Raw genomic sequence first — 56565 nt, 5'->3', positions numbered from 1 at the left:
AGGATCGACGCCGCCTCCTGTTCGCCCGCCCGGTGGTGCACCGGGGCGGCGACGGCACCGAGGCGCCAGCAGGCCCGGTAGGCCAGCAGGGAGCCGATGCGGTTCGGGGCCCGCCAGGCGACGACGTCGCCCCGGCCCACACCGGCGGCCACCAACCCGCCGGCGAGCGCGGCCACGGCGTCCCCGACGTCGGCGCTCGACCACCGGTGTCCCAGGGTCCCGTCCTCGTAGACCTCGACGACCAGGTCGTCCCGGGGCGGGGCGCCGGAGAGCACGGTGTCGAGGGTGACCCCGTCCCACGGACGGCCCGGTCCGGACCAGTCGGTGGGATCGGGCGAGCGTCCTGGAGGGAACGGCGTCACGGGGGCCGCTTCAGCAGTCCGCGGCCCGGTCGAGCACGCGGGCGAAGCCGGCGATGCCGGCGGCGTTGAGGTGCAGACCGTCCCCGAGGAACCACGACGGGTGGCGCCGGGCCTTCGCGGACCAGTCCACCAGCACCACGTTGGCGTGGGCGTCGGCTTGCCGGCGGAGCTCGGCGTTGATGGTGCGCGCCCCCTGTCGCCAGCGGGTGGTGGCGACCGGGGCCACGCCGTCCTCCTTCACGGTGACCAGGGCCACGCAGGGGACGTCGCCGGCCGCGGCCACGACCTCTCGGATCCACAGCACGGGCACGAACCCGTACTCGGGGTGCGTGGCGGCCACGACGTCGGGGGCGCCGGCGGCGACGACGACCGACCGGGCACCGGTGCGGCGCATCTCCGCCACCGGGAAGCGCAGCTGGTCGAAGTGGGCGTTGTTGAAGGCGTGCACCGTCACGCGGTGGTCGGTGGCGAGGAGGGCCCGCGCCGCCGACTCGCCCTGGTGGACCATGGAGTCCCCGGCCAGACCGACGCGAGGGGCACCCGGCGCGCCGACGTACTGGCAGGCACTGCTCGTCACCGCCAGCGTCGCCACGAGGAGACCGGTGACGAGGCGACGGGTCGGGCGCACCGGGTCAGCCTCGCAGGTCGAACGCGACCTTGATCGCGCCCGACGCCCCCTGGTCGGCCAGGGCGTCGAAGGCCGTCCGCCACTCCTCGAGCCGGAAGGTGTGGGTGAGCATCCCGCTCAGGTCGATGCGACCGGAAGCGGCGAGGTCGAGGTAGTGGGCGATCGCGTGCTGGCGCTTGCCCTCGACCTCCTCCACCCCGAAGGCGTTGGACCCGACGAGGCGGAGCTCCTTGAAGTACCAGGGGGTCCACTCGAAGCGGGCGGGGGAACTGACCCCGAGCTCGACGAGCGTGCCTCGGGATCGCAGCACCCGGAGGATCACCTCGAGGGTCTCCGCGGCGGCCACGGTGTCGTAGACCACGTCGACCCCGCCGGGGTAGGCCACGGGCAGGCCCTCCCATGGGTGGCGCAGGATGCCGCCGGACCAGTCGGCCACGGCCTCGACCAGCTCGAGCCGGGGCTCGTGGGCGAACACCGTGGCGCCGAAGCGTTCGGCCAGCGCCGCCTGCGCCGGCCAGCGGGCCACCACGCCCACCTCGACCGACGGGTACAGGGCCCGGAGGATGGCGACCGCGGTGGTTCCGAGGGCCCCGGCGCCGTAGACGAGGGCCCGACCGCCCTCCGGCGGCGGGTGGCGGACGATGGCATGGAGCGACACCGCGAACGGGTCGCCCAGGACGGCCACCTCGTCCGGCACCTCGTCGGGGACGGGGATGGCCATGAGCTGGTGGGCGGGCAGCAGCTCGGCGAACCCGCCGGTGGCCTCGGTGGCGTTGCCCGTGTGGATGCCAGGGGAGAGCCGTCCGTCGAGGAAGTTCCAGCACATGTTGTAGTCACCGTCGACGCAGGCCGGGCAGGGCGGGTCGATGCCCCGAGGCCCGCACGACAGCCACGGGTTGAGCACCACGCGCTGACCGAGCTCCAAGTCCTCCACCTCGGGGCCGAGCTCCTCGACCGTGGCGATCACCTCGTGGCCGAGCACCTGCGGGAAGGAGATGAAGGCGGTCATCGGGTTGTCGCCGGCGTCGTCGAAGTCCATCAGCACCTGCTTGGCGTCCGAGCCGCAGAGGCCGGTCATGCGGGTGCGCAGGACCATCCAGTCCGGCCCGAGCGGGCGCGCGTCGGGGACCTCCTGCAACGCCATGAAGGTCGTGGCGAGGTTGCGCTGCAGACGGTTGGCATCGGGCGGCGGCGGGTCGACCGGCCCGGGGTCGACGCCGAACACGAGGGCCTTCACGCGTGGTTCTCCGGGGTCAGGTCCTCCGGATCGGCGGGCGGCGCCATCGCCGCGGCGGCGCCGGCGAGGAAGAGGTCGATGTCGGTGGTCTTGAAGGCGGCGATGTCCTTGAGGTCGGGGAGATACGCCTCGAAGGCGTCGCCCTCGATGGCGGCCACGATCCCGGCGGCGACGTCCTCCGGGCGCTCGAGGTCGCCGTGGTAGAGCGGGGCGTCGTTGTCGGGCTGGTCCCAGATCTCGGTGTCGACGGGACCGGGGATGATCAGGCGCACGTCGATCCCGGTGTCCCACAGATCGAGGGCCAGCGACTCGCTCCAGCCGCAGAGGGCGAACTTGCTGGCGCAGTAGGCCGCCTCGTGGACGATGCCCAGGCGGCCGCCCAGGCTCGACACGTTGACGATGCAACCGGCGTCGCGCTCCAGCATCCGGGGGAGGAGGGCCAGCGTGAGACGGACGGGGCTGAGCAGGTTCACCCTCAGGGTGTGCTCGACGCCGTCCATGGTGAGGTCCTGCACGCTGCGGCGCTTGGGGACGGCGGCGTTGTTGACCACCACGTCGAGGTGCCCGAACGCGTCCCACGCCTCCTCGGCCACTCGGACGGCCGCGTCGGTGTCGTCCAGGTCGGCGACCCAGCTGCGGCTCTCGGGCGAGTCGGCGCGGCAGCGTTCGAGCACCTCTGCCAGGCGGTCGCCCCGACGCGCCACCAGGCCGACGGTCGCGCCGCGCCCGGCCAGCAGGACGGCGAGGGCGGCGCCGATGCCGGAGGAGGCGCCCGTGACCAGCACCTTCGCGCCGGCGACGTCCACGCTCACGTCGTCACTCGTCCCCGGCCGCCTGGGCACGGGCGTCGCGGTACCACTCGGCCGAGCCGGTGAGATAGCCGGTCAGGTCGTTCGCCTTGACCAGCGCCACGTCGCCGAACCACTCGGGGACGTAGCGCTCGAGGTCGCCCGTGGCGAGCTGGTCGACGACGACGTCGACGACGGCGGACGTCGGCAGCGCCTCGACCTCGGCGAGCATCGCGTCGTTGTCGGGCAGATGGAAGAGGTCCGTGTCGATCACGCCGGGGTTCAGCAGGTGCACCGAGACGGGAGTGTCCCAGAGCTCGACCGCGAGGGACTCCGACCACGCGGTGACGGCCGCCTTCGAGGCCGCGTAGGCGGCCTCGCCGGGCGGGCTGAGGCGAGCCGCCACCGACGACACGTTGAGGATCTGGCCCCGGCCGCGCTCGAGCATCCGGGGCAGGAGGGCGGTGGTGAGGCGCACCGGCGAGAGGAAGTTGATGGCCAGCACCTGGTCGAGCTCGGCGTCGGTCGTGGCCTCGACCCGCCGACGCTTCGGGATGCCGGCGTTGTTGACGAGGAGGTCGATGCCGCCCAGTTCGTCGTCCGCCCGCCGGGCGAAGTCGCCGACCGCGTCGAGGTCGCTCAGGTCCATCGTCCACGCACGGCTGTCCGGGGCGTGGGCACGACAGCGCCCGAGCACCTCGTCCAGACGGTCGGCGCGCCGGGCGCAGATGCCCACGGTGGCTCCCCTGGCGGCGAATCCCTCGGCCAGTGCCGCGCCGATGCCGGCGGAGGCGCCGGTGACCAGCGCGGTGCGGCCGGTCAGCGGTCGATCGTTCCCGTCGTCGTCCCCCACGGAGCTCCCCCTCTTGGTGGCGTCGGGCCGATGCTACGTTCCGGCGCGTGACCGTCACGCCAGAGGGGGCCCGACTGGACGGCCGGGTGGCCATCGTCACCGGCGCCGCCGCCGGGATCGGCGAGGCGACGGCGCTCGCGCTGGCGGCCTTCGGGGCCGACGTCGCCGTCTGCGACCGCGACGCCGACGGGCTGGCCGACACGGCCACCGCCCTGGCCGCCACGGGCTGTCGGGTGGTGTCGGAGGTGCTCGACGTCCGCCACGACGAGGCGGCCCACGCCTTCGTGGCCCGGGTGGCCGCCGAGCTCGGTCGGGTCGACATCCTGGTCAACAACGCCGGCGGGGGCTTCGCCGCGCCGTTCCTCGACGTCAGCACCAAGGGCCAGGACGCCCTCATCCGGGAGAACTTCTCGAGCGCGGCGTCGTTCATCCGTGCCACCGCGCCCCACCTCGGGACAGGGTCCGCCATCGTGAACGTCACCTCGATCGAGGCGCACCGGGCCGGCCCCGGCTACGCCGTCTACTCCGCGATGAAGGCGGCGCTGGCCAACCTCACCAAGAGCCTCGCCCTCGAGCTGGGCGATCGGGGCATCCGGGTCAACTGCGTCGCTCCCGACGTGATCCCCACGCCGGGGATCGGCCCGATGCCGGTGCGCACCCCACTGTTGCGTCCCGGCCACGTCGACGACGTGGCCGCGGCCATCGTGTTCCTGTCGGGCGACCACGCCGGCTTCATCACGGGTTCGACCGTGCACGTCGACGGGGGCAACCACGCCGCCGGCGGCTGGCACCGCACCGAGAGCGGGCACTTCTCGACCTGACCCTGGGCGGGGCAGAGGTGGTCGGCGACGGGCAGTCACTAGTGTCCCGCCCCATGGATGACCCCCGCATCGAGGCCGGACGCCTCGAGGACTCCACCCGTTGGCTGCTCGTCGTGCTCGTCGGCGCCTGCGTGCTCGCCGCCGGCGTGCTCGCCGTGTCGGACGTCGCCGGCCTCGTCGGCCGGCGCTGGCAGGTGGTCGGCGCCGCGTCGGCGACGCTCACGGTCCTCGCCCTGGTGGTGGGCCTGCTGGCCGTCCTGCGGGCCATGGGTCCCGGCGGAGACGACGAGCCCCCCGCCGGGGCTGTCTCGGAGAGTCCGGCTGCGGCCGACCCGCCGGCGCTGAGTTCCCCGGCGGGCGAGACCACAGCCGCTGACATCGACATCGCCGTCACAGCCGACGACGGGGAGGTGGACCCGGAGGATCAGGGGCCGAGCACGAGCACGGACGCCGAGGAGGCCGCCGTGACGGTCGACCCGGGGCCTGAGCCGCTGGTGCTGCCCCCCTCGGCCCCGGGCTCCGAGGCCCGTCGGGCCCACCGGGCGGCGGTGCGGCGCTACCACCGCGCCCGCTCGATCGTCACCGTGTCCGTCGTCCTCGCCGTTCTCGGCATGGCGGGCATGGCCACGGCTGCCGTCGTCGACGGCAACAACGTGGAGGACCGGGCCCGCCGGCAGCTGGAGGCGCAGCTCACCGCAGAGGAGGACGGGCCCATCACCGAGCCACAGGCCGTCGCAGTGCAGCTCACGACGCCGGGCCTGCGCCGCGTCGCCGAGGCCATGGGGTGCACCGGCTCGGCCATCGGGGCCCGTCCCGTGCAGGGGTGGGCGGTCTCGGGTACGTACCGCAACCCCACCGTGGTGCTGTTCGCCCCGGTGCCGGCGTGCGACAACATCGAGATCGCGCTCGCCCCCCGTGACGGGTTCGTCTACCCCACGCTGCAGACGCCGACGAGTGCCGCCCGTCCGGCCGCGGCCACGCCGACGACCGCGGCAGGCGCCGGCCAGGGTGCCGGCGGTGGGCAGGGCCAGGGGCAAGGCCAGGCGGCCGCCACGCCGGCGCAGGCCGCGCCCGCACAGGCGGCGCCGGCACCGCCGACGAGCGCGCCCGGCTGAGCCGGTGCGCCGCCGCGGTCAGAGCCGGGGCAGCAGCTCGGTGAGCAGGGTGTGGATCTCCGCCGCACAGGCCACGTACACGTGCTCGTCGCCCCCGGCGGGATCGTCGACGTCGTCGTCCTCCCCGGGCTCGTAGGCGGCCAGATCGAGGCGCGCGAGGCGCTCGGCCAGCGGGTCGGGCCCTGCTGGCAGAGCCCGCACCAGGTGCTTGAGGGTCGCGGTGCGGTCGGCGACCTCGGGGTGCTCGCGGCGCAGGTAGCGGACGTGCTCGACGGCCATCGCCAGGACGAGGTCGGTACGGGGCAGGTCGGCCGGTCGGAGTTGGGCGCTGCGGTGGTGGTTGGCCTCGAGGCCGAGCGCGGCGAGAGCGTCGCGTGTCCGCCAGCTCATGGGCTGCCCGTCGATGACATGGGTGCCCGCCGTGATGACCTCGAGGTCGGGGTCGGCCGCCGCGAGGATGGCGCCGGCCATCACCGACCGCGCTGCGTTGCCGGTGCAGAGGGTGATGATGGTCGTCAAGGGGGCTCCCAGGGGGTGGAATGAGGGCTGCGGCGAGGTGGGGCGAGGGGCGTCGGGCTGGTCAGCCCCCGGCGATGAGGGCCCCCGCCACGATCGTGGCGGCCACGTAGTCTGCCGTGAGCCGCCGCCGTGCCTCGACCCAGGGCACCGCGAGGAGGCACAGGTCGGCCGGCGCACCGGGCGCCACCCGCCTCGACGGGCCGCCGGGATCGTCGGCGGGGCCCGTGAAGAGGGCGACGGCCTGCTCCGGTGTGAGGCTCTCGTCCGGGCCCAGCACGGCCCCGGCGGCGGTGCGCCGGTCGATGGCGGCCTGCATGGCGAGCCACGGGTCCGCGGGCCCGAAGGGGGCGTCGCTGCCGGCGGCGAGGCGTACCCCCGCATCGATCAAGCCTCGGCACCGGTAGAGCCACGGCTGGTCCTCCGCGTCGACCTCGTCCAGGTACCGGTCGCCGCTGGAGCGCACGAAGGCGGGTTGGGTCACGACGGTCACCCCGATCCGGGCCATCCAGGACGCGAGCTCGGGCGGCGCCACCGACGCGTGCTCGATGCGGTCGCCGGGGTGGGCGCCGGCGGCGTCGAGCGCGGCCAGGGCCAGCACCACCGTGGCCCGGCTGGCGGCGTGGATGGCGACGGGCCGGTCGGCCGCGTGGGTGGCGACGACGGTGGCGATGAGGTCGTCGAGCGCGGGGAGGTCGTGCTCGGCCAGGATCACCTTGCGGGGGGCGTCGGTCAGGTCGTCCTCGCCGAGCACGTGCACGTCGAAGGGCACGGTGCCGTCGGCCCTCCGCTCGGCGAACCAGGTGGCCGACCGCCGGTCATTGTCGGCAGTGGCGTCGGTGACGCCGGTGATCCCCTGCGCCGCCAGGCGCCCGGCGACGGCAGCCAGCGTGGCGCGCTCTTCCGCGGGGTCGTGCTCGTCGAGCCCGCGGAACCGGTCGTCGGCGTCGTACAGGTGGCCGTCGAGCCGCGCCGCGTCGGGCACGTCGGCCAGACGGTCCAGTGCCGGGGAGTTGACCACCCACAGGTGGCCGGATCGGTGCTGGATGCGGAGGGGGTGACGCGGGGCCAGGTCGTCCAGCCGGGCGCGGTCCACCGGGCCCACGATGCGTTCGTCGTACCCCACTCCCCGGATCCATCGGCCGGCGGGGAGCGTGGCGGCGGCGGCGGTGAGCGCGGCTGCGAACGCCTCGGGGCCGTCGACCTCGGGTGGCCCGCAGGCGACCGATCGGTGCCGTGCCGCCATCGAACGCAGGTGGAGGTGATGATCGTGGAGGCCGGGGAGCAGGGCCCCGCCCCGTCCGTCGAGGACGTCGTGCCCGGGATGCGTGGCGACGAGCCGAGGGCCCACCGCCGCGATGCGGGCGCCGTCGACGACGACGTCCTGACCGGCCCGGCCCTCGACCTCGACGTCGTGGATGATCAACGCGGTGCCGTCCCGGCTCGGAGCAGCTCGTGGTTGGCCTCGCCGAGCTCGGGCGCGGTGCCCGCCCGCCGCCGGGGCGTTCCCACAGCCGGAACAGGCCCCGGCTGGGCGTCGCCCACGACGTGGTTGACGACCTCCCGCAATGAGAGGTCGATGGACGCAGGCCGACCCACCAGCACGGCCAGCGCGACGGCGGCGGCGTGCAGGCCGGCGAGTGGATCGGCGACGGCGTCCCCGTAGAAGGTCGGCGCCGCCGGCGTACCCGCGGCCAGGCCGCCGGCGACCGCGGCGTCGTCGCCGAAGCCGGACCACTGCCGCCACGGCCCCGTGGCCCCGTAGGCGGTGAGGGTGAGCCATCGGGGGTGTCGGAAGATGCCGAGCTGGTCGAGGGCGCGCGGGCGCGACGCCTCGAGCACGAGGTCGGCGCCGTCGAGCAGCGCCTGCAGGCGGGACACGGCGTCGGGGTCGGGAAGGTCGAGGGCGACGCTGCGCTTCCCGGCGTTGAGCAGGTCGAAGAACGCCGGCGAGCCCGACCGGGCCCCGTCCGGGCGCCCGGAGCTCTCCACCTTGACCACCTCGGCGCCGGCGTCGACCAGGAGCGAGGCCGCCAGCGGGCCGGCCCAGAGCGACGACAGGTCGACCACCCGTGCGCCGGCCAGCGGTCGTGGCCGGAGCCGGGTGTGCGCCAACGCGCCGAGTGACCCCGAGCCCGAGCCCGAGCCCGAGCCCGAGCCCGTCACGACCCGGGGAGGGGCGGACGCCGGGGGTCGGCCATCGAGGAGGAACGGCGTCATCGGGAAGCGCTGGTGGCGGGCCGTGGCCTGCGCGTCCGTGGCGGCCTCCCTCGGGGTGACCACCTCGGCGACGGCCAGGCCGAGCGCTTGGCCAGAGGACACCACCTCCTCTGCGGCACGTTCCGAGACGACGGCCCCGATCGCGACCCAGGGGTCGGCCCCGCCCTCGAACGGGCATCCGAGCCACGCCGGGAGCAGGTCGAGGTCGGACGGGCGGGGGAGGTTGACCGCCACCCAGCCGTCGACCGCCCGCACCATGCGCCCCGCCCCGCCCGCGGTCGTCCCACCCGCGGGGGGAAGGCCCAGCAACCGGGCCCGCTCGGCGGCGAGGCCGGGCCCGTCCACCGTCACCCGGCGACCGCCGAGGTCGCTCAGCAGTTCGACCACGGCAGCTGCGGCGCGGAGGCCGTCGATCACGGCGCCCTCGGTGGAGTCGTCGACGTGGACGGTCCCGGGCGCGGCCTGGTGCTGCGGCCCGTCGCCCGTACGGGCGCCGTTCGCGATCTCCCCGTGGTGAGCGATGGTGGCGGTCGTCGCCGGGTCCGGGGCGATCACGACCTCGGCCCCCAGCAGGCCGAGCAGGGCACCGGCGCGGTCGGCCACGGGGCCGGTGCCCGTCTGGAGGAAGCGGAAGTCCCGCAGCGGCGCCACGGCGTCCATGGTGGCGCGTGGCGCCGCCGCCGGCACCCTGGGCGGCCGACCGTATGATCGGCCGCCATGGGGGAGCTCGACGTCGGCGCATGGGCCGGCGTGGAGGGGATGCGCCTCGCGGTGCCACGGCGCCCGATGGAGCGCTGACGGCGGTGTCGACGCCAGCGGTCCGACGGTGCTCGGTCGACGAAGCACTCGCGCTCTTGTCCGCGCCGGACGCCGCGGAAGAGTGTTCGGTGGCCCATGGCTGCGTCGCCCTGGTGGTGGAAGGTGGCGCCGACGAATGGCCCGATGATGAGCTGACCCCTCGGCAGCGCCGGAACCTCGAGTGGCTGCCCTGCGTGACGGTGGCGCCGGCGGAGGGCCCCATCTGGCGACGCTTCGACGTCGTGGCGCAGCCGACCGGCACCGAGCACCTGGCTGGGTCGGAAGAGCTCGTCGCCGCGGTCCTCGCCCGACCGGAGGCGGCCACCGCGCTCGTCCGCCTCGTCCGGGCCGCCCGCCGCTCGGACCCCGAGACCGCGCTCTGGGCCGAGTCGGTGACCTACGGCCTCCTCCAGGCCGGCGCCGAGTTCGCCGCCTGGCGGTCGTCGGCGCCGGCGGCGACTCCCGGGGCCCCGGGGCGGGTCGACGTCGCCCGCACACCGGCCGGCGCCGCCGTCACCCTCGTCCGACCCGAGCGCCACAACGCCCTCGACGTGTCGCTGCGTGATGCCCTCGTCGACGCGCTCCGCGGCCTGGCCCTGGACGACGGGCCGATCACCCTGCGGGGAGCGGGCCGGTCCTTCTGCAGCGGCGGCGATCTCGCCGAGTTCGGGACCTTCCCCGACCCGGTGCAAGCCCACCTGATCCGGTCGACGCGACTGCCGGCCCGTGCGGTCGCCGACGTGCGCCACCGCCTGACCGCCGAGGTGCACGGCGCCTGCGTCGGGGCGGGAGTCGAGCTCGCCGCCTTCGCCGACCGGGTGGTCGCCGCACCGGGAACGACCTTCCGGCTTCCCGAGGTGGCCATGGGGCTGGTGCCGGGCTCGGGAGGGACGTGGAGCGTCAGCCGGCGGATCGGGGCGCAGCGCACCAATTGGCTCGCGCTCACGAGCGCCACCATCGACGCCGGCGTGGCGGCGCGCTGGGGGTTGGTGGACGAGGTGTCCGACGGCATTCTGGCGGGGTAGGGAACCACCACCCGACGACCCCAGGAGGCAGCCATGGGTTTCATGGACACCCTGAAGAAGACCGCGGCGCAGGCCACCGAGATGGCCGGCGACCTGGCCGACCAGCACGGCGACAAGGTGAAGGGCGCCATCGACAAGGCCGCCACCACCGCTGATTCCCAGACCAAGGGAAAGTACGCCGGCAAGATCGACACCGGCGCCGGCAAGGCCAAGGAGGCCATCGACAAGCTGGGCAAGAAGGGCAAGTAGCGCTTCGTCCGCCCCGGCCGCCGTCGCTCCCACGAGGCCGGTGACGGGCGACGACTGCCCACCCCGGCGGGGCGCCTTCTAGCCTGTCGCTCCATGGTCATGGGCCGACGTGAGGACGTGGCGACCGCGCCGGCGCCGATCGCGGCATTCGCGGTGGCCGGTCTGGCCGAGCAGATGGTGCTGGCGGTGTGCAGCGTGCCGTTCCGGGCGCCGTGGCGGGGCGCGCACAGCCTCTCCGACAACATCGGCATCAGCGTGACCCGTCAGGTCATGCGCACCTTCATGGGCTACTCGACCTCGCTGCCGACCGAGGAGTTCCGGTCGATCGAGGTGCTCATCGACGATCTGTGCCGGGTGGTGATGCCGCCGGCGGCCAAGGCGCTCGACGTGACCATGGATCGCACGGAGGTCGCTGGGGTCCCGGGGCTCTGGTACCACCCGGACAACGGAACCGAGCGGTCGGCACGGGGCACGGTGCTCTACCTGCACGGCGGAGGTTACGTGGGGACCTGTCCCACCATGTACGCGGCCTTCAACGCCTACCTCGCCCGCTCGTCGGGCTGTTCGGTGTTCACCCCCGACTACCGCCTCGCCCCGGAGTTCCCCTTCCCGGCGGGGCTGCTCGACGCCGCGGCCGTGCTCGAGTCACTGCTCGAGGACGGCCTCGAGCCGAGTCGGTTCGTTCTCGCCGGCGACTCTGGTGGGGGCGGGCTCGCCCTGTCGCTGCTCAACGACGTGCGCACCGAGCACCTCCCCGACCCCGCCGGCCTGGTCCTGTTCTCACCCGAGGTCGGTCTGCGTTTCGCCGACGCCTCGGTGAGCGAGAACGCCGGCAAGGACATCCTCCCGTGGAACATCCCGTCGTCGCCCTACCTCCACGGCGTGGACCCGCTGGACCCGCGGGTGGACCCGATGAGCGACGACGTGTCCGACTACCCGCCGACCTACGTCGCCTTCGGCGACGACGAGATGTTCCGGGACTCGATCCGGACCTTCGTCGACAAGCTCGACGAGGCGGGCGTGGCCACGACGTCATTCGAGGAGCCCGGCATGTTCCACGTGTTCCCGTTCCTCATGCCGTGGGCCGACGCCAGCCGTCGCGTCTTCGCCGACGTCGGCCGCTTCATCGTGGACTGTCTCCCGCCCGATCCCTGATCGGATCAGAGCGAGCAGGGGTCGACGCCCTTCTCCGCCAGCACCCGGGCCACGGACTCGTTCACCCGGGCCTCGGGCAGGGTGCCGTCGCCGACGGCCGCCTCCAGGGCGTCGATGGCGTCGGCCGGGTTGGCGATGGTGACGAACAAGGCCACGTCCGCTCCCGCGGCGATGGACTGCACCGCGGCCGACTCGGGCGGGATGGTGCCGGCGATGGCGCCCATGCTCAGCGAGTCGCTGAAGGCCAGCCCCTCGAAGCCGAGCTCGTCGCGGAGCAGGTCGTAGGCCTCAGGCGAGATGCTGGCCGGGGTGGTCCCGCTGAGGCCCGGGACGTTGAGGTGGCCGACCATCACCGCGACCGGCGCATCGGCCGCCAGCGCGTCGAACGGCAGCAGGTCCCGGGTCCGGAGCGACTCGATCGGCGGCGTGCCGACCGGGCCGTCGTGGGTGTCGGCCTCGCCCGAACCGTGGCCGGGGAAGTGCTTGAGCACCGGGAGGAGCCCGGCAGCCTGCATGGCGTCCACGTAGACCTGCCCGTAGGCGGTGACCGTCGCGGGATCGTCGGAGAACGTGCGATCCCCCAGGGGGCCGCCGCCGCCCGGGGCGGCCACGTCCACCACGGGCGCGAAGACCACGTCGAAGCCGAGGTCGGCCACCGCCTGGAAGTGAGGCCCGACGATGGCGCTCGCAGCGGGTCCGTCCTGGCCGGTCGCCATCGACCGTTCGGAGGGGATCGAGCCCAGGAGGTCGCGCAGGTGCTGTACCTCGCCGCCCTCCTCGTCCACGGCGACGAGGGGTGCGATGGCGCTGGTGGCCTTCACCGCAGCGATGCCCTCGGCCAGGCCCGTCGTGGTCGGGCGCTGCACGAGCACGGTGCCCACGCCGAGGTCGGCGGCCCGCTGGGCCTCGGAGGCGAGCGCGCCGCCGTCGATGGCGATGCCCACCAGCTGCGCCACCCGCTGGCGCACGGGGAGGGCGGCGATGCAGGCGGCCACCGGGTCGATGGTCGTGCTCGTGGTGGTCGGCGCCGCCGTGGTGGTCGGGCCACGCTCGGAGGTGGCGGTCGCCGCCTCGGATCCGCCGGGACGGTCGGCGCCGCTGCCGCAACTCGAGGCCACGAGGGCGACGGCGGCGAGCACCACCGCAGCGGCGCCGATGCGGGCTCCCTCCTTCCGTTCTGGGTACTCCCCTGTGTCGTGGGCGCGACGGGGGAGTACCCGGAAGGGGTCGTGGAGGCGGCGGCGGGTCACAGGCCCGCCGGGCGGTCGCCGGTGATGCCCTCGGCCCGCAGGCGGGCGAGCTCGTCGTCGCCGAGGCCAAGCCGGGTGCGCAACACCTCGTCGGTGTGCTGGCCGAGGGTGGGCGGCGGCGTGCGCAACCAGCCGCGGGACGGCCCGGCGACGTGGTCCGCCTCGTGCCGGCGGTAGCGGAAGGGCAGGGAGGGGAGGCCGTGACGGCCGGTGACGGGGTGGTCGAGCACCTCGAAGAAGGCGCGGGCCTGGTGCTGCTCGGTGGTGTCGATGGCCGCAGGGTGCACGAGCACGGCGGCAGGGACGCCGGCGGAGAGGAGGGCGGTCACCGCGTCCTCGACCGGCCGCTCGGCGCACCAGAAGGCCAGCGCCTCGTTGCCGGGTTCGCCCTGGACGTCGGTGGCGGCGAGCAGGTCGGCGAGCGCCTCACGGTGCGCGTCGGTCGCCGCCGCGACCGCCAACCACTGCCCTTCGGCGCAGGGGTAGACGCCCTGGGGGTCGGCCATCGGGCTCTGGTTGCCGTGGCGGCCGAGCAGGCGGCCGTAGGCGCTCTGCTCCACCACGGGCTCTGCGGCGATGTTGAGGGCGGCTTCGGCGAGCGTGGCCTCGACCAGCATCCCCGTGCCCGTACGGTCGCGCTCGTCCAGGGCGGCGAGCAGGGCGAAGACCGCGTGCTGGCCTGCGAGAGGATCCACGGCGCCACGGGGGAGCACCGGGGGGCCGTCGGGGTAGCCCGTGACCGCGGCCATGCCCGTCAGCTGCTCCATGGTCTGGGCGAAGCCGGTGCGGTCCCGCCACGGGCCGTCGAGGCCGAACGCCGGCATGCGCAGCATCACCGCTCGGGGGGCGGCGGCGTGGACCGTCTCCCAGGCGAGGCCGAAGTTCTCCATCACCCGGGGCGAGAAGTTCTCGACCACCACGTCGGCGTCGGCGATGAGGCGCAGTACCAGCTCGAGGCCTTCGGGGCGGTTCAGATCGAGGGTGACCGACCGCTTGTTGGCGTTGGCGCCGTGGAAGACGAACCCCCATTCCCACCACTGGTCCACCGAGGCGGGCTTGGCGGAGGTGAAGCGCATGCCGTCGGGTCGCTGGATCGACTCGACCTTGACCACGTCGGCGCCCAGCGCCGCCAGCAACTGGGTGGCGGAGGGGCCGGCCCAGAACGCGGTGAAGTCGACGATCCGGACGCCATCGAGGGGCAAGGGGGCGTGAGGCGCAGCGACGGGCCCCGAGGTGGAGGCGACAGCATCCGGATTCCGGACGCGCTCGCCTCCACCTTCGGTTTCGGGTTGGGCTTCGGGAGCTCCCGCGGGAGGCCGGACGGGCCAGGTCACCGCGCCGGTGTGTTCGCCGAGGGCCGGCGCCGGTCGGAACGCCGGCGGCGCCAGGTCGCCGATCCGGTAGGGGATCCGGGGCTGGGTGAAGCCGTGCGGGCCCTCGACGAAGCTCCCCCGGCTCACGAACTGCTCGTGCCCGACGACGGTCGCGCCGTCGAGGACGGGTGCGACGGGGATGCGCAGCGCCGAGGCCCGCTCGATGATCTCGTCGGTCGTGTGCTGCGCGGTCCACGGCCGGACGTAGCCGAGGAACTCGTCCATGCGCCGGGCCCGCAGCGTGGCGTTGGCCAGTGCATCGTCGGCCAGCAGCTCGGCGTGGTCGATCAGGACGAGGAAGTCCTCGAACTGCTGGCGGGCGATCGTGCAGAAGCCCACGAAGCCGTCGGACGTCGGCTCGATGGACGGCAGCTCGATGGTGGGGGTGGGAGCGTCGGGCGGCGGCGACCCCGTGAACTCGAAGAACAGGGTGGTGAAGGTGTTCATGGTCACCGACATGGCTTCGAACATCGAGATGTCCACGTGCTCGCCGCGCCCGGTGTCACGGGCGAGGCGCCAGGCAGCGGCACCGGCGACGGCGGCGTAGGCGCCGGCCACCCACTCGCCGATGCGCCCGCCGGCGGCGACCGGCGGGCGGTCGGGGGTGCCCCGGCTGGCGATCGAGCCGCACCAGGCCTGGAGGGTGAATTCCGTCGCGGGGCGGTGCGCCCACGGGCCGTCGGCGCCGAAGGGCGAGATCGACACCACCACGAGGGCGGGGTTGGCCGCATGGAGGGCGTCGACGTCCACGACGCCTGGTGTGTCGTCCTCGATCAGGACGTCGGCGCCCCGCACCAGGGCGGAGACAGTCGGATCGTCCAAGGCCCCCACCACCGAGCGTTTCGACGTGTTGAGGTAGCGGAAGAGGGCGCCGTCCTCGTCGCCGAGGTCGGCCCCGGTGGCGGACCACCGCCGGAGGGGATCGCCCGTGGCGCCCTCGACCTTGACCACGTCGGCGCCGGCGTCGGCCAGCAGCTTGGTGGCGTAGGGCCCGGCGATGCCGGAGCTCAGGTCGAGGACGCGCAGGTCCGTGAACACGTCGTCCTGTCTACCGCCTGGCCCGGCCCCATGGGGCGGGCCGGCGAGCGTGGAGGACGGGAGTGACCGATCAGCCGGGGACGGCCATGGGCGGCACGCCGGGACCCTTGTCGCCGAAGAGGTCGCCGCTCGAGGCCACCAACTCGTCGATGCTCCAGCGGTCGCCCTTCGAGATGCTGGCCTCGATGGCGGGCGGGCGGAACAGGTGCACGTCGCCGCCGATGACGATGAAGACCTGACCGCTCACGTCGGCGGCGGCGTCGCTCGCCAGCCACGCCACGATGGACGAGACGTTCTCGGGGGCGAAGCGGTCGAAGGCGCTCTCGCCCTCGGGGGCCTTGAAGAACTCGATGTCCTCGGTCATGCGGGTGCGGGCCCGGGGGGCGATGGCGTTGGCGGTGACCCCGAAGCGGCCGTACTCGCGGGCGAACACCAGGGTGAGGCCGACGATGCCGGCCTTGGAGGCGGCGTAGTTGGCCTGGCCGGCGCTGCCGAACAGGCCCGCCTCGGACGAGGTGTTGATGATGCGCCGACCGACGGTGGCGCCGGCCTTGGCCTGGTTCCGCCAGTAGACGCCGGCGTGGCGGGAAACGGTGAAGTGGCCCTTCAGGTGGACGTCGACGACGGCATCCCAGTCGCTCTCGTCCATGTTGAAGCTCATCTTGTCGCGGAGGATGCCGGCGTTGTTGACCACGATGTGGAGGTCGCCGAAGCGCTCGACGGTGTCGGCCACGAGGGCCTCCGTGGCCTCCCAGTCGCTGACACTGGCGTGGTTGGCGAGGGCCTGGCCGCCGGCGGCCTCGATCTCGGCGACGACGGCCTCCGCCTCGTCCCCGAGGTCGTTGACCACGACCGTGGCGCCCTCGGCGGCCATCGTGAGGCTGTGGGCGCGGCCGAGGCCGCGGCCGGCGCCGGTGACGATGGCGACCTTCCCGTCGAGTGCTCCCATGGTGATCGATCCTCGCTGTGTGTCGTCCCCGGTGGCACGCTTGGCCGGCGCGGGGGTGGGCGGTCCGGCGGGTGAGCCTAGACGGGCCTGACGGCTCGTCAGAAACCCCGTCGGACGGCGCGTAGGGTCGGGCCATGGCTCCTGGCTCCCCCTACTTCCGTGACGGCGAGGTGGCACTGGTGACCGGTGCCGGTGGCGGCATCGGGGCCGCGACGGCTCACCTGTTCGCCGCCGAGGGGGCCCGCGTGGTGGTCGTCGACATCGACCGGGCGGGCGCGGAGTCGGTGGCCGCCGCCATCGTCGACGCCGGCGGCGAGGCGGTCGGCCTGGCCGTCGACGTCACCGACGAGGGCCAGGTCGAAGCGGCCGTGACCCTCGCCGTGGAGCGCTGGGGTCGGCTCGACTGCGCGCACAACAACGCCGGCACCAGCGGGACGCCGGCTGGGTTCACCGACGTGACCCTCGAGGACTGGGACGCGGTGGTCCGCCTCAACCTCACCGGCGTGTTCCTGTGCCTGAAGCACGAGCTGCGGGTCATGGGACCGGCGGGGCGAGGCGCGATCGTCAACACCTCGTCGGGCGCCGGCGTGATCGGCTTCCCGAGCCTGCCCCACTACGTCGCCTCGAAACACGGCGTGCTCGGCCTCACCAAGACGGCGGCGCAGGAGTACGCCCGCTCGGGCATCCGGGTCAACGCCGTCTGCCCGGGCACCACCGACACGCCGATGATGCAGGCCTTCATCGGTGGCGACCCCGGCATCGAGAAGATGATGAAGGCCACGGTGCCGACGGGCGAGCTGGGCCGCCCCGAGCAGGTGGCCGAGGCCGTGGTGTGGCTGTGCTCGGACCGGGCCTCGTTCGTCAACGGCGACACCATGCTCGTCGACGGCGGCACCGTCTGCCGCTGACGCGGCCCTGTGACCAACGTCTCCTTGACGTCGGGGCTACCGGCGGTAACCTCTCAGCTACCGCCGGTAGCCTACCGACGGTAGAGAACCGCACACGTGCCGCCAGGGGGCTCCCGCATGACCACCGTTTCCGCCCGCGATGCCGTCGACCTCGAGCAGGTCCTGTCCATCTCGAACACCGACGTGCACGAGGCCATCCACCATGTGCGCGACAACGCCGACGCCATCTTCACGTGGAACTACGACAAGGGTGAGCGCCCCGCGCTGAACAAGCTCTACGAGAAGGCCAAGCACGCGCAGTGGAACGGCGAGACCGACCTGCCGTGGGACACCGAGGTCGACCAGGAGGCGCAGGCCATGGCCGCGGTGAACACCTTCCGGGGCTTCACCGAGAGCTACGACCTCGCCGGCACGCCCTTCGAGAAGTGGGGCGACAAGGAGTGGGCGCAGCTCAACGTCGAGGGCAGCAACTGGTCGCTCAGCCAGTTCATGCACGGTGAGCAGGGCGCGCTCGTCTGCACGGCCAAGATCGTCGAGTCGGTCCCGTGGATCGACGCCAAGTACTACGCCTCCACCCAGGTGATGGACGAGGCCCGCCACGTCGAGGTCTTCGCCAAGTACCTCGACGAGAAGATGTCCGGGCACTACCCGATCAACGCCCACCTGAAGATGCTGCTCGACGACATCATCGAGGACAGCCGGTGGGACATGACCTATCTGGGCATGCAGATCATGGTGGAGGGCCTCGCGCTGGCCGCTTTCGGCTTCATGCACGCCATGGTCGAGGAGCCGCTCCTCAAGCAGCTCCTGCGCTACGTGATGAGCGACGAGGCCCGCCACGTCGCCTTCGGCGTCCTGTCCCTCCAGGAGTTCTACGCCGACCTCTCCGACAAGGAGATGCTCGAGCGCCAGGAGTTCGCCTACGAGGCGTCCATCCGCATGCGCGACCGCTTCCTCCAGCAGGAGGTGTGGGACCGCATGGGCGTGAACGTCAAGGAGGCCCTCCAGCTCGTCGTGCAGGACCCGGGCCGCGTGATCTTCCAGCAGATGCTCTTCTCGAAGATCGTCCCGAACTGCAAGAAGCTCGGCCTACTCGACCGCAACGACGCCTGGCTGCGCCGTCGCTACGAGGAGATGGGCGTGATCCAGTTCGAGGACTGGGTCGACACCGGCGACGAGTACGAAGCGTTCGCGCTCGAGAACGCCGCCCCGGCCCCGGCCTGACGCCGGTGCCCCCGACGACGCGGGCGCGTCCCGACCCCGAGGTCCGGAAGGCCGAGCTCGCCGACGCCGCCATCCGGGCCATCCGCTCGATCGGCGCCGACGCCTCGATGGCCGACATCGCCGCAGAGGCCGGCATCTCGAAGCCGGTGCTCTACCACCACTTCGGCGACAAGGCCGGCCTGGCCGCCGCCATCGGCGACCGCTTCCTCGCCGAGCTCGGGACCTCGCTCGAGGCCATCTTCGATGCCTCGGAGGATCCTCGGCACGCGGTGACCGAGGCCATCGACGTGTTCGTCGCCTTCGCCGAGCGCGAGCCCGCCCTACACCGGTTCCTGGTGGAGGGCTCCCAGGGCACCGGACGGGGATCGGGCGAGCTGCCGGTCCTGCCCGCGCTGGCCGCCCAGGTCGGTGCCTTCCTGGTCACCGGCTTCGGCGTCCAGGGCTCGGCGGCGCAGCTCGAGATGCGCTCGATCGCCCTCATGGGCACGGTGTTCGAGGGCGTGGGCTGGTGGCTCGACCGCCGCACCCTCACCCGTGACGAACTGGTCGCCACCCTGGCCGAACTCGTCACCAACGGCGTCGCCGGCGGCGCCTGAGCGGCTCTCGCTGGGCTGTCCGGCCGGCGCCGCGGACGACACGACGGCGAACAACCGGTCTACGGTCGTGCCGGGCGCCAACGAGGATGGCGAGGGAGCCGATGGCGAAGGACCGCAGGTATGGGGCGGCGCTGGTCGCGCTGGTCGTCCTGACCGCCGGGTCGGTGGGTGCCGCCACACCCGTGAGTGCCGGTGCGCCGGCGACCGGCACGGTGCGGGGCAGGGTGACGGCAGAGGCCACGGGGGCTCCGCTGCAGGGTGCGTGCGTCGTGTTCCTGTTCGACAGCACCCGCGGGTTCGCCCGCGTCGCGGCGGCGACCACCGGCGCCAATGGCTACTACCGAGCGTCGGTCCCGGCGGGCTCGGCCGTCGTCGTGTTCGAGCCCGGGGACAGATCGGGGTACGGCTGCTACCCCCGGCCCCCCCTCGAGGGCTACGCCGGAGAGGTCTCTGGCGGCGGCACCGACCCGTACGCAGCGACACTGGTCGCGGTGACCGGCGGGCAAACCGTCGAGGGCATCGACGCGGCCTTGTCGGTATCCAGTCACCTCACCGGCACCGTCACCGCGGAGGTCGACGGCGCCCCACTCGAGGGCATCTGTGTGGAAGCGACCCACGATCGCTGGGTCGACTGGCTCGGTACCGCCACCACGGATGCCGACGGGCACTACGACATCGCCACCCTCACCGCGGGGGACCAGACGGTCGCGTTCTGGGACTGCACCCCACCGATCGACCACGTCGGCGAGTTCTTCGACGACCAGGCGCGGCTCGACGACACGAATGTGGTCCCGGTCGGTGTGGCCTCGACGACGAGCGGCATCGACGCGACGCTGGCGATTGCGGGACACATCAGTGGACGGCTCACCGATGACGCCACCGGGGGCCCGGTGGTCGGCGGACGAGTCACCGCGACACGCCTGAGCGGACCGCCCGGACCGGACCACCCCACCTACCGGTTCACGGACACGACGAGCGACGGCACGTACGACGTGGGTGGGCTCCCGGAGGGGAGCTACGCCCTCGACTTCGAGTCCTTGCCGGGCAGCTACGTGTCAGAGGACCACGGCGCCGCCGTGGTGGTGGCGGCCGGCGGCATCGTGGACGGCATCGATGCCGGATTGACGCCGGCCTGCCGGTCGAGGGCGGCCACGGTCGACCTACGTCTGGGTGAGCACGCCACGAACGAGCGAGACGTGATCCGGGGGACCAGCGGAGCAGACGTCATCGTCGGGCTGCGCGGCGGTGACCTCGTGTGCGGAATGGGCGGACCCGACCAGATCCGCAGCGGGCGCGGGACCGACGAGGTGTACGGCGATGAGGGCGACGACGAGGTCAGGGGCGGCCGCGGCGACGACGTGCTGTACGGCGGTGACGGGCGGTGGGGCGATGGCGACGGCGATGACCTGATCGTCGGTGGTGCCGGCGCCGATCACCTCGTGGGGGGGGACGGAACGGACGACTGCCGGGGCGAGTCGGGCCTGGACACCTCCGCCTACTGCGACATGGTGAGCGGCGTCCCCTAGCCCGCCGCCGGTGGGGTCAGCCGTCCCAGTTGGAGACGTCCACGCCCATGCCGCGGAAGATGTCGATCACGACGTCGGGCATCATCACGCCCGGCTTCCAGTGGTAGTCCCACATGCGCTGGTCGGCGACGAACTTCACGAACTGCTTCGCCTGGTCGAGGTTGACCAGCACGCCGCGTCGGGCGACCTGGCGCTCGTAGCGGTCCGCGTGCTCGGCGTCGATGACGAAGTTCATGGAGTCGCACATGAACTCCATCGTGAAGTTGTTCCAGTCGTGGGGGCTCGACGAGATGTGCAGGAAGATGCCCTCGGGCGAGACGCTCTGGAGCTCGAAGTTCTTCGACACGAGGGTGATGGGCTCGAGGCAGCAGGCGCAGAAGCCCTCGAGGCGCACCTCCTTGTCCTTGAACGGCGGCATGTGGGAGAAGGCGATCGACTCGCTGGCGCAGCCCACGAAGCTGTGGAACTCGTCGTCGATGTAGGCCGACACCTGGCTGGGGAAGCTGGAGAACGGCGGCGCCTTGAGGAGGTTGCAGTTCTGGGTGTCCTCGTCGACGGTGATGACGATGCCGAGCTGGAGCTGCTTGTAGGCGGCCTTGATGCGCTTGCGGTCGAGGTCGAGGGCCTCGTGCACTTCGCGGAGCGTCGGGCCGCGGCCGTTGTCGCACCAGAACTCGAAGATGAAGGCGCGCACGGCGAGGGCGTCCTCGCTGAACTCGAAGCCGGTCACGTGGTGGGGCACAGGATCTCCAGGGGGTTGGGTCGGGGCGGGTGGATGGACCCGAGGGCTCAGGCCTGCTCGGGGGTGAAGACGGCGGGGAGGGCCCGGATGCCGCGCACGAAGGCGCCGGGCACGATCTCGGGGCTGGTGATGCCGGGTGCGGGCCCGATGTCGGGGAGGCGCCGCAGCAGCTCCTCGAAGAACACCCGTAGCTCGAGGCGGGCCAGCGAGGCCCCGAGACAGAAGTGGGTGCCGAAGCCGAAGGCGATGTGGTTGTTGGGTGAGCGGGTCACGTCGAAGCGCTGCGGGTCGTCGAACACCGCCTCGTCGCGGTTGCCCGACGAGTACATGAGCAGCACCTCGTCGCCCTCGCGGATGAGCTGGCCGTGCAGCTCGACGTCGCGCGTGGCGGTGCGTCGCATGTTCAGGATGGGCGTGACGTAGCGGATGAGCTCTTCGACCGCGGTGGGGATGCGGGAAGGGTCGTCGATGAGCAGCTGGCGCTGATCGGGGTGCTGGCTGAGCAGGAAGATGCCGGCCGCGATGACGTTGCGGGTGGTCTCGGCGCCGCCGTCGAGCAGGAGGAGCGCCTCCGACACGATGTCGTCGTCGGCAAGTGGGGCGCCCTCGACCTCGGCGGTGGTCCACACCGTCATGCAGTCGTTGCCGGGCTGCGACCGCTTGAGAGCGGCGAGCTGCGAGGCGGCGACGTGGAACTCGGCGGCGGCGGTGATGACCTCGTCGTTCAGGTACCGGGGGCCGCCGCCGGCGGGGATGGTGGTCTCGGACCAGTGCTTGAGGTTGGGCCACTCGGCGTCCTCGAAGCCGAGGAGCCAGCCGATCATCATGGCGGGCAGCGGTGCGGCGAGGTCGTGGACCACCTCGCACTCCCCGCGGTCGGCCACGGCGTCGATGAGCTCGGTGACCACCCGGCGCACGTCGTCCTCGTAGCCGCCCGCGGCCCGGGGGGTGAAGCGCCGCGAGACCAGCCGGCGCCGGGCCGTGTGGAGGGGGTCGTCGAGGCCGATCATCGAGGTGTCGGCGGGGATGTTCGGGCGGTAGCCCTGGCTGCTGGTGAAGGTGACCGGGTCCTTCTCGACCGCGACGATGTCTGCGTACCGCGACACGCCCCAGAGGCGGTTGGTGGCGTCCCAGTAGACGGGGGCGTTCTCGCGCAGCCAGGCGTAGGTGGGCTCGGGGTCGCCGGCGTAGAGGGCGCCGTCGAGCAGGTCGAGGTCGTGCTCGTCGGGGTGGGTGGCGCCGGCGGGCGAGGCGACGTCCGTCATGGTGGAGCTTCCCCCTGGGTGGTGGTGGTGCGGGACCGTCGGGAACGAGAACGTGTTCTCGTCCGGGGTTATGTTCGCACAATGACCGCGCCCATCGAGCCGTACCGCGTCGAGGTCCCCGAGACGGTGTTGGAGGACCTGCGCCGGCGCCTCGCCGAGACCCGCTGGCCCGACCAGCTCCCCGGGGTGGGGTGGGAGCCCGGCACCGAGCTCGAGGCGGTGCGCGCACTCTGCCGCCACTGGGCGCACGACTTCGACTGGCGGGCCGTGGAAGCCCGCCTGAACGCCTTCGACCAGTTCGTCACCGAGACTCCCGGCGGCGAGCGGCTGCACTTCCTGCACGTGCGCTCACCCGAGCCCGACGCCCTCCCCCTCGTGCTGACCCACGGCTGGCCCGGGTCGATCATCGAGTTCCTGGATGTCATCGGCCCGCTCGCCGACCCTGCCGCCCACGGCGGTGACGCGGCCGACGCCTTCCATGTGGTGGTGCCGTCCATCCCCGGCTACGCCTTCTCGGGACCCACCCACCACCCCGGCTTTCACGCCGGCACGATGGCGGAGGCGGTCAAGGACCTCATGGCCCGCCTCGGCTACGAGCGCTACGGCGCGCAGGGCGGCGACTGGGGCTCGGTGGTCACCCGAGGCCTGGGCCGCATCGACGCCGAGCACCTCGCCGGCATCCACGTGAACATGATGATCGTCGGCCCGCCCGCCGAGGGCGCGTTCGACGACCTCACCGAGGACGAGCTGGCTCGGCTGGGCGCCGCCGCAGAGATGGCCAAGACCGGCATCGGCTACCTCCAGATCCAGAGCACGAAGCCCCAGACCCTCGCCTACGGGCTGACGGACTCGCCCGCGGGCCTGGCGGCGTGGATCTTCGACAAGTTCCACGCCTGGACCGACCACCCCGACGACACCGACAGTGCCCTCACCGCCGACCAGATGCTGGCCAACATCACCACCTACTGGGTGACGGGCACGGCCAACTCGGCGGCCCGCCTCTACTGGGAGTCGACCCGGGCGGGCACCAGCGCCATGGACCTCGACGGCGCCTTCATCGACGTGCCGACGGGTTACGCCGCCTACCCGGGCGAGCTGGTCCGGCCCCCTCGGAAGTGGATCGAGGCGGTCTGCAATCTCGTCCACTACGTCGAGATGCCCCGTGGCGGCCACTTCGCCGCCTTCGAGCAGCCCGAGCTCTTCGTCGACGACGTGCGCACCTTCTTCAGGAAGGTCCGCTAGCGCCGATTGATCAGACATGGGCTCAGGGCTTGCCGACTGGGTTTCGAAGCATCCGGTCTGGTGGGGCATTTGCTCTGGCCTGCTCGTTGCCGCGTGGGGTGTCCTCGTGATGCAGCTGGTGTGGCAGATCCCGTTCGTCCTTGGGCTGACATTCGCTCTGGGCAACTGGTTCGTCTGGCGACCGAGCGGTCCCGCGCACCGTTGGCGGGCGGCGGTCCTGAGGGCTACCCCAAGATGGACTGACCCGCCAAGCGAGCATGGCGCCCTCGGCAAAGGCGGCTTTTCAAGGCGGCGCCGCCCCTGCGCGACGCCGGCCGGCCTGGCGCGCCACCCTGCGTGGTCAAACGGGCGGGAATCGAGCGATAAGCCAGTCGTTGGAGGAAATAGCCCCCCGAATCCGGGGGCTATTTCCTCCAACGCAGTGTGCACGGGCCCGTGTGGCCACGAAGCGTGAGATCCCACGGGTCAGCCCTCGTTCAGGGACGACGTGATCGGACGGTCAGCGTTCATCACGGAGTGGTACCGCTCGTTCTTCGCGCCTCTGCCTTGGCCGTCAGCCACGGTCCAGGTCCCGGCCCGCCCGCCTGTCTCTCGAGTGCTCGGCGCCGCGGTTCGCGGCTGAGTGGACTCAGCGCTCGAGGGGCTCGTAGGTCAGAGGTTTGCCGGGGCGGTGCCAGACGGGGTCGGCGACGTCGGCGGCCTCCTGCTGGAGCTGGCGCTTCAGCACCTTGTTGGTCTGCGTCGTGGGCAGGGCGTCGACGATGCGGACGAGGCGGGGTGCCGACTTGGTGCCGAGGTCGGCCTGCTCGGCCAGGAAGGCGGCGAAGCCCTCGGGGTCGAAGGTGGCGCCGGACCGCAGGACGAGGGCGGCCATGCACTGGTCGCCCACGACCGGGTCGGGCACGGCGTAGACCGCGGCCATGGCCACGTCGGGGTGGCGCTGGAGGATGCGCTCGATGGGGGCCACGGCGAGGTTCTCGCCGTCCACCCGCAGCCACTCGCTCGACCGGCCGGCGAAGTACAGGAAGCCGTCGGCGTCCTTGTAGGCGAGGTCGCCCGTCCAGTACGTGTTGTCGCCGCGGCGGCGCTCGGCCTCGGCCTCCTCGTTGCGCCAGTAGCCCTCGAACTGCGCTCCGCCGGACCGGCTGACGAGCTCGCCGATGGCCTCGTCGGCGTTCTGCAGGGCGCCCTCGGCGTCGAACTGGGCCACGGGGCACTCGTCGCCCGTCTCGGGGTCGAGCACGAGGTTGTCCGGGCCGGCAGGGCCGAGTGACCCCGGCGGCGTGTCGGGCGTGCGGCTCACGCTGGCGCCGCCTTCGCTCGAGCCGTAGCCGTCGATGACCACGCAGCCGAAGCGCCGGCCGAACTCGGCGATGTCGCCGTCGCTGGCCTCGTTGCCGAACACGATGCGCAGCGGGTTGTCGGCGTCGTCGGGCTGTTCGGGGGTGGCCAGGATGTACGCAAGGGGCTTGCCCACGTAGTTGGCGTAGGTGACGCCGTAGCGGCGCACGTCGCTGAGGAAGGCCGACGCAGAGAACTTCCGTCGCAGCACCGAGGTGGCGCCGCCGGCCACGGCCGGGCACCAACCGGCCATGAGCGCGTTGGAGTGGAACAGCGGCATGGAGAGGTAGCAAGCGCTGTCGGCGCCGAGGCCGAAGCCCATGGCCACGATGCCGGCGATGCGGGCGAGGCGGCCTTGGCTGCACTTCACCGCCTTGGGGGCGCCGCTCGTGCCGGACGTGAACAGGAGCAGGTAGAGGTCGTCGGGGCCCACCGTGCGACCCTCGTCGGCGAGCGCGGCGTCGACGGTGGCGAGGTCGGCGCCGGCGTGGGCGGCGAGGCGCTCGTGGTAGGCGGGGTCGTCGAAGCGCCACACCCGGTCGGGGCCGAGTTCGTCACCGAGGTCGAGCCCGTCGAGCAGGTCGGCGTAGGCCGGGTCGACGATGAGCACCTGGCAGTCGGTGTGGGTGATGTCCCGGGCCAGCTCGGCGCCCCGGCGGGTCGGGTTGATGCCGACGACCGTGGCGCCGGCGAGGGCCGCGGCGCTGAGCCAGTGGACGTACTCGGGGACGTTGTCAGCGAGGACGCCGATGTGCAGGGGACCCGGTCGCCGCTCGGCCAGGAGCAGCGCGGCGCGCTGGGCGGCGGCGGCGGTGGCCTCGGGCCACGTCCATGAGTCGTCATCGAAGCGCAGAGCCACGCCGGCGTCGCCGGCGTGGGCGCGCAGGAAGGCGTCGACGGTGTCGGTGGTCGTCACGGCGCCGACTGTACGACGGGCGCCGCCGTGCCGGGAGCGGTCAGCGGCCGGGTCCCGGTCGTGCGGAGCGGCGCGCTGGGTCGGTCGCCGACGGGAGTCAGGCGGTGGCGCCGGCCAGCTGCGCCTCGCGCTGGCGGGTGGTGCTGTGGACCGGGTCCTTGTCGAAGGCCGGGATGATCTGGCTGCCGAAGGTCTCGACCGCTTCGATGGCGATCTCGACGGGCATGGTGCTCGAGAGCATGCCGAAGGTGAGCTGGTCGGCCCCCGTGGCCTGGTAGCGCTCGACCGTCTTGGCGCACTCCTCGGGGGTGCCGATGCAGACGAGGTGGTTCTTGATGCTCTGGTCGACCTGCTCGTAGGTGGGGTCGGGCAATACGAACGGCCAGTCGGGGATGCCGGGGGGTTTCGGGAAGGTGTCGAGGTACCGGAACACGTTGGTGGTGTGGTAGCCGGTCGTCATGTCGGTGGCGATGTGGCGGGCCTTCTCGCCGTCCTCGAGGCACAGCATCTGTGTGGTGACCATCACGTTGTCGTTGACGTAGCCGCCGATGGGGTCGGCGTCCTGCACGGCGTTCTTGTAGCTCTCGATGAGCGGCTTGAGGGCCTCGGGCTCGCTGACCCCGAAGCAGAGGATGCCGAGGCCGAGGCGGCCGGCCTTCTCGAAGGTGCCCGGGTTGCCGGCGGCCACCCACATGGGCGGGTGGGGCTTGGTGTAGGTCTTGGGCAGCACGTTGCGCTCGGGCATCGAGAAGTAGGTGCCGTCGTAGCTGTACTTGCCGTCGGCCCACATCTTGGGCAGTTCGCCCAACACCTCGTCGAACATGAGCTTGGTCAGGTCGGGGTCATCGATGCCGAAGCCCTTCTGCTCGGTGCTCGACGAGCCGCGGCCCATGCCGAACTCGAAGCGCCCGTGGCTCAGGTGGTCGAGCATGGCCACCCGCTCGGCCACGCGGGCGGGGTGGTTCACCGGCGGGGTGATGTTCATGATGCCGCTGCCGAGGTGGATGTTCTCGGTGACGCCGGCGAGGTAGGCGAGGAAGGACTCGTTGGCCGAGAGGTGCGAGTACTCCTCGAGGAAGTGGTGCTCGGTGGCCCACGTGTACTTGAAGTTGCTGCGGTCGGCGGCCTGCGTCCACACGACCTCGTCCATCAGGCGGTTGTGCTCGATGTTCTCGGGATCGAGATCGGCGACCTGGTGGGGGACGTAGAGGCTGTTGAAGATGCCGAATTCCATCCGCGGATCGTAACCCGAGGATCGACGAAATTTGAAACGTGATCTAAAAACCGGGAGGCGCTAGGTTGCCGGGTCAGTTCGGGCCGGTTCTGGCCAGGCGGCGACGGGGACGGTGAAGGCGATGGGGAACAGGCGCGACCACTCGCGGCGTGGGATCACGCTCGCGGTAGCCCTCGCGGTGATGGCCGCCGGCCTGGTCCTGGCCACGCCGTCGACGCCGGCCGGCGCGGTCACCCTCGTGGCCCAGGGGAGCGTGCAGCAGGTCTTCGTCACCGGAGCCACTCCCGGCGCCACCGTCGAGCTCCTCGACGCCTCCAACGCCGTGGTGGCGTCCGGGCCCGCCGACGACGGCGGTGCGTTCATCTTCGGCAACGACCCCCGGGAGGAGACGCCGATCCCGCCGGGCGCCGGCTACCGGGTGCGCCAGGGCGGCGACGTGTCGGCCTCCGTCACGGTCCTCGATCCCGGGGACCACCCCGACCAGTCGTTCTACGACGCCCAGGACCTCGCGATCGCGCCCGCCGGGCTCTGGCAGGACCCCGAGATCGGTTACCAGTACCTCGAGACCCGCGATGGCACCACCCTCAGCGTCAACGTCCTGCCGCCGCTCGACCCGGCGATCTCGCCGCCCTACCCCGTCGTGGTCGACTACTCCGGGTACGACCCGTCGGATCCCGACATCTTCAGCAGCGATCCCGATCACCGGCCGATGTTCGTGGCCCGAGCGGCCGGCTACGCCGTGGTCGGCGTCAACCTGCGGGGAACGACGTGCTCGGGTGGTGCCTACAGCTACTGGGAGACGCTCCAAGGCCTCGACGGCTACGACGTGATCGAGACGGTGGCGGCGCAGCCGTGGGCGAGCCGGGTCGGCATGATCGGCCTCTCGTTCCCCGGCATCAGCCAGCTGTTCGTGGCCGCAACCCAGCCGCCCCACCTCGCCGCCATCACGCCGCAGTCGGTGATCGGTGACACCTACCGCTCCACGCTCTACCCGGGCGGCATCCTGAACGGAGGGTTCGCAGTGGACTGGGCGGCCGAGCGTGACGGCGACGCCCGCCCCGCGGCCCACGGATGGGTGCGTGACCGAATCGCCGCGGGCGACACCGAGTGCGCCGCCAACCAGGTGCTCCACACCCAGGCCGTGCCGATCCTGCCGCAGCTCGACCCGGAGGCGTACTACGAGGCCGCCGGCGACTCGCTCGCGCCCCGCACGTTCGTCGACCGCATCGAGGTGCCCACCTACCTGGGCGTGGCTTGGCAGGACGAGCAGACCGGCGGCGAGGCGGCCAACCTGCTCGACGACTTCACCAGCCTCGGGGGCCCCGGCGAGCCGCCGCTGCGGGCCCAGCTGATGAACGGCGCCCATGCCGAGCAGTACACGCCCGAGTCCTACCTGCGCATCCTCGAGTTCCTGGACTTCTACGTCGGCCGGCGGGTGCCCGGGCTCGAGGGGCCGTTGCGCCAGTACGCCAACTTCGGGTTCGCCGAGCTGATCGGCGCCCCGGGCGTCGACCTGCCCCCGGACCGGGTCTGGCCCGACGACTTCGAGGACGCGCTGGCGCAGTACGAGGCCGAGCCGCCCATCCGGGTCAGCTTCGAGCAGGGCGCCGCGGGGACGGGGGGCCGTGCCTGCCCGGATGGCGACCGCTCGCCCGCGCCCTGCCCGTCGGGCTACCCCTACAGCGCCTTCAGCCAGACCTTCGAGTCGTGGCCACCGCCGGCCACCTCCCCGTGGCGCCTCTTCCTCCAGCCCGACGGCGGCCTCGGCGAGGCGCCGCCGACCGTGCCCGACCCCTCCCCGCGTGGGGCCGACACCTACCGCTACGACGGCACCAGCGGATCCACGGGCATCGACGCGGCGCGCAACCTGATGTCGCCGAACCCCGGGTTCTCCTGGGCGGCGAACCCGGAAGGGACCTCGCTCAGCTTCCTCACGCCGCCCCTCGACGAGGACAAGGTGATGGTGGGCACGGCGAGCGTCGACCTCTGGCTGCGCTCGACCGCGCCCGACGTCGACCTCGAGGTGGACCTGACCGAGGTGCGGCCCGACGGCAAAGAGACGTACATCCAGAGCGGCTGGCTGCGGGCCAGCCACCGCGCGCTCGGAGTGTCGTCGACCGAGCTGCTGCCGTTCCACACCCACCTCGCCGCCGACGCCGCGGACCTCCCGCCCGGAGAGTTCGTGCCCGCGCGGGTGGCCATCTTCCCGTTCGGCCACATCGCCCATGAGGGCTCGCAGCTCCGCCTCACCATCAAATCTCCCGGCGGCAACCGGGTGCGCTGGCGCTTCACCAACCTCCAGTACCCCACGGACCAGTTCGTCGACGTCGCCCACTCCGTGGGTCGGCCCTCGTCGGTGGTGCTTCCCGTCCTGTCCGGCATCGAGGTCCCCAGCGGGCGGCCGGCCTGCGAGGCCCTGCGGTCGCAGCCGTGCCGGGCCTTCGTCGCGTCGCGGGCGCCGACCGGGGTGACCGCGACCGTCTCGGTGGCCGACCGGGCCATCGACGTGTCGTGGACCGCCCCGGCGTCCCCCGACGCCGTCACGGGCTACGAGGTGTCCGTGGCGCCGACGGGGGAGACCTTCCCGGTCGGAGCGGGCTCGACGTCGTTCACGTACCCGTCGCCCGACCCCGGGCTGCGCTACTCGTTCTCGGTGCGGGCCACCTTCGCAGGGGGTCCCGGCCCGGCGTCGACCTCGTCGCTGGAGTCGCCCGGCCCCGCCGGCTTCTCCGACGTTCCGGCGACGGCCTGGTACGCGCCGGGCGTCGACTGGACCACCGCCTACGGCGCGCTGTCGGGCTCCGCCGGCGGCCTGTTCAAGCCCGCCAAGGCGGCGACCCGCGCCCAGGCGGCCCTCGCGCTCTGGACCGTGGCCGGCCGGCCGGCCGCGTCGGGTGACGGTGCGGTCGATACCGACGTGCCCGAGACCGCCCGGTACGCGCCGGCGGTCGACTGGCTGGACGACGCCGGCATCGACCCGGGCTTCGCCGACGGCACGTTCCGCCCGCGTGACCCGATCAACCGCGCCCGCCTGGCGGTCTGGTTCCACCGGGCGTCCGGCCTCGTGGCCGGTTCGCCGGCGTCCACCTATCCGGACGTCCCCGACGCCGCCTGGTACTCGGGCGCCGCCGACTGGTGGCAGGCGCAGGGCCTCGGCGCCCCGGTGTCCGGCTCGTCGTTCAAGCCCAAGGCGACGGTCAAGCGCAACCAGCTCGCCGGCTGGCTGTGGAACCTCGCCCGCACCCCGGCGGCGTGGGGCGCCGGCTACCCCTACTGAGGGCCGGCGGCGGCCGGTTCCGGGAACGGTGAGGCCGGGGTCGGCGGCCTGCGCGTTCTCGGCTCCGACGGGACAGGGCTGCCGCAGCGTCGTCGCCGGCCGGCGGTGTGGTGGGATGGGGACGTGAACGTGGGGGACGACCTCGCCGCCGAGGTGCGGGCCGCGGCCGAGGCCGCCGGTCTGCGGCGGAGGGCCAGCGGCGATGCCGCGCCCGTGCTGGGCGCCGGTAATGACGACCTCGGCCCGGGCCGCGCCTACCTCGCCACCATGGGCCCCTGGGCGGTGCCGGCGTGGCCGGTCGAGCACGGCGGCGCCGGCCTGGGCCCCGACGAGGTCGGGGCGGTGCAGCGGGCCGTCGGCGCCTACGCCGTGCCCGACTTGTACCCGTTCGCGGTCGGCCTCGCCCTCGTCGGGCCCACGCTCCTCGTCCACGGCACGCCGGAGCAGCAGACCCGCTGGCTGAGGCCCATCGCCAGCGGGGAGGAGATCTGGTGCCAGCTGTTCTCCGAGCCCGACGCCGGCTCCGACCTCGCCGGCCTCACCACCCGGGCCGAGCGCGACGGCGAGGTCTGGCGGCTGACCGGCGCCAAGGTCTGGGCCAGCCGGGCCCACTACGCCCGGTGGGGGCTCTGCCTGGCCCGCACCGACTGGTCGGTGCCGAAGCACTCGGGCATCACCGTGTTCGCCGTCGACCTGACCGCCGACGGCGTCGAGGTGGCGCCGCTGAAGCAGATGAACGGCGACGCCCACTTCAACCAGGTGTTCCTCGACGAGGTGCTGGTCCCCGACGGCGACCGTCTCGGCGACCCTGGCGCGGGGTGGGGAATCGCCCGGTCGGTGCTCGCCCTCGAACGGGGCGGGGGCGCTGGCGCGCCGGCGGCGGGCCTGGGTCTCGGGGACACGTCGGCGCTGCTCGACCTCGTCCGCTCGTCGGACGGGTTGGCCGCCGCCGCGGCGCGCGACCGGGCCATGGCCATCCACAGCGACGTCCAGGCCCGGCGGTGGGCGGGCCGGCGCATGCCGGGCTCGAAGCTGCGCATGGCCGACACCCTGAAGGCCACGACGTCGCTCGCCCTCGAGCTCGAGGGCCCGGCTGGGATGCTGGCCGACGGCGAGTGGGCGACGACCTTCCTCACCGCCCCGTCGCTGTCCATCCGAGGCGGGACCGACGAGATCCAGCGCAACCAGATCGGCGAGCAGGCCCTCGGCCTGCCCCGCGAGCCAGCGGTCGACCGCGACGTCCCCTTCGGCGACCTGCCCCGCTCCGGCCGCCCCTGACGGCGGGGTCCGGGACGGGCGCACCGCGGGAGTCGAGCGGCCCGGCCGTGCTCCGGAATCCGGGAGGGAGGACGTGACAGCCTCCGGGTCCGAAGGTGCTGGCCTCCGAGCTTGGGCGGCGGGTCGCCCCGGTCCCGCATCTAGCGTGAGCGGTGATGAGCGACGCCGCCACCGACCTGGAGATCGTCCCCTTCGACCCCGACCGGGACGACACGGAGCTGTTCGCGTTGTTCGCCCGCATCGTCGAGGCGGGGGAGGGCTACCCCCACGACGCACCGCTGTCCCGGGCCGACTACGACGGGCTGTGGCGCTCGCCGGTGGCGACGGTGACCGTGGCCCGTCGGGACGGCCACCTCGTCGGGGCCTACTACCTGAAGCCCAACTACGCCGGGAAGGCGAGCCACATCGCCAACGCCGGCTACGTCGTGGACGCCGCCGCCCGGGGCCTGGGGCTCGGCCGGCGCCTGGTGGCCCACTCGATCGAGGCCGCGCCCGGCCTCGGGTTCGACGCCATCGTGTTCAACCTGGTGTACGAGTCCAACCCCGCCCGTCCCATGTACGAGGAGATGGGATGGCAGCAGGTCGGCCGCATCCCCGATGCCGTCGACGGCGAGGCGGGCATCGTCTACTGGCGGGCCGTGTGAGCCGCCCGTGAGGGGGGCGGGCATGCACAGCAGGGGCGCGAGCGGACGACTCAGTGGTCGCCCTGATCCCCGGCGCCCGGCCGGCGCGAGTGCGGGCCGACGGCCACGCGGTCGGGGAGTGACACCGACATCCGCCGTCGGCCGGTCGGCCCGAGCCCGTTGAGCGAGCCGATCGCCCACGGACCCGGCGGCGCCGAGTTCGACCGGTTCCTCGGCGTCGACTGGTCCGGCGCCAAGGTCGGGGGCAACGTCTTCCTGGCCGAGGTGGTGCGGTCGGCCGACGGGCGTCGGTCCGTGGAACGGGTGGAGCGGTCGTCCCGGGCCAAGGTCGAGGCCGAGCTCCGGGTGCGGCCCGACCGCCGGACCATCGCCGGCCTCGACTTCTCCTTCTCGTTCCCGGCGGACTTCGTGCTCGACGGCCGCACCGACTGGACGTGGCCCGAGCTGCGCCGCTGGACCGCCGGCCTCGTGGCGTCGGCGGGCGGGGACGTTCGGGCCGCCCTGCACGCCGCGCCCGAGCGGGATCAGTTCCGGCTCGTGCCGGGCGACCGGGCGCCGCTGCGGCGCCGGCGCACCGAGGAGGCCTGCGTGCCCCTGCCGGCGTCGGTGTTCGACCTCGTCGTCTACCAGCGGCAGGTCACCCTCGGGACCATCCACGGCATGGCCGTGCTCGACCACCTCGCCGACGTCAGCCACCTGGCGGTGTGGCCCTACGACGGCGACCGGGTCGCCACCGCGGCGACGGTCGTGGCCGAGGCCTACCCGTCGATGTGGCTCGACCCCGACCTGCGCAAGGGCAGCGACGCCGACAGACGCGAGCAGGTGTCCCGCTGGCGGGCCCGGCCCGACGTGACCGGCCTCGACGCCGACACGATCGCCCTCCTGCACCGCTCCGGCGACGCCGCCGACGCCCTCGCCGTCGCGCTGGCCCTCCCCGACGTTCCGCTGAACGCCCCCGACGACGAGCTGGTCGCCCGCGAAGGCTGGATCCTCGGCGTCCCCCCCGGCGTTCCGCTGAACGCCCGGGCTCACCGAACTGGCAGGTCCCGCACGGCGAGGATGTCCTCACGCTCGAGGTAGGGGTAATCCTCCAGCACCTGCTCGGTCGTACGGCCGCGCGCGAGCTGTCCGAGCACCATGCCCACGGTGACCCGCAGGTCCCGAATGCACGGAACGCCGCCCATGCGGTCCGGATCGGTGGTGATGCGCTCGAACGCCACACGTCGATGCTAAGGAGTGCCGCCGGTCCAAGCCACCACGTTCTGCGCCTGGCGAGTACCCGCCGCGAGGAACGCCGGCCGCGGCGGTGACGCTACGGTCCGGCGGATGAGCGACGGCGTGGATCGACCGAAGGACCCCGACTGCGACTTGTGCCAGGCCGCCAAGATCACGCCCTGGCACCACGACGACGACGTGTGCTGGATCGCCGAGTGCGAGCTGTGCGCCACCCCGATGGTCGTGTGGCGCAGTCACGGCATCGACCCGCCCATGGACGAGAAGACGTACATGCACGAGCAGCTCGGCCTGGTGGCGCTCGCCGAGATCGGCGAGTTCTACATCGACGACAACATGCGCAACATCCCCGACCACTACCACGCGCATGCGAGGCCCAAGGGCGGCTTCTTCGGGCACCACATCACCCGCCCGCCCGAGTCGGCCACGTACAAGCCTCGCTCGGAGTGGTGAGGCGCTACGTGGGCGACGAGGACCGGACCCCCTGACCCGAGCCAGCGGTCAGGGAGCCCGGTTCGGCGGGTCGACCACGCGCTTCAGGTGTTGTCTGCGGTCACCTCGCGGCCGTTGAGGTCCTGCGCCTCCCGAGCCGTGCCGGGGTGGGCGAAGGCCTCGATCTGCTCGGCGCTGATCGTCACCGGCGTGGTCAGCACGTTCCAGCTGATGCCCTCCGAGCATGGGGGCGTGGTCAACGAGCCCTCGTAGGTGACGGTGGCCAGGTCGTCGGGGAGCAGTGTGGTGATGTCGAGGTCGGCGTCCAGCGGCTCGCGGGTGCCCTCCTCGTCCGGCTGCGCCGCCCAGATCGGGTCGTAGGTGGGATTGGCGTCGCCCGTCTCGATGAGCACGCCCAGCACCGCGTTCTCGGTGGCGCCATCGACGGTGCGCTGGTGCACGAAGTGCAGCTCCATGTCGTAGGCGTCGTCGCCGTTGACGTGCTCGGACGGCTCGTGCCAGTGGAAGCGCACCAGCTCCCACTCCTCACCCTGGAGCGTCGTCGTGCTCTCGCCCGGGGCGACGTACACCTCGGTGGTGTGGCCCTTGTTCTCGATCTCCAGGCCGTCGGACGACCAGTCGACGACCGGGTCGGCGACGTCACCGTCCACCGCCTCGGCCAGGTCGATGGGGGACTGGCTCGACCCACCGCACGCGGGCTCGAACTCCACCCAGTCGGCGCCGCCCTCGGCGTAGCTCAGCTCTTCCTCGCCTGACTCGGTGCCGCCCTCCGACGCCTCGGTCGTGGCCGCGCCGGTGTCGCTCTCGTCGCCGCCGCTGTCGCTGCTGCAGGCGGCGCCGAGCACGGCCAGTGCCCCCACCACTCCGAAGAGGAGAAACAGCCGTCGGATGGTCGTCATGGGGCCTCCTGTCGATGTGAGGCGGCAGGCGCGACCGAGCGCCCCTGGCACTCAGAGAGGAGAGCCTCCGGGACGCCCCGTCCGCCTCGACTCGTCACACCGCCGCCACGTCGGCAGTGCCGACCGCTGAGACCGTAGTCGCGTCGCCGCCGGCGGGCGGTCAGCGCCAGTCGGGGTGGAGGCCCTGGGTGCGGGCGAAGCGCTGGGCGGTGAAGGTCTCGCCGTTGTGCTCGGCGGCCTCGTCGGCGGTCGCCAGCCACGCCACCACGGAGGCGGGGACCGAGGGCGGCGCCACCGGGTACTTGTTCTCGAGGCCCAGCGCCTTCTGGTTGAGCTCCATTTTCTCGGTGAGCACCATGCCGGGCTCGACGTTGAAGCAGAGGATTCCGTCGTTGCCGTGCTCGACGGCGAGGATGCCGGCGGTGCGGTGGAAGGCGGCCTTGGACGCCGAGTAGGCGAGGCCCCAGCCGCCCTCGCCGGCCGGGGCCGCCGGGTCCTGCATGCCCGCCGCCGAGGTCATGTTGACGATGCGGCCGCCTCCCCGCTCGATCATCCCGGGCAGCACCGCCCGGATGAGCACGAGCTGCGACAGGTAGTTGGCCCGGACCTTCTGCTCGAAGTGCTCGGGGGAGGTGTCGAGGAAGCGGGTCATGCTGCCCGGCCCGGTGTGCACGGCGTTGTTGACCAGCACGTCGATCGGGCCCCACTCGGCCTCGACGGTGGCGACCGCGGCCGTCAGCGTGTCCGGGTCGAGCAGGTCGATGACAACCGGGAGCGCCCGCCCGCCGGCGGCCTCGACCGCCGCCGCCGTCGTGTCCAACCCGCCGGGGAGGTCGAGCCCGTCGGGCTTGGAGTCGTCGCGGCCGCTGCCCTCGGTCAAGGTGCGGGCGGCCACGGCCACGTCGCACCCGGCTTCGGCGAGGGCGATGGCCGACGCCTTGCCGATCCCTCGGCTGGCCCCCGTGACGAGGGCGATGGGGCGTTCACTCATGGGGCGTCCTGGAGGTCGAGGATCATGATCTTCTGCCAGATCTTGTTCGAGAGCGTGCTGGTCAGGTTCTCGATCTCCCGCACGGCGTCGAGCACGGTGCCGTCGGTCGACTCCTGCGCGTAGAGCGCCGCCAGCTTGCCGGTGATGGAGAGCATCTCGCTGCAGTAGTCGAGGTACCGGGTCAGCTCCCGGCGGCCGAGGTCCCGGGCGGGGGAGCGGGCCGTCCGCTGCTCCGGGTGCATCGTGGCGTCCGGGTCCTTCGTCAGCTGGTGCATGTCGATGACGTGGGCCACGCTGCGCAGCTCGTGGAGAGCCTTCAGGGCCCGGCGCCGCTGGCGGCGTCGGTCCAGCGACACGAGGAAGGCGACCGCGATCCCGACGAAGACCACGTCCTGGATGCCGTTCTGCGCGACGGCCAGCCACTCGTCGACGCCGGTGATCTCCGAGTCGAGCGACACCTGGGTCGCGGACAGGGCCAGCACCGCGAGCCCGATGGCGACGGCGGCGCCGGAAGCGACCCGCAGCCGCCAGTCGGGGCGTTGGACCCGGGCGATGGTCGCCTCGGTGGAGCGGGCGAGCGCGGTGAGCGACCCGGCCAGGTGATGGATGCCGCGCTCGGGGAAGCGGGCGCCGACGCGGGCCTCGAGGCGCTCGGTGGTGGCCACGATGCGGGTCACGTCGAGCGAGCGGGCGTCTCCCGCCGGATGGTCGGGTGGCGTGGCCGACCCTCCGTCAGCGGGGCGCTCGGGGGAGGCCGAGGCCCTGCATGGCGATGATGTCGCGCTGGATCTCGGTGGCGCCGCCGCCGAAGGTGCGGATCAGCGCCGACTGGCAGCGCTTCTCGAGGCGGCCGTGCAGCGCCGCCTCGGGGGACTCTCGGGCGAGGTAGGCGACGGAGCCGAGGATCTCCATGAGCCAGCGGTTGACCCGGATGTCGGACTCGGTGCCGAAGACCTTCATGGCCGACGCGTCGGCGCCCTTGAGATCGCCGGACTGGAGCGACCAGGCCACCTTCAGGTTCATCAGGCGCAGGGCCTCGGTCTCGGCGGTGGCGCGGGCGAGGTTGAGGCGCACCCAGTCCTGGTCGATGACCCGACGGCCGTCGGCCAGCTTGGTGTCCTGGGCCCAGCGGCGGACCTCGGCGATGATGCGCTCGACCGCGCCGGCGTTGCACAAGGCCACCCGCTCGTGGTTGAGCTGGGTGGTGATCAGGCGCCAGCCGGCGTTCTCCTCGCCGACGAGGTTGGCCACCGGGATGCGGACGTCCTGGTAGTAGGTGGCGTTGGTGCGGCCCTCGCCCATCACGTGGATGGGCGTGTGGCTGAAGCCCGGCGCGTCCGTGGGCATCAGGAGGATGGAGATGCCCTTGTGCTTCGGCGCGTCGGGATCGGTGCGCACCGCCAGCCAGAGCCAGTCGGCGACGTCGACCTGGGTGGTGAACACCTTCTGGCCGTTGACCACGTACTCGTCGCCGTCGCGGACGGCGGCGGTGCGGAGGGAAGCCAGGTCCGTGCCGGCGCCGGGCTCGGTGTAGCCGATGGCGAAGTGCAGCTCGCCGGCGAGGATCGGGGGCAGGAAGCGGGCCTTCTGCTCGTCGTTGCCGAAGCGCATGATCGTCGGGCCGACGGTGTTGATGGCCAACATGGGCACGGGGGCGTTGGCCCGCTGCACCTCGTCGAAGAAGATGAGCTGCTCCATGGGCGTGCGGCCCTGGCCGCCGTACTCCTTCGGCCAGCCGACGCCCAGCCAGCCGTCGCGGCCGATCTGGCGGACGAGCTCCTTGTAGAGCGGGCCCTCCCAGCCGGTCTCGGCGAGGGCGTCTTCGACCTCGGGCGTCATGAGCGCGGTGAAGTACTCGCGGAGCTCTTGGCGAAGCGCGACCTGCTCGGGGGTGAAGGCGAAATCCACGTCAGCGCGGCCCGGCAGCGAGAAGGGAGGGCATCGATCCATCATGGCGCAGCGCGGGCCGACCGACGGCCTCCAGCCCGGGGAGTGGGACAATCGTCGGATGCCGGCCGAACCCGACGCTCCCGACATGCCACATGTGCTCGTCGACGTGGCCGACGGCGTGGCCGTCCTCACTCTCAACCGCCCCGACAAGCTGAACGCCTTCACCGGCCGCATGGGCGACGAGCTGGGCGAGGCCTACCAGGCGTGCGATCAGGACGACCGGGTCCGGGCCGTGGTCGTGACCGGCGCCGGTCGCGGCTTCTGCGCCGGCGCCGACCTCGGCGGGGCGGGGGAGACGTTCGCCGCGCCAGGAACGAGGGGCGCGGCGTCGGCGGACCGGCCGACGCCGGTGGGCGGGGCGGCGTCCGGCGACGGGTCGTCGCTCGCGGGTGGGTCGTTGTCCGATGACGGGTCCTCGCGACCGGCGGCATCCCGGCCCTTCACCTCCTCGCCGGTGCAGCCCCGGGCGTGGGAAGTGCGCAAGCCGGTCATCGCCGCCATCAACGGACCGGCGCTGGGGATCGGGCTCAGCCTCACCATGCAGTGCGACCTGCGCTACGTCGCCGAGGACGCCACCCTCGGCTTCGTCCACGTCCGCATGGGGGTGCTGCCCGACGCCCATGCCCACTGGACGGTGCCACGCGCCGTCGGCTTCGCCGTCGCCCAGGACCTGCTGCTGACCGGCCGGCGCTTCAAGGGGAGCGAGGCCGCCGCCCTCGGTCTCGTCCACCGGGCCCTGCCCGCCGACGAGGTCCTGCCGGCGGCGCTGGCCACCGCCCGCGAGATCGCCACCGACACCGCCCCTCTCTCGGTGGCGGCGTCGAAGCGCCTCCTCTGGTCGACGCCGGCGCTCGACGCCGACGAGTGCGACCGCCTCGAGACTGCCTGGCACGAGGCCCTCATGGGTCGGGCCGACGCCCGCGAGGGCCCCATGGCCTTCCTCGAGCGGCGCGACCCGAACTGGTCCCTGAGCGTCACCGAGGACTGGCCCGCCGACCTCTGACCGGCTCGCGGACGCACGCGTCCCCGGACCGGCAGGCCGGCGAGGTGGAGGGGCGAGGGAGCATCCGCGCATCGCCTCGCTGTGCCACCCCCCCCTGCGCCGGAGGGGCGCCTGGCGCCCGGCGCCCGGACCTCGGCACGTGCGCGCCACGAGATGAGGACGATCGCCCCTGTCGCTCGCCCCAGAACGAGCGGACGCTGGGCCCATGGGTCTTGCCAACTCGGTCGTCGGCGGCGTGCTGCGCTCGCCAGCGCATCGACTGCTGTCCGGGTCGACCGCGCTGCTCACCTATGAGGGCCGGCGGACCGGTCGCCACATCGTCCTGCCCACCCGGTACGCCCGACACGGTGACGAGGTGGTGATCTTGGTCGGCCGCCCCGAGACCAAGCAGTGGTGGCGCAACTTCGAGCGGTCGCGTGATCTCGACGTGCTCCTCGCCGGCGAGAGGCATGCGATGGCAGGACAGGCGGTGCGTGGGGCAGACGAGCCTGACGCGGCGGCGCCGCTCCTCGCCGCTTACCTCGACCGCTTCCCGAAGGCGGCCAAGGTGCTCGGCGACGGCACGGACGACGACCGCCTCACCCGGGCGGTGCTCGTGCGCTGCCGCCCCCGCTGACCTCGCCCGCCGCTGTCGACGCCGCCCCGGTTCTCGGAAGGCTCGGGCCGCGGGTGGCGGCGTCAGCGTTCCGAGAAGGCGGGACCTTCGGCGGGGCTGCGTTCTCGGAAGCGTGAGGCCGCTGTCGGCGGTCTCACCGTTCCCGGATCGGCGGGCCCCAACCGCGGTTGGCGTGGTGCGCTCCGGGGATGCTCGCTGTGCGAGGCGGCGGCGCCGGCGATAGTCCACCCTCAGGGGTTCGCCTCGAGCGACCCCCTGCCCAACGGGGTAGCGGCTCGGCGGGTGGCGACGCAACGGCTTCGGGCCACGCGCAGGGACGAGCATGGCCGGAAACGGACTGCGGCGACAGGACCCGCCGAGTCGCGGGGTGGCCCCCTACGAGATGGCGCCGGCCTCGCGCAGGGTCGCCAGCTCCTCCGTCGAGTAGCCCGCCGCCGCCAGGACGGCGTCGGTGTCGTCGCCGGGGTGGTGGGGCGGGCCGGCCACGCCCTCGGGGGTCGCCGAGAAGCGGGGCGCCGGCGCGGGCTGAGGGACGCCGTCGACCTCGAGGAAGGCCGAGCGGGCCACCGCGTGGGGGTGTGCCGGCGCCTCCTCGGGGCTGAGCACCGGAGCGACGCACGCGTCGCGACCGGCGAAGACCGAGCACCACTCGTCGCGGGTCCGTGTCCGGAAGATCGCCGCGAAGCGCTCCTTCTTCGCCGGCCAGAGCGACGGATCCATCTGCTCGGCCGGATCCTCCGGGTTCTCGACGTCGGGGCCCGCGAGCCCCAGCCCTTCGAGCAGCGCCGCGTAGAACTGCGGCTCGATGGCGCCGACCGCCACCCAGCCGCCGTCGGCGCACTCGTACACCTCGTAGAAGTGCGACCCGGTGTCGAGGTGGTTCGTGCCCCGGGGCCCCCAGAAGCCGCTGTTGCGGGCGGAGAAGAACGGGGTGAGCAGGAGGGCGGCGCCGTCGACCATGGCGGCGTCGACCACCTGGCCGGTGCCGGTGCGCGACGCCGCCAGCACCGCGCTGACGATGCCGAAGGCCAGCAGCATCCCGCCGCCGGCGAAGTCACCGAGCACGTTGATGGGAGGCGTCGGCGGCTGGCCCGCCCGACCCAGCGGCTCGAGCGCGCCGGACAGCGCGATGTAGTCGATGTCGTGCCCGGCCTCCTGGGCCATCGGCCCGTCCTGGCCCCAGCCGGTGAGGCGCCCGTAGACGATGGCCGGGTTGCGGGCGAGGCAGTCGTCCGGGCCGATGCCCAGACGCTCGGCCACCCCGGGACGGAACACCTCGATGACCGCGTCGGCGCCCTCGCACAGCCGCAGGAACGCCTCGACGCCGCCGGCCTGCTTCAGGTCGAGCGCCACCGATCGCTTGCCCCGGTGCATGGCGTTGGTGGCCGGCCGGGACCGGTCGACCGACGCCGCCTCGGCCACCCGGTCGATCCGCACCACCTCGGCGCCGAGGTCGGCCAGCATCATCCCGGTGAACCACCCCGGGCCGAGGCCCACCAGCTCGATCACGCGGACCCCGTCGAGCGGTCCGCCTCCCCCCGAGGTCGGCGTCATGTGCACGAAAACTAGAACAGATTCTAGAGTTGCCCCGACCCGCACGATTCCCCGGCTCGCACCACCGCGTCCGGAAGCGAAAGAGGCACCTCATGGCCAACCCCGTCATCGTCGAAGCCGTCCGCACGCCGATCGGCAAGCGCAACGGCTGGCTGTCCGGCCTCCACGCCTCCGCGGTGCTGGCCCACGCCCAGGCCTCCGTGGTCGAGCGCGCGGGCATCGAGCCCGGCAGCGTCGAGCAGATCGTGGGTGGCTGTGTCACCCAGGCCGGCGAGCAGGCCTCCAACGTCACCCGCACCGCCTGGCTGAGCAAGGGCCTGCCTTACGAGGTGGCGGCCACCACCATCGACTGCCAGTGCGGCTCGGCCCAGCAGGCCAACAACTTCGTCAGCAACCTGATCGCCGCCGACGCCATCGACATCGGCATCGCCTGCGGTGTCGAGGCCATGAGCCGCGTCGGCCTCGGGGCCAACGCCTACAACGGCCCCGGCTCGTCCCGCCCCGACGAGTTCCCGTGGGACATGCCCGACCAGTTCGGCGCCGCCCAGCGCATCGCCGAGAACCGGGGCATCACCCGTGACGACATCGAGTGGCTGGGCTTCGAGAGCCAGCGCAAGGCCGCCCGGGCCGTCGAGGAGGGCCGCTTCGAGCGAGAGATCGCCCCGATCGAGGTGCCGGTCATGGGTGAGGACGGCCCCACCGGTGAGACCCAGGTGATCAGCAAGGACCAGGGCCCCCGTGAGACCACGCGTGAGGGCCTGGCCAAGCTCAAGCCCGTCGTCGAGGGCCACATCCACACCGCCGGCACCAGCTCGCAGATCTCCGACGGCGCTGCCGCCGTGCTGTGGATGTCCGAGGAGCGGGCCAAGGCCGAGGGCCTCAAGCCCCGTGCCCGCATCGTGGCTCAGGTGCTCGTCGGCTCGGATCCCTACTACCACCTCGACGGTCCCCGTGACGCCACCACCAAGGTGCTGGCCAAGGCCGGAATGACCATGGGCGACATCGACCTGTGCGAGGTCAACGAGGCCTTCGCCTCCGTCGTCATGTCGTGGGGCCAGCTCCACGAGCCGGACTGGGAGTACGTCAACACCAACGGCGGCGCCATCGCCCTCGGCCACCCCGTCGGCAGCACCGGCAGCCGCCTCATCACCACCGCCCTGCACGAGCTCGAGCGCACCGACAAGAACACGGCGCTCATCTCGATGTGCTGCGGCGGCGCGCTGGCCACCGGCACCATCATCGAGCGGATCTAGCCCGGGTCCGGGGGACGAGGGACAGGGGCCGGCCGTGGGTCGACTCGACGGCCGCGTCGCGGTCATCACCGGCGCGGCGTCGGGCATCGGCGCGGCCACCGCGCAGCGCTTCGCCGCCGAGGGCGCGTCCATCGCCGGCCTCGACCTCGCCGGGCCCAGCCCCGAGGTCGTCGCCGGCCTCGAGGCGTCCGCGCCAGAGGTGGCCTACTGGCCGCTCGACGTGCGCGACGAGGCCCAGATCGAGGCGCGGGTCGCCGACGTGGTCGAGCGCTTCGGGCGCATCGACATCCTCCTCAACGCCGCGGGCGTGGCCTCGGCCGGCTCGGTCGACCAGGTGCCCGCCGAGGAGTGGGACCGCGTCCTCGACATCAACCTCAAGGGCACCTACCTGGTGACCAAGCACGTCGTGCCCCACATGGTGGCGGCGGGCGCCGGCAGCATCGTCAACATCGCCAGCATCGAGGGAATCGTGGGCTTCTCGGGTCAGGCCGCCTACAACGCCTCCAAGGGGGCGGTGGTGCTGCTGACCCGCAACATGGCCACCGACTACGGACGCTCGGGGGTGCGGGTGAACTGTGTGTGCCCCGGGCTCATCGACACGCCGATGACCGAGGTGCTCCACGACCCGTCGCTGGCGACGATCCGGAACTGGTTCGTCGACCAGCACCTCATGGGTCGGGCGGGCCGGCCCGAGGAGGTCGCCGCCGCGATCCTCTTCCTCGCCTCCGACGACGCCTCGTTCGTCACGGGCCACTCGCTCGTGGTCGACGGCGGGTTCGTGGCCGGTCGCCGGTTCCCCTTGGACGAGCTCGGCTCCCTGCCCGACGTCGACTTCCCGCAGTAGCCAGGCGGCGACGACACCTCACCGCGGCGAACGACCGGCGATCTCTGGCGATCGCCCGGGTTGCTTCGTGACCTGAGAACCCGACTGGCTCCCGATCCGCCCTTGGGAGCAAGCGGACCGGGAGCCAGGGGTGCCGCCCAGCCGGCGCGCCGGGGGGAAGCGCGCGGGGGCGGAGGTGCGTCGCTAGCTGGCGGTCGCCCGCCGGCCACCGACCGAGACCGCGACCTGCACCGATCGGCGGGTGATGGCGCGGGGAGCGAAGCCGGCCTCGGCCCGCTCCTCCTCGTTCTCGCCGCCCCACAGGCCGGCCTCGTGGTTGATCCGGGCCTCCTCCCGACACGGTGCCTGGACGGGGCAGACGGCGCAGTACTTCCGGGCGAGGTCCTCCCGGCGGGCCCGGGCCTCGGGGCGCTCGCCGGCCGGGGCGAAGAACAGGTGCGTCTTGCCCTTGCACTTGGCGTGGACGTTCCACCAGCGCTCCTGCCACAGGAGCGCCCCGTCGGCGCCCGTGGTGCGCTCGGCGTCGACCACCGGGGCGGTCATGGCTCGACCTCGACTCGGACCGGTGCCGGCTCGACCGAGGGCTCGAAGGCACGGCTCAGCACGACGATGGCGGCGATGAGGCTGTAGGCGGCGCCGAGGGCGTTGCCGGAGGCCAACCCCAGCCAGGCGGCGAGTACCACCAGGCCGGCCACGATGGCCAGGTGCGGGAGTGAGGGGCGGTGGTGCACTGGGGGACCTCCAGGTCTGCGGTGGGGGCACCTCGGGGCGGAGGGCTCGGCCCTCCGCCCCTCGATGCCGGCGGTGCTACGGGTGTTGCGGTGCTGTCGGTGGTGCTGTCCTACGGGTGGTTCGGTGCGACAGGGAGCGCGGGATGCCCGGCGCTCAGCCGGCCGGGACCAGCACGGTGTCGATCACGTGGATCACGCCGTTCGAGGTGACGATGTCGGCCGTGGTCACGGTGGCGTCGTTGACCTTCACGGTGTCGCCGTCGACGGTGATGGTGAGGGTCTCGCCGTTGAGGGCCTCGACCTCCATGCCGTCCGACAGGTCGGCGGCCATCACGTCGCCGTCCACCACGTGGTAGGTGAGGACGTTGGCGAGGGCGTCGGGGTCGGCGAGCAGCTCGTCGAGGGTCCCCGCGGGCAGGGCCTCGAAGGCGGCGTCGGTCGGAGCGAACACGGTGTACGGGCCCTCATCCGAGAGGGTCTCGGCCAGGCCGGCGGCCTCGACGGCCGTCACGAGGGTGGTGAAGTCGCCGGCGGCGACGGCGGTCTCGACGATGTTCGCCTCGGCGGCGGCGTCGTCGGGCGCTGCGGTGGTCTCGGTGGGCGCCTCGGTGGTGGTGGCGCTCTCGTCGTCACCGTCGCTGCTGCAAGCGGCGACGAGGAGGGCGGCGGCGAAGGCCACTGCGCCGAGCTTGAGGATCTTGGGGGTGCGCATGGGAGGGGTTCCTTGGGGGGAGGGGCTGTTAGTGATAAATAACTTTTAGCACTAAGTCAGAAGAATCACAACCCGCAGACGAAGAGAACTTCGTCCGACCGGCGCGAGGGGTCGGCGCTCGGTCGCCTCGGTGGGAGGCTGGGTCGCCCTCGCCAGGGGCCCGGGAGTGGCGCGGCTTCGTCAGTCGCTGGCGAGGCGCTCGAAGAGCTCGATGGCCTCGGCGTGGCTCGAGGCCCACCCGTCGGCGCCGAGGGCCCGTGCGTGGGCCTCGTCGGCGAGGCCGCCGCCGCCGAGCACCACGGGCACGTCCGTGGCTTCGTGCACCGCGGCGGCGGTCGCCTCGACGGTGGTGTCGAGGCCGGGCGCGATCACGCTGATGCCCACGGCCTTCAGCCGCTCGGCACCCCGTACCGCGTCGAGCCACGCCTCCGTGGGGACGTTGGCGCCGAGGTCCACGACCGCGAAACCCCGCCCCCGCAGCGGGTCGGCCAGCAGGCTCACGGTCAGGCCGTGGCTGTCGCCCGGTGCGGCGCCGAGCACGATGGTGCCGCGCTTGCGGCCGCGGCGGGCGAACGACGGGCCCAGGCGGCCCACGAGGCGCTGGACGGTGACGGTGGCGGTGTGCTCGTCGGCGACGGACGCATCGCCGCGGGCCCACCGGTCGCCGACCTCGGCCATGGCGGGGACGAGCAGGTCGGTGTAGATCGTCTCCGGGGTCGCCCCGGCGGTCAACGCGTCCTCGATGAGCTGCCAGGTGCCGGGCTCGTCACCCTCGATCAGCCGGCCCGCGAGGCGGCTCGGCTCGGCGGTCCAGGTCCTCGGGCGGTGGTCGGCGGGCGCCGTCGGCGACGTGCGGTCGTCGGCGGTGGCCCCGGCCCGAGCGCGGCGGCCCACCTCGAGGTCGGCGAGGTCGGCGGGGTCCACCCGCCACTCTGCGCCCTCCTTGACCGCGGCCAGGCGGCCGGTGCGCACATAGCGGTAGGCGGTCATGTAGTGCACGCCGAGCACGTCAGCGGCGTCCTGCAGGCTGATGAGCTCGGTGACCATGCCCCGAAAGTTAGGGCTAAATGCATCCAAGTGGCGGACTCTGCTCGAACCAATTGCTTAACCTCGCACCCGTGGGGGACTCGAGTGCGGGCCGGATCGAACGGTCGCGGCGTGGCGCGGGCCGTCACTCCTGGCGCCGGGTGGCCCCGAGCGTGGCCCTCGTGACGGCACTCTCGCTGGCGGGGGCACTCTCGGCCTGTTCCACCGGGGACCCGGTGGGCGACGGCGCCGCCGCGGACACGGTGGCGCCGCGCAGCAGCACCGGCCCGGCGCCCTCGGCTCCGGGCGCGGCGACGGCGCCGCCGGTCACCCTCGCCGCCGGCGATCCCGAGGGTGCCCGTCTCCGGATCACCCAGGACCTGACCGACTGCTGCTACCCGGCCGGGCACCTGTCCTGGCTGCTCGTGCTGGATCCCGACGGAGCCGCCGTGGTGCAGCGCCAGCTCCGCCCGCCGGCCGATCCCTCCCCGGTGGTCGACGTGACCCTTCCCGAGGGGCCGTACCACGTCGTGTCCGCGCAGCAGGCCTGTGCCGCGACGTGCGCCTCGGTCGGTGACGCGGTCGACCGGTGCGATGCGGAGGTCGACCTGGCGCCGGGCTCCACCAACTACCTCACCATCGGGGTCGACCCGGGTGCGGGCTGCGCGATCGTCCTCGCGGCGACACCCCTCGGGGCGCCCGTCGCCGACGAGGTGGCGCTGCCGGCCGCCGAGGTCGACTGCGGCTTCGACGCGTCGTTGGCCGAGGCGGCCGCCACGGGGCGCAACGTGGTGCTCAGCGAGGCCCGCCGGTGCCTGGCCGCGGCGGCTCGGCGGGGCGTGTCGGCATGGCTCCAAGCCGATGAGCCGGGCGACGGTGCCCTGGTCCCGGCGACCGTGGTCTACCGCCTCGCGGCCGACGGGAGCGTCGACGTCTACCAGGTGGTGGATCCCACCGCCCCGGTCTGGGCCTGGATCCGCTCGTCCTGCGCGGGCACCGCTCCCGACGAGGTCCGGGGCTTCCTCGTCCAGGGGTGCGCGGCCGCCGAGGCGGTGCCCTGGGTGGCCACGACCTGAGCGCGACCCGGGCGCGCTGTCCCCTCAGGCGGGGACGAGCTCGTGTTCGGGGCGGTCGGGCCGGTCCGGGTCCCGCGGAAGTGGGGTGCGCCCCGCACCCGCCGGCGCCGGCGCGGTCTCGACGCCGTAAGGGCGGATGAGCAAGCTCACGGCCAAGGCCACGAGGAGCCAGATGTAGCGGTTCCAGATGGTGTCGACGAACAGGGTGACCACCACGTTGGCGGCGAAGGCGCTGCCGAGGGCCAGGAGCGCCACTTCGTGGGCGCGGAGTGGCCCCGCTCGTCCCGCGTAGCGCACCCCGCCCTCGATGACGCCGAAGCAGAGCAGGGCCCATCCCGCCAGGCCGATCAGGCCGAGGCCCACCCAGATCTCCAGGTGCCCGTCGTGGAGCTTGGAGGGCGCGTCGTCCCGGAGGCCGGACCCCGTCGCCAGGCTGTGCCACCCACGCGCCTCGAGCCCGCGGGTCGCGTTCTGGTAGCGCAGGATGGTCGACTCGGCCGTGCGCTCGCTGTCCGCCGATCCTTCCCGCAGCAGGAGTCGGTCGAGCGACGGCGCCCGCACGGTGGTGAAGAGGCTGAGCACGACCATCGCCGTCACGATGCCGGCACCGATGAGCACATGGCGGCCGAAGCCGCGGCGGATCAGGCGCCACACCGCCGGGACGCATCCGACGAGCAGGGCGAGCAGCGCGCTCCGCGAGCCCGAGAAGAGGACGCCGAGGAACAGGCCCGCAGCGGCCGCGCCGAGCACGAGTCGCGCCCGCCAGCCCGTGGCTTCGATGAGCAGGATGACGGCCAGCGCGCCGCCGACCGCCGACACGCCGCCGAAGAGGTTGGGGTTGGTGGCGATGGACTCCGCCGCCGCCGTGGTACCCCGGAAGTAGTCGAGGAGCGGGTACGGGACCACGGTGAGGCCGACGGCGCGGTCGCCGAACGTCGAGCGATCGAGGAACGGCGCTCCGGTGACATCGCCGAGCGCGCTCACGAGGCCCGAGATGGCGCCCACGACCACGAAGGCGACGAGGAGGCGGCGGGCTTCCCGGCCCGACGGGGCGACGCGGATGATGGCCACGGCCGCCAATGCGGCCACCGCCAGCAGGCGGACCAGGAGCTTGGCGCTCACCACGGCCTCGTCGGCGAAGACCAGTCCGACGAATCCGCCGAGGGCCATCAGGACGATGCCGTTGCGGACCAGGGCCGGCAGCGGGGACGATTTCGGTCGCTCGTGCCGGGACACCAGGGCCACGCCGGCCGCCACGACGAGGACGAGGTCGGCGACGGCCACGCCGGCGGTGAGGCGAACGTTCTGGAGGGGGAGCAGGGCGAAGGTGACGACGAGCAGCAGCAGTGCGACGGCGCGCAGGTCGCCGTGGCGCAGGTCACGGCCGGCGTCGACGAGCCACGCCTGCGACGTCCTCGACGCACGGCGAGGGAAGGCGCGGAGCTCCCGCTCGAGCGGACGCACCTCGCGCCGGGCCCGGAGGAACAGGTGGCGTGCCTCGCGCTGGGCCCGTCGACCCCATCGCTGCACCTCGCGCGTCCCGCGTGAGCCCGATCGCCGGACGTTGCGGAGGGTCCGCTGGGCGGCGTTCACGGTGCCACCCCCCGGGCGCTGCGCCGGCGGGCCACCACCAGCGCGGCGGTGAGCGCGAGCGCGACCAGGAGGCCCAGCAGGGCGATGCCGAAGGCCTTGCGCACGGGCCCGTTGGCCCCCTCGTAGACGTACGGGCCGACGGCCACGCCGTTGATGTCCTCGGGGGACCACCGCACCTTCAGGTGGTACGGCCCGGGTTCGGGGACGGTGAACGTGAACTCGGCGTGGCCACCGATCCCCGACGGGTCGGTGTAGGTGACGAAGCTCTGGAAGCGGCGCAGGGTGGTGCGTCGGCTGCCCGGCTCGTCGGGGAGGAGGATGATCTCGTTCGGGTCGATGTAGCTGTTGGGCGTGACGGGGCCCTCGACGTAGAGCAGGTACTCGCCGGCGCGGTCGAACTCGAGCTCGGCCTGCCCCGGGGCGCCGGCGCGCTCGAAGCGCTGGATGCGGTCCTCGACCTGGTTGGACTCCTGGCCCACGAGGGTCACTGCGACCGCGAGCGAAGCGAGCAGCACGAGGGCAGGCGCCGCGAACCAGACGCGCGATGGCCGACGTGCCGCCGGAGCCTCGGGACCCACGGGCGGGATCCTAACGAGCCGGCGTGGAAGCGTCGGGCCGCCCACCCGGCCGGCCGAGCGGCGGTGTCGAGGCCGTCCGCCGCCCGGCGAGTAGCGTGACCCGCCGTGGTGGGTGCCCGTCCAAGCCGCGCCCGGCGGTCGTTGGCGCCGGTGGCGCTGCTCTTGACCCTCGTCGCCGCGGCCTGTGCCGGGGCGAGCGACGAGGTGGCCCCCGAGGCGCTCCCGTTCGTGGGTGGGCCCATCATCGCGGCCGACCTGTCGCAGGCCCTCGGACCCCCCGCGCCGGCCGACGCCCTCGGCGGGGACGAGGTCCAGGACGCGCTCGCCACCACCTGCTTCGACGGCGACCTGCGCGCCTGCGACGACCTCTACCAGCGGGGCGCCCCGGCCTCGGCCTACGCCGCCTACGCGTTCTCCTGCGGCGGTCGCCTCAACCCACCGCCGGCGGAGGGTGTCGCACCCAACTGTCGTCTGCGGAGCGCCGACCACGTCCCCGCGGCGGGAGGGACGCTGCCGTCCGGCGACTCGCCCTCGCTCGATCGCATCGCCGAGCAGTGCGGTGCACTGGGTGGCACCGAGGCGTGCGACACGCTGTATCGCCTCGCGCCCCAGGGCACGGAGTACGCCAGCTACGGCATCACCTGCGGGTACCGGTCCGCGGACACCCGTCCCAACGCCTGCGCGGGCTACGACGGTGTCCCCGGGGGCCGCCCACCCACCGGGGTGAGCGGCGACGCCGAGCTCGACCTCCTCGCCCAGGAGTGCTTCGCGGCCCGCCTCAGCTCGTGCGACGAGCTCTACGCGTCCAGCGACCGCGGCACGAGCTACGAGACGTACGCCCAGACCTGTGGCGGGCGGTTGGTCGACCTCGTCGAGCGCGTCCAGCCCTTGTGCGACCTGCGTTTCAACGACCCGGTGAGCGCGGAGGCGGCGCCCTCGCCCGGGCGCCTCGGCGACTCCGAGCGCCTCGACGGCCTGGTGGAGGAGTGTGCGGCCGGGTCGATGAAGGGCTGCGACGAGCTCTTCTACCGCAGCGAGCTCAACACGGACTACGAGAACTGGGGCGCCACCTGTGGCGGACGCTTCGCCGCCCAGCGCCGCGACCTCCAGTTCAGCGCCGCCGGCGAATGCGACGCCAGAGTGGTCACCGAGACCCCCTGACGCCGGGCGCCGGGACCCGACCGGCCGGCACGGTCAGCCGATCTGGGTCGACTCGATCTCCCCGGCCGCCACCGACTGGGCCCAGCGGTAGTCGGCCTTGCCGCTCGGCGAGCGCTGCATGGTGGTGACCGCATGGAGCTGACGGGGCACCTTGTAGCCCGCGATCTTGGTGCGGCAGTGGTCCTGGATGTCGGCCAGGCCGGGCGCGGCGCCCTCGCGGAGCTGGACGACCGCAGCCACGCGCTGTCCCCAGCGGTCGTCGGCCACGCCGACGACGACGGCATCGAACACGTCGGGGTGGGACTTGACCGCCCCTTCGACCTCCTCGGGGAAGATCTTCTCGCCGCCCGAGTTGATGGACACCGAGCCCCGGCCGAGCAAGGTGATGGTGCCGTCGGCCTCGAGGTAGGCGAAGTCACCCGGCATCGCGTAGCGGGTGCCGTCGGGCCCGGTGACGAAGGTCTCCGCGGTCTTGACGGGGTCGTTGTAGTACCCGACCGGGATGTTGCCCGACCGCGCCACCTTGCCCATGACCCCGGTGCCCGGCTCGAGGGGGACGAGGTGCTCGTCGAGGACGAAGGCGCCCTTGATGGTGCTGACGGTCGGGCCGCCCGCCATCTTGGTGTTGCCCTTGGTGATCACGGCCATCCCGTTGTTGCCGCTCTCGGAGGACCCGATGGCGTCGGTGATGACGAGGTCGGGGAGCTGGTCGAAGAACTTGTCCTTCACCGCGCTCGAGAAGATGGCCGCGCTGCTGGTGAGCGCGAAGAGCGACGACGGGTCGTACCGGTCGCGGTGCGCCTCGAGCTCCTCGATCAGGGGCCGGCCCATGGCGTCGCCCGTGATCATCATGAGGTTGACCTTCTCCTCGGCCACGGTCCGCCACACCTCGGCGGGGTCGAACTTGGCGCACAGGATCACCTTGTTGCCGGTGAAGCTCTGGCCCATCACGCCCCACTGGGTGGCGCCGTGCATGAGCGGGGCGATGGGGAAGAAGGTGAGCTGGCCGCCGGCGGCGACGCCCTTCTCGACCATCTCCTCAGGGCGGGTCACCTTCTCGCTGGTGTAGGGGTCGATGCCGCCGCCGAGGGCCATGAAGACGTCCTCGTGGCGCCAGACCACGCCCTTCGGCATGCCCGTGGTGCCGCCGGTGTAGAGGATGTAGTGGTCGTCGGGCGAGCGGGGCCCGAAGTCGCGCTCGGGCGAGCCGCCCGCCAGGGCCTCCTCGAAGGGGATGGCCTCGAGGCCGTCGAGATCGGCGCCGCTGCCGTCCTCCAGGACGATCGAGTGCTGGAGCAGCGGGAGGTTGTCGATCACGTTGCGCACCCGGGGGGCGAACTCCCGGGCGAACACGAGGGCCTTCAGGTCGGCGTTGCCGAACAGATAGGCGAGCTCGTCCTCGACGTAGCGGTAGTTGATGTTGATCCAGACCGCCCGCAGTTTGAACACGGCCCACAGGGTCTCGACCCACTCGACCGAGTTGTAGGCGTAGATGCCCACGTGGTCACCGGGGGCCACCCCCTGCGCGGCCAGGTGGTGCGCGAGGCGGTTGGCGCGCGCCTCCATCTCGGCGTACGTGCGGCGCTCGCCGTCGGCCACCAGGTACTCGCGGTCACCGAAGGCGTCGGCAGCGTTCTCGAACAGGTCGGCCAGGTTGAACTCCATGAGCGGGCAGTATCCCTGAAAACTGGAATCTGTTCTAGATTCCCCGCGTCCGTAGTCACGTTGCGCCGCGAAGCGGCGCAGCGAGAGGAGCGAGCGTCGGGTCCCGAAGGGGCGACGACGAAGGAGTCGCAAAGCCAGCATGAAGTCCGGAACCGAGAACCTGACGGTCGAGCTCGACGGCTCGACCATGGTCGTCACCATGAACCGCCCGGAGGCCAAGAACGCCCTCAGCCTCCCGATGCTCGTGGGGATGGCCGACGCGTGGGTCGAGGCGGACGAGGACGACCGCGTGCGCTGCATCATCCTCACCGGCGCCGGCGGGGACTTCTGCACCGGCATGGACCTCAAGGCCTTCGCCGGCGGCGACCAGAGCGACGAGAAGTACCAGCAGCGCATGGCCGACGACCCCGACCTGCACTGGAAGGCGCTGCTGCGCCACTACCAGCCGAAGAAGCCGCTGATCGCCGCGGTCGAGGGCTACGCGGTGGCCGGCGGCACCGAGATCCTCCAGGCCACGGACATCCGGGTGGCGGGCGAGAGCGCCACCTTCGGCGTGTTCGAGGCCAAGCGGGGGCTGTTCCCCCTCGGCGGTTCGACCGTGCGCCTGCGCCGCCAGATCCCCTTCACCGTGGCCATGGACATGTTGCTGTCGGCCCGCTCGATGACCGCCGAGGAGGCGCTGCGCTACGGCCTCGTCGGCCACGTCGTGCCCGACGGCCAGGCCCTCGCGAAGGCCAAGGAGATCGCCGGCGTGATCGGGGAGTGCGGCCCCCTGGCGGTCGAGGCCATCAAGCGGTCGGTGCGCGAGACCGAGGGCATGTCCGAAGAGGACGGCCTCGCCCACGAGCTCGAGATCGGCTGGCCCATCTTCGGCACCGAGGACGCCAAGGAGGGGGCGAAGGCCTTCAAGGAGAAGCGCCCCGCCAACTTCCAGCGCAAGTAGGGGCTAGCTGAGCCCGCTCTTCGGGCGGATGAAGAGGCACTCGGCCTCGGCCAGCAGGCTGTCGCCGTCCTTGGCCGTGCCCCAGCAGAGGATCTTGCGGCCCTCGACGCTGCGCACCCCCGCCTCGTAGTCGATGCGCCGGTTCAAGGGCGTGGGGAGGATCATGCGCACCGTCAGGGTGCCGGTGAAGCCGGCGTAGCCACTGGCCATCTGCGCGCAGCCGAGGAGGTCGTCGAACGCGGCAGCCACGAAGCCACCGTGGAGGCTGTGGGTGGGGCCTTCGTAGGCGTCGGTCCAGATCGCGTGGCCGCGGGTGATCTCGTCGTCGGTCATGTCGATGAACAGCGGCGGGGCCAGGGGGTTGCTGCGCCCGCTGATGCCGCTGCGCTCGACCAGGACCCCGTCCTCGCCGCCCGCGGTGGACATCCCGCCCTTGCGGCGCAGGGAGGGGTGGGCATCCAGCTCGTCGGCCAATCCCATCGCCGTCGTGATCAGGCTGACGAGCTCGTCGTCCTGGCTGTCCTCGATGTCGAGCAGCGCCACGGCCTCGATGATGCGCTTGGCCTGGCGCACGAGCTCGTGCTTGCGCAGGCGGGGCCCCGCGTCAGGGGCGGGGCCACCGGCCCAGAGTTGGCGGGCGTCGGCCGGGAGCATGGGCTCGTCCGACCACTCGGGTTGCTCGGGCATGGGCCGAGGTTACGGGAGCGCCAGGTCGGTGCCGATCAGGCGGCGCCCGGCGGGCAGGTCGAGGAAGGTGGCGACGTCGGCGGCGATGGCCGCGCGACCCTCGTCCGAGCCGTACATCCGCTCGCGCTGGTCGTCGCGCGTGGCGAAGGCCAGCTCGGCCATCCCGTCGAAGGCGGGGGCCCCGGGCGTGAGCGCGTCGGTGATCACGTGCTGCACGTACCGGGCCAGGCCGGGGTGGTGGGCCCGGGCGAGAGGGGTGTGGACCGTGGTCCAGTGCTCGACGAACTGGTCGTGGGTGAGGTCCGGGTGGCGGCGCACGAAGACCAGTTGCACCACCTCCGGGTGCCCGGCGAGGTCGTCCCACTGCTCGTGGGCCTCGGCGGCGTAGACGTCGACGCCGCCGCCCACCCACTCGGGCTCGGCGTGCAGCCAGGCCACCGCGGCGACCCCACCCTCGCCGCCGGGGTCGGCCACCACCAGGCGGAGGCCCGCGGGGAGGTCGAGGGCGCCGGACTGCCAGGAGGCCAGGAGGAGCTCTGCCATCGGGCCATCATGGTCCCCGTCGGCCCGAAAGGCGCGGCCGGACGATCGAGACCTCCGCTCAGCGGGGGAGGGGGACACATGGGAACGCTCGACGGCAAGGTGGCCATCGTGACGGGGGCGGGTCAGGGCATCGGTCGGGGCATCGCCCGCCGGCTGGCCGGCGCCGGCGCCTCGGTGCTCGTGGCGGAGCTCAACCCGGAGTCGGCCGAGCGCGCCGCCACCGAGCTGCGCGACGACTTCGGGGTCGACGCGGAGTGGACCCGCACCGACGTCGCGGTGAAGGAGGACGTGCGCTCCATGGTCTCCACGGCGCAGGCACGGTGGGGTGGGGTGGACGTGCTCGTCAACAACGCCTGGGGCGGCGGCGGGTTCGGGCGCATCGAGTGGAAGGACGACGAGGAGATCGAGCGGGGCCTGAAGGTCGGCTTCTGGGGGGCCTACTGGGGCATGCAGGCCTGCTTCCCGATCCTGCGCGAACGCGGCGGCGGCTCCATCGTCAACCTGTGCTCGCTCAACGGGGTCAACGCCCACCTGTACACCGTCGAGTACAACACCGCGAAGGAGGCCGTCCGTGCCTTCAGCCGCAGCGCCGCCCGTGAGTGGGCCCGCCACGCCATCCGGGTCAACGTGATCTGCCCGGCGGCGGTCACGCCCGCCTACGAGATGTTCCAGCAGTTCGCCCCGGAGAACGCCGCGGAGCTGCTGGCCATGAACCCCATGGGGCGGATGGGCGACCCCGAGGCGGACATCGGCGGCGTGGCGGTCTTCCTCGCCGGCGACGACAGCCGCTACTTGACCGGCAACACGCTCTTCGTCGACGGTGGCAGCCACATCAACGGCGTGAGCTGGGACCCCGGTCTGCCCGAGGACCAGCCGGCGAGCTGATCGGGGGCGGGCGCGGGCGCCCGGATCTGCCCTCGCCGACGGCGCGCAAGTAGGGTCCTGACGACCCGTCAGATCTCCGGAGCGCCCTGCGCCTCCGTCCCCAGGAGCCCAGCGACCACCGTGGACCTGCAGTTCAGCCAGGAAGAGGAGACCTTCCGCGCCGAGGTCCGCGAGTACCTCGAGACGCAGCTCTCGGGCGACTTCGCCGGGGTGCGCGGCGTGGGCGGCCCCGGCTACGAGCACGAGATGTTCGAGGAGCGCCTCGCCTGGGAGCGCCGCCTCGGCGCCGACGGCTGGACCTGCCTCGCCTGGCCGAAGGAGCACGGGGGTCGGGGCCTCACCCTCATGCAGCAGGTGATCTGGCACGAGGAGTACGCCCGCGCCGGCGCGCCCGCCCGGGTGGGCCACATCGGCGAGACCCTTGTCGGCCCCACCATCATCGCCTTCGGCACCGCCGAGCAGCAGCAGCGCTTCCTGCCCAAGATCGCCTCGGGTGAAGAGCTGTGGTGCCAGGGCTACTCCGAGCCCAACGCCGGCTCGGACCTCGCCAACGTGGGCACCAAGGCCGAGCTCGACGGTGACGAGTGGGTCATCTCCGGCCAGAAGGTCTGGACGTCGCTGGCCCATTGGGCCGACTGGGTCTTCGTGCTCTGCCGCACCGATCGCGACGCCCCCAAGCACAAGGGCATCTCCTACCTGCTCTGCCCGATGCGCCAGGACGGCGTCGACATCCGCCCCATCGTGCAGGTCACCGGCTCGTCCGAGTTCAACGAGGTGTTCTTCGACGGCGCCCGCACCTCGACGGCGAACCTCGTCGGTGAGGTGAACGGCGGCTGGCGCGTGGCCATGGGCACGCTCGCGTTCGAGCGGGGCACCTCCACCTTCGGCCAGCAGCTCGGCTTCCAGGCCGAGCTCGAGCGGGTCATCGACGCCGCCCGGGCCAACGGCGCCCTCGAGCGGCCGGCCATCCGCCAGCGCATCGTCGACGCGTGGATCGGCCTCCGGCTGATGCGCTTCACCGCCATGCGCACCTTGTCGGCGATCGACGCCCACGGCGGCGAGCCGGGGCCCGAGGCCAGCATCAACAAGCTCTTCTGGGCCACCTGGCACCGCAACCTCGGCGAGCTGGCCATGGACGTGCTCGGTGCCGAAGCAACCCTCGCCACCGACGGCGGCGAAGGCGCGGCCTACGAGGACGCCCTCACCGCCTTCCAGCGCCTGTTCCTGTTCACCCGCTCCGACACGATCTACGCCGGTTCAAACCAGATCCAGCGCAACATCATCGGCGAGCGGGTGCTCGGCCTCCCTCCCGAACCCAAGGTGTGACCCGCAGCCATGACGAGTCTCCGATGACCCCGCCCGACGCTCCCGCCACACCCCCGGCCGCTCCGCCCGAGCCGCCGGCGCACGGCCTGCTGGCCGGCAAGGTCGTCCTCGTGACCGCCGCCGCCGGCACCGGCATCGGCTTCGCCACGGCCAAGCGGTGCGCCGAAGAGGGCGCCACCGTGGTGATCAGCGACCGCCACGAACGCCGCCTCGCCGAGGCCGCCGACGAGCTCTCGTCGGTGGCCGGCGCTCGCCCCCTCGCCATCCCCTGCG

At 72.8% G+C, this 56565-nt stretch carries 55 protein-coding genes (2 of these 55 only partly in view); 25 read left to right on the top strand and 30 right to left on the bottom strand.

The window, feature by feature from the left end; genetic code table 11:
• The 5 genes in view from JNK12_02520 to JNK12_02500 are tightly spaced (at most 10 nt apart) and all read right to left on the bottom strand, a layout consistent with a single transcriptional unit that may run on beyond the window.
• Positions 1-362: the start of an AMP-binding protein gene (locus JNK12_02520; GenBank protein ID MBL8774772.1), read on the bottom strand. Its footprint begins 1108 nt before the window's first position; only the first 362 of its 1470 coding nucleotides appear in the window; the start codon lies at positions 360-362; its stop codon lies off the left edge, out of view.
• 10 nt (positions 363-372) lie between these two features.
• Positions 373-990, bottom strand: coding sequence for a hypothetical protein (locus JNK12_02515; GenBank protein MBL8774771.1), 618 nt, complete (start codon positions 988-990; stop codon positions 373-375).
• A 4-nt stretch (positions 991-994) separates the two neighbouring features.
• Complete coding sequence (locus tag JNK12_02510; GenBank protein MBL8774770.1) at positions 995-2227, bottom strand: zinc-binding dehydrogenase; 1233 nt, start codon at positions 2225-2227, stop codon at positions 995-997.
• Positions 2224-3039: an SDR family NAD(P)-dependent oxidoreductase gene (locus JNK12_02505; protein MBL8774769.1), complete on the bottom strand. Its 816-nt coding sequence runs from the start codon at positions 3037-3039 to the stop codon at positions 2224-2226. Before JNK12_02505 ends, JNK12_02510 begins: the two co-directional genes overlap by 4 nt.
• 4 nt (positions 3040-3043) lie before the next feature.
• Positions 3044-3868 (bottom strand): SDR family oxidoreductase, encoded by an 825-nt coding sequence (locus JNK12_02500; GenBank protein MBL8774768.1) that lies wholly within the window; start codon positions 3866-3868, stop codon positions 3044-3046.
• A 47-nt stretch (positions 3869-3915) separates the two neighbouring features.
• Here JNK12_02500 and JNK12_02495 point away from each other — a divergent pair, with 47 nt between their 5' ends.
• Complete coding sequence (locus JNK12_02495) at positions 3916-4689, top strand: SDR family oxidoreductase (GenBank protein MBL8774767.1); 774 nt, start codon at positions 3916-3918, stop codon at positions 4687-4689.
• Between the two features lie 53 nt (positions 4690-4742).
• Entirely contained in the window at positions 4743-5804 is a 1062-nt protein-coding gene (locus tag JNK12_02490; GenBank protein MBL8774766.1) for a hypothetical protein, read from the top strand.
• An 18-nt stretch (positions 5805-5822) separates the two neighbouring features.
• Here JNK12_02490 and JNK12_02485 read toward each other — a convergent pair whose 3' ends face one another.
• The 3 genes from JNK12_02485 to JNK12_02475 all read right to left on the bottom strand — a co-directional run bounded on the left by JNK12_02485 (position 5823) and on the right by JNK12_02475 (position 9191).
• Complete coding sequence (locus JNK12_02485; protein MBL8774765.1) at positions 5823-6323, bottom strand: hypothetical protein; 501 nt, start codon at positions 6321-6323, stop codon at positions 5823-5825.
• Between the two features lie 61 nt (positions 6324-6384).
• Complete coding sequence (locus JNK12_02480; protein MBL8774764.1) at positions 6385-7746, bottom strand: amidohydrolase family protein; 1362 nt, start codon at positions 7744-7746, stop codon at positions 6385-6387.
• Positions 7743-9191 carry a CoA transferase gene (locus JNK12_02475; GenBank protein ID MBL8774763.1) on the bottom strand — a complete coding sequence of 483 codons (1449 nt, stop codon included), beginning with the start codon at positions 9189-9191 and terminating at the stop codon, positions 7743-7745. The genes JNK12_02480 and JNK12_02475 overlap by 4 nt, the downstream gene beginning before the upstream one ends.
• 236 nt (positions 9192-9427) lie before the next feature.
• Between JNK12_02475 and JNK12_02470 the strand changes: the two genes are divergently transcribed.
• From JNK12_02470 to JNK12_02460, 3 genes are all read left to right on the top strand, one after another.
• Positions 9428-10363, top strand: a complete 936-nt coding sequence (locus JNK12_02470) for an enoyl-CoA hydratase/isomerase family protein (protein MBL8774762.1) — start codon at positions 9428-9430, stop codon at positions 10361-10363.
• A 33-nt stretch (positions 10364-10396) separates the two neighbouring features.
• The gene (locus JNK12_02465) at positions 10397-10612 is read left to right on the top strand and encodes an antitoxin (GenBank protein ID MBL8774761.1); all 216 of its coding nucleotides are present in this window, start codon (positions 10397-10399) and stop codon (positions 10610-10612) included.
• A 93-nt stretch (positions 10613-10705) separates the two neighbouring features.
• A complete protein-coding gene (locus JNK12_02460) occupies positions 10706-11767 on the top strand; it encodes an alpha/beta hydrolase fold domain-containing protein (GenBank protein MBL8774760.1) in 1062 nt (353 codons plus the stop codon).
• A 5-nt stretch (positions 11768-11772) separates the two neighbouring features.
• Here JNK12_02460 and JNK12_02455 read toward each other — a convergent pair whose 3' ends face one another.
• The 3 genes from JNK12_02455 to JNK12_02445 form a co-directional block, all read right to left on the bottom strand.
• A complete protein-coding gene (locus JNK12_02455) occupies positions 11773-13017 on the bottom strand; it encodes a hypothetical protein (protein ID MBL8774759.1) in 1245 nt (414 codons plus the stop codon).
• Positions 13014-15428, bottom strand: coding sequence for a CoA transferase (locus JNK12_02450; GenBank protein MBL8774758.1), 2415 nt, complete (start codon positions 15426-15428; stop codon positions 13014-13016). The genes JNK12_02455 and JNK12_02450 overlap by 4 nt, the downstream gene beginning before the upstream one ends.
• Positions 15429-15498: 70 nt before the next feature.
• A complete protein-coding gene (locus JNK12_02445; protein MBL8774757.1) occupies positions 15499-16377 on the bottom strand; it encodes an SDR family NAD(P)-dependent oxidoreductase in 879 nt (292 codons plus the stop codon).
• Between the two features lie 134 nt (positions 16378-16511).
• On the opposite strand from JNK12_02445, the gene JNK12_02440 reads away from it, so the two are divergent.
• From JNK12_02440 to JNK12_02425, 4 genes are all read left to right on the top strand, one after another.
• On the top strand, positions 16512-17285 hold the full coding sequence (locus JNK12_02440; GenBank protein ID MBL8774756.1) for an SDR family oxidoreductase: 774 nt from the start codon (positions 16512-16514) through the stop codon (positions 17283-17285).
• 117 nt (positions 17286-17402) lie between these two features.
• Complete coding sequence (locus tag JNK12_02435; GenBank protein MBL8774755.1) at positions 17403-18509, top strand: ferritin-like domain-containing protein; 1107 nt, start codon at positions 17403-17405, stop codon at positions 18507-18509.
• A gap of 5 nt (positions 18510-18514) precedes the next feature.
• Positions 18515-19105 (top strand): TetR/AcrR family transcriptional regulator, encoded by a 591-nt coding sequence (locus JNK12_02430; GenBank protein MBL8774754.1) that lies wholly within the window; start codon positions 18515-18517, stop codon positions 19103-19105.
• 101 nt (positions 19106-19206) lie between these two features.
• Positions 19207-20631, top strand: a complete 1425-nt coding sequence (locus JNK12_02425; protein MBL8774753.1) for a hypothetical protein — start codon at positions 19207-19209, stop codon at positions 20629-20631.
• A gap of 16 nt (positions 20632-20647) precedes the next feature.
• Here JNK12_02425 and JNK12_02420 read toward each other — a convergent pair whose 3' ends face one another.
• Both JNK12_02420 and JNK12_02415 read right to left on the bottom strand, forming a co-directional pair.
• Positions 20648-21361, bottom strand: coding sequence for a hypothetical protein (locus JNK12_02420; protein ID MBL8774752.1), 714 nt, complete (start codon positions 21359-21361; stop codon positions 20648-20650).
• 59 nt (positions 21362-21420) lie between these two features.
• A complete protein-coding gene (locus JNK12_02415; GenBank protein ID MBL8774751.1) occupies positions 21421-22638 on the bottom strand; it encodes a cytochrome P450 in 1218 nt (405 codons plus the stop codon).
• An 81-nt stretch (positions 22639-22719) separates the two neighbouring features.
• Here JNK12_02415 and JNK12_02410 point away from each other — a divergent pair, with 81 nt between their 5' ends.
• A complete protein-coding gene (locus JNK12_02410; protein ID MBL8774750.1) occupies positions 22720-23880 on the top strand; it encodes an epoxide hydrolase in 1161 nt (386 codons plus the stop codon).
• A gap of 628 nt (positions 23881-24508) precedes the next feature.
• Here JNK12_02410 and JNK12_02405 read toward each other — a convergent pair.
• Both JNK12_02405 and JNK12_02400 read right to left on the bottom strand, forming a co-directional pair.
• A complete protein-coding gene (locus JNK12_02405; protein ID MBL8774749.1) occupies positions 24509-26137 on the bottom strand; it encodes an AMP-binding protein in 1629 nt (542 codons plus the stop codon).
• Positions 26138-26234: 97 nt separating this feature from the next.
• Positions 26235-27371 (bottom strand): LLM class flavin-dependent oxidoreductase, encoded by a 1137-nt coding sequence (locus tag JNK12_02400; GenBank protein MBL8774748.1) that lies wholly within the window; start codon positions 27369-27371, stop codon positions 26235-26237.
• Positions 27372-27492: 121 nt separating this feature from the next.
• Here JNK12_02400 and JNK12_02395 point away from each other — a divergent pair, with 121 nt between their 5' ends.
• From JNK12_02395 to JNK12_02380, 4 genes are all read left to right on the top strand, one after another.
• Complete coding sequence (locus JNK12_02395) at positions 27493-30648, top strand: CocE/NonD family hydrolase (protein MBL8774747.1); 3156 nt, start codon at positions 27493-27495, stop codon at positions 30646-30648.
• 123 nt (positions 30649-30771) lie between these two features.
• Positions 30772-31926 carry an acyl-CoA dehydrogenase family protein gene (locus JNK12_02390; protein ID MBL8774746.1) on the top strand — a complete coding sequence of 385 codons (1155 nt, stop codon included), beginning with the start codon at positions 30772-30774 and terminating at the stop codon, positions 31924-31926.
• 155 nt (positions 31927-32081) lie between these two features.
• Positions 32082-32570 (top strand): GNAT family N-acetyltransferase, encoded by a 489-nt coding sequence (locus JNK12_02385; protein ID MBL8774745.1) that lies wholly within the window; start codon positions 32082-32084, stop codon positions 32568-32570.
• Between the two features lie 159 nt (positions 32571-32729).
• Positions 32730-33650: a hypothetical protein gene (locus JNK12_02380; protein ID MBL8774744.1), complete on the top strand. Its 921-nt coding sequence runs from the start codon at positions 32730-32732 to the stop codon at positions 33648-33650.
• On the opposite strand, the gene JNK12_02375 is transcribed toward JNK12_02380, so the two are convergent.
• Positions 33599-33790 carry a DUF433 domain-containing protein gene (locus JNK12_02375; protein MBL8774743.1) on the bottom strand — a complete coding sequence of 64 codons (192 nt, stop codon included), beginning with the start codon at positions 33788-33790 and terminating at the stop codon, positions 33599-33601. The genes JNK12_02380 and JNK12_02375 overlap by 52 nt on opposite strands.
• 106 nt (positions 33791-33896) lie before the next feature.
• Here JNK12_02375 and JNK12_02370 point away from each other — a divergent pair, with 106 nt between their 5' ends.
• Positions 33897-34256, top strand: coding sequence for a hypothetical protein (locus JNK12_02370; GenBank protein MBL8774742.1), 360 nt, complete (start codon positions 33897-33899; stop codon positions 34254-34256).
• Between the two features lie 83 nt (positions 34257-34339).
• Here the strand turns inward: JNK12_02370 and JNK12_02365 are convergent, their stop codons facing one another.
• The 4 genes from JNK12_02365 to JNK12_02350 form a co-directional block, all read right to left on the bottom strand.
• On the bottom strand, positions 34340-35155 hold the full coding sequence (locus tag JNK12_02365) for a carbonic anhydrase family protein (GenBank protein MBL8774741.1): 816 nt from the start codon (positions 35153-35155) through the stop codon (positions 34340-34342).
• Positions 35156-35315: 160 nt separating this feature from the next.
• Positions 35316-36146: an SDR family oxidoreductase gene (locus JNK12_02360; GenBank protein MBL8774740.1), complete on the bottom strand. Its 831-nt coding sequence runs from the start codon at positions 36144-36146 to the stop codon at positions 35316-35318.
• Positions 36143-36823, bottom strand: coding sequence for a hypothetical protein (locus tag JNK12_02355; protein ID MBL8774739.1), 681 nt, complete (start codon positions 36821-36823; stop codon positions 36143-36145). Before JNK12_02355 ends, JNK12_02360 begins: the two co-directional genes overlap by 4 nt.
• A 55-nt stretch (positions 36824-36878) precedes the next feature.
• Positions 36879-38054: an acyl-CoA dehydrogenase family protein gene (locus tag JNK12_02350; protein ID MBL8774738.1), complete on the bottom strand. Its 1176-nt coding sequence runs from the start codon at positions 38052-38054 to the stop codon at positions 36879-36881.
• A 100-nt stretch (positions 38055-38154) separates the two neighbouring features.
• Here JNK12_02350 and JNK12_02345 point away from each other — a divergent pair, with 100 nt between their 5' ends.
• Complete coding sequence (locus JNK12_02345) at positions 38155-39099, top strand: enoyl-CoA hydratase/isomerase family protein (GenBank protein ID MBL8774737.1); 945 nt, start codon at positions 38155-38157, stop codon at positions 39097-39099.
• 205 nt (positions 39100-39304) lie between these two features.
• A complete protein-coding gene (locus JNK12_02340; GenBank protein ID MBL8774736.1) occupies positions 39305-39715 on the top strand; it encodes a nitroreductase family deazaflavin-dependent oxidoreductase in 411 nt (136 codons plus the stop codon).
• 375 nt (positions 39716-40090) lie between these two features.
• Here the strand turns inward: JNK12_02340 and JNK12_02335 are convergent, their stop codons facing one another.
• Positions 40091-41269, bottom strand: coding sequence for a CoA transferase (locus tag JNK12_02335; GenBank protein ID MBL8774735.1), 1179 nt, complete (start codon positions 41267-41269; stop codon positions 40091-40093).
• A gap of 92 nt (positions 41270-41361) precedes the next feature.
• Here JNK12_02335 and JNK12_02330 point away from each other — a divergent pair, with 92 nt between their 5' ends.
• The gene (locus JNK12_02330) at positions 41362-42522 is read left to right on the top strand and encodes a steroid 3-ketoacyl-CoA thiolase (protein ID MBL8774734.1); all 1161 of its coding nucleotides are present in this window, start codon (positions 41362-41364) and stop codon (positions 42520-42522) included.
• Positions 42523-42556: 34 nt separating this feature from the next.
• Positions 42557-43366: an SDR family oxidoreductase gene (locus tag JNK12_02325; protein MBL8774733.1), complete on the top strand. Its 810-nt coding sequence runs from the start codon at positions 42557-42559 to the stop codon at positions 43364-43366.
• Positions 43367-43549: 183 nt separating this feature from the next.
• Here JNK12_02325 and JNK12_02320 read toward each other — a convergent pair whose 3' ends face one another.
• The 4 genes from JNK12_02320 to JNK12_02305 all read right to left on the bottom strand — a co-directional run bounded on the left by JNK12_02320 (position 43550) and on the right by JNK12_02305 (position 45856).
• Positions 43550-43909, bottom strand: coding sequence for a WhiB family transcriptional regulator (locus JNK12_02320; GenBank protein MBL8774732.1), 360 nt, complete (start codon positions 43907-43909; stop codon positions 43550-43552).
• The gene (locus JNK12_02315; GenBank protein ID MBL8774731.1) at positions 43906-44097 is read right to left on the bottom strand and encodes a hypothetical protein; all 192 of its coding nucleotides are present in this window, start codon (positions 44095-44097) and stop codon (positions 43906-43908) included. Before JNK12_02315 ends, JNK12_02320 begins: the two co-directional genes overlap by 4 nt.
• 154 nt (positions 44098-44251) lie before the next feature.
• The gene (locus JNK12_02310; GenBank protein MBL8774730.1) at positions 44252-44809 is read right to left on the bottom strand and encodes a fasciclin domain-containing protein; all 558 of its coding nucleotides are present in this window, start codon (positions 44807-44809) and stop codon (positions 44252-44254) included.
• 180 nt (positions 44810-44989) lie between these two features.
• Positions 44990-45856 (bottom strand): B12-binding domain-containing protein, encoded by an 867-nt coding sequence (locus JNK12_02305; GenBank protein MBL8774729.1) that lies wholly within the window; start codon positions 45854-45856, stop codon positions 44990-44992.
• Between the two features lie 161 nt (positions 45857-46017).
• On the opposite strand from JNK12_02305, the gene JNK12_02300 reads away from it, so the two are divergent.
• Positions 46018-46911: a hypothetical protein gene (locus tag JNK12_02300; protein ID MBL8774728.1), complete on the top strand. Its 894-nt coding sequence runs from the start codon at positions 46018-46020 to the stop codon at positions 46909-46911.
• A gap of 24 nt (positions 46912-46935) precedes the next feature.
• Here the strand turns inward: JNK12_02300 and JNK12_02295 are convergent, their stop codons facing one another.
• Positions 46936-48504 (bottom strand): O-antigen ligase family protein, encoded by a 1569-nt coding sequence (locus JNK12_02295; GenBank protein MBL8774727.1) that lies wholly within the window; start codon positions 48502-48504, stop codon positions 46936-46938.
• Entirely contained in the window at positions 48501-49082 is a 582-nt protein-coding gene (locus JNK12_02290; GenBank protein MBL8774726.1) for a hypothetical protein, read from the bottom strand. Before JNK12_02290 ends, JNK12_02295 begins: the two co-directional genes overlap by 4 nt.
• Before the next feature lie 150 nt (positions 49083-49232).
• Between JNK12_02290 and JNK12_02285 the strand changes: the two genes are divergently transcribed.
• Entirely contained in the window at positions 49233-50243 is a 1011-nt protein-coding gene (locus JNK12_02285) for a hypothetical protein (GenBank protein MBL8774725.1), read from the top strand.
• Between the two features lie 33 nt (positions 50244-50276).
• Here the strand turns inward: JNK12_02285 and JNK12_02280 are convergent, their stop codons facing one another.
• A complete protein-coding gene (locus tag JNK12_02280) occupies positions 50277-51908 on the bottom strand; it encodes an acyl-CoA synthetase (protein MBL8774724.1) in 1632 nt (543 codons plus the stop codon).
• Between the two features lie 139 nt (positions 51909-52047).
• Here JNK12_02280 and JNK12_02275 point away from each other — a divergent pair, with 139 nt between their 5' ends.
• Positions 52048-52851 carry a crotonase/enoyl-CoA hydratase family protein gene (locus JNK12_02275; GenBank protein MBL8774723.1) on the top strand — a complete coding sequence of 268 codons (804 nt, stop codon included), beginning with the start codon at positions 52048-52050 and terminating at the stop codon, positions 52849-52851.
• Between the two features lie 3 nt (positions 52852-52854).
• Here the strand turns inward: JNK12_02275 and JNK12_02270 are convergent, their stop codons facing one another.
• Both JNK12_02270 and JNK12_02265 read right to left on the bottom strand, forming a co-directional pair.
• Complete coding sequence (locus JNK12_02270; protein ID MBL8774722.1) at positions 52855-53538, bottom strand: hypothetical protein; 684 nt, start codon at positions 53536-53538, stop codon at positions 52855-52857.
• 9 nt (positions 53539-53547) lie between these two features.
• On the bottom strand, positions 53548-54081 hold the full coding sequence (locus tag JNK12_02265) for an EthD domain-containing protein (protein ID MBL8774721.1): 534 nt from the start codon (positions 54079-54081) through the stop codon (positions 53548-53550).
• A 78-nt stretch (positions 54082-54159) separates the two neighbouring features.
• Here JNK12_02265 and JNK12_02260 point away from each other — a divergent pair, with 78 nt between their 5' ends.
• The 3 genes from JNK12_02260 to JNK12_02250 all read left to right on the top strand — a co-directional run.
• Complete coding sequence (locus JNK12_02260) at positions 54160-54966, top strand: glucose 1-dehydrogenase (protein MBL8774720.1); 807 nt, start codon at positions 54160-54162, stop codon at positions 54964-54966.
• Positions 54967-55086: 120 nt separating this feature from the next.
• Positions 55087-56292: an acyl-CoA dehydrogenase family protein gene (locus JNK12_02255; protein MBL8774719.1), complete on the top strand. Its 1206-nt coding sequence runs from the start codon at positions 55087-55089 to the stop codon at positions 56290-56292.
• A gap of 23 nt (positions 56293-56315) precedes the next feature.
• A protein-coding gene (locus JNK12_02250; GenBank protein MBL8774718.1) for an SDR family oxidoreductase crosses the window boundary here: on the top strand, positions 56316-56565 show its 5' end (the start). 557 nt of this gene lie beyond the right edge of the window; the window shows 250 of its 807 coding nt (coding positions 1-250); its start codon is at positions 56316-56318; its stop codon lies beyond the right edge, outside the window.

The organism is Acidimicrobiales bacterium, from assembly GCA_016794585.1.
Lineage (GTDB): Bacteria > Actinomycetota > Acidimicrobiia > Acidimicrobiales > DATDAH01 > JAEUJM01.
The sequence above is the reverse complement of the archived record's forward strand: the minus strand, read 5'-3'. Positions and strand labels throughout refer to the sequence as shown.

What these genes read in the sequence shown, in the direction of transcription:
- JNK12_02490 (MBL8774766.1), top strand. Translation starts at nt 4,743, where the DNA reads ATGGATGACCCCCGCATCGAGGCCGGACGCCTCGAGGACTCCACCCGT.
- JNK12_02465 (MBL8774761.1), top strand. Translation starts at nt 10,397, where the DNA reads ATGGGTTTCATGGACACCCTGAAGAAGACCGCGGCGCAGGCCACCGAG.
- JNK12_02460 (MBL8774760.1), top strand. Translation starts at nt 10,706, where the DNA reads ATGGTCATGGGCCGACGTGAGGACGTGGCGACCGCGCCGGCGCCGATC.
- JNK12_02445 (MBL8774757.1), bottom strand. Translation starts at nt 16,377, where the DNA reads ATGGGAGCACTCGACGGGAAGGTCGCCATCGTCACCGGCGCCGGCCGC.
- JNK12_02440 (MBL8774756.1), top strand. Translation starts at nt 16,512, where the DNA reads ATGGCTCCTGGCTCCCCCTACTTCCGTGACGGCGAGGTGGCACTGGTG.
- JNK12_02435 (MBL8774755.1), top strand. Translation starts at nt 17,403, where the DNA reads ATGACCACCGTTTCCGCCCGCGATGCCGTCGACCTCGAGCAGGTCCTG.
- JNK12_02425 (MBL8774753.1), top strand. Translation starts at nt 19,207, where the DNA reads ATGGCGAAGGACCGCAGGTATGGGGCGGCGCTGGTCGCGCTGGTCGTC.
- JNK12_02415 (MBL8774751.1), bottom strand. Translation starts at nt 22,638, where the DNA reads ATGACGGACGTCGCCTCGCCCGCCGGCGCCACCCACCCCGACGAGCAC.
- JNK12_02410 (MBL8774750.1), top strand. Translation starts at nt 22,720, where the DNA reads ATGACCGCGCCCATCGAGCCGTACCGCGTCGAGGTCCCCGAGACGGTG.
- JNK12_02400 (MBL8774748.1), bottom strand. Translation starts at nt 27,371, where the DNA reads ATGGAATTCGGCATCTTCAACAGCCTCTACGTCCCCCACCAGGTCGCC.
- JNK12_02395 (MBL8774747.1), top strand. Translation starts at nt 27,493, where the DNA reads ATGGGGAACAGGCGCGACCACTCGCGGCGTGGGATCACGCTCGCGGTA.
- JNK12_02385 (MBL8774745.1), top strand. Translation starts at nt 32,082, where the DNA reads ATGAGCGACGCCGCCACCGACCTGGAGATCGTCCCCTTCGACCCCGAC.
- JNK12_02370 (MBL8774742.1), top strand. Translation starts at nt 33,897, where the DNA reads ATGAGCGACGGCGTGGATCGACCGAAGGACCCCGACTGCGACTTGTGC.
- JNK12_02365 (MBL8774741.1), bottom strand. Translation starts at nt 35,155, where the DNA reads ATGACGACCATCCGACGGCTGTTTCTCCTCTTCGGAGTGGTGGGGGCA.
- JNK12_02360 (MBL8774740.1), bottom strand. Translation starts at nt 36,146, where the DNA reads ATGAGTGAACGCCCCATCGCCCTCGTCACGGGGGCCAGCCGAGGGATC.
- JNK12_02345 (MBL8774737.1), top strand. Translation starts at nt 38,155, where the DNA reads ATGCCGGCCGAACCCGACGCTCCCGACATGCCACATGTGCTCGTCGAC.
- JNK12_02340 (MBL8774736.1), top strand. Translation starts at nt 39,305, where the DNA reads ATGGGTCTTGCCAACTCGGTCGTCGGCGGCGTGCTGCGCTCGCCAGCG.
- JNK12_02335 (MBL8774735.1), bottom strand. Translation starts at nt 41,269, where the DNA reads ATGACGCCGACCTCGGGGGGAGGCGGACCGCTCGACGGGGTCCGCGTG.
- JNK12_02330 (MBL8774734.1), top strand. Translation starts at nt 41,362, where the DNA reads ATGGCCAACCCCGTCATCGTCGAAGCCGTCCGCACGCCGATCGGCAAG.
- JNK12_02320 (MBL8774732.1), bottom strand. Translation starts at nt 43,909, where the DNA reads ATGACCGCCCCGGTGGTCGACGCCGAGCGCACCACGGGCGCCGACGGG.
- JNK12_02310 (MBL8774730.1), bottom strand. Translation starts at nt 44,809, where the DNA reads ATGCGCACCCCCAAGATCCTCAAGCTCGGCGCAGTGGCCTTCGCCGCC.
- JNK12_02305 (MBL8774729.1), bottom strand. Translation starts at nt 45,856, where the DNA reads ATGGTCACCGAGCTCATCAGCCTGCAGGACGCCGCTGACGTGCTCGGC.
- JNK12_02280 (MBL8774724.1), bottom strand. Translation starts at nt 51,908, where the DNA reads ATGGAGTTCAACCTGGCCGACCTGTTCGAGAACGCTGCCGACGCCTTC.
- JNK12_02275 (MBL8774723.1), top strand. Translation starts at nt 52,048, where the DNA reads ATGAAGTCCGGAACCGAGAACCTGACGGTCGAGCTCGACGGCTCGACC.
- JNK12_02270 (MBL8774722.1), bottom strand. Translation starts at nt 53,538, where the DNA reads ATGCCCGAGCAACCCGAGTGGTCGGACGAGCCCATGCTCCCGGCCGAC.
- JNK12_02265 (MBL8774721.1), bottom strand. Translation starts at nt 54,081, where the DNA reads ATGGCAGAGCTCCTCCTGGCCTCCTGGCAGTCCGGCGCCCTCGACCTC.
- JNK12_02260 (MBL8774720.1), top strand. Translation starts at nt 54,160, where the DNA reads ATGGGAACGCTCGACGGCAAGGTGGCCATCGTGACGGGGGCGGGTCAG.